A 57,043-nucleotide genomic window follows, 5' to 3' on the forward strand; every position below is an offset into this window, starting at 1 on the left:
TGGTACCAGTACAGCAGCATCGAGCCGAAGCTGGCCATCAGGCGGTCGGCGATCTCGCGCGCGCCGGTGACGTTGTGGTCGTCCTTCTCCGGTAGCACGGTGCCCAGCACCGAGCAGCCGGTGCGCAGCACGTCCATCGGATGAGTGGCGGCCGGCAACAGCTCCATCGCCGCCTTCACCGGCGCCGGCAGGCCGCGCAGGCGCTTCAGCCGGGCCTTGTAGTTCTGCAGCTCGGTCCAGGTCGGCAGCACGCCGTGCACCAGCAGGTAGGCCACCTCCTCGAAGCAGCCCTTGGCGGCCAGGTCATGGATGTCGTAGCCGCGGTAATGCAGGTCGTTGCCGCTGCGGCCCACCGTGCACAGTGCGGTGTTGCCGGCGGCGATACCGGACAGCGCCACGGATTTCTTGGCCTTGGGAAGGGTTTGCTCGCTCATGGGACATCTCCAGGGTGCGGAAGAGTACTTCTGAATTTTTGCGGGTGCCCGCTTGATTTTTGTAGGAGCCCGCTCGCGGGCGATGCTTTTGCTCTGACGCCTGTTGAAAGCAAAGGCATCGCCCGCAAGCGAGCTCCTACGAAAGAGGGTCAGCCTTTCTGATTGAACAAGGCGTCCAGCTTGTCTTCGTAGGCGTGATAGCCCAGGAAGTCGTACAGCTCTTCGCGCGTCTGCAAGGTATCGATGATGTTTTTCTGCGTGCCTTCGCGGCGCACCGTCTCGTAGAAGTTCAGCGCCGCCTTGTTCATGGCGCGATAGGCGCCGCAGCAGTACAGCGCGATGTCCACGTTGGCCGAACGCAGTTCGTCGGTGGTGAAGAACGGCGTGGAGCCGAATTCGGTGAGGTTGGCGAGAATCGGCACTTTCACCGCCGCCTTGAACTTGCGGTAGTCGTCCAGCGTCTTCATCGCTTCCGGGAAGATCATGTCGGCGCCGGCGTCCACATAAGCCACCGCACGCTCGATCGCCGCGTCGATGCCCTCCACTGCCGCGGCGTCGGTGCGCGCCATGATGACGAAGCCCGGGTCGGTACGTGCATCGACCGCGGCCTTCACGCGATCGACCATTTCCTCCTTCGACACCACTTCCTTGCCGGGACGATGGCCGCAGCGCTTCTGGCCGACCTGGTCCTCCATGTGTACCGCAGCCACGCCGATGCGCTCGAAATTGCGGATGGTGCGCGCGATGTTGAAGGCGCCACCCCAGCCGGTATCGATATCCACCAGCAACGGCAAGCCGGTGGCGTCGACGATGCGGCGCGCGTCGGTGAGCACGTCTTCCATCGTGCTGATGCCCAGGTCCGGCATGCCCAGCGAATTGGCGGCCACGCCGCCGCCGGAGAGATACAACGCCTGGTAGCCAACGCGCTTGGCCATCAGGCCGGCGTAGGCGGTGATCGCGCCGATCACCTGCAGCGGCTGCTCGGCGGAAAGGGCGGCGCGGAAACGGGCGCCGGCGGAGTCGCGTGGGGACATGATCATTCTCCGAAACATTCTATTGTAGGCGATGCGCCCATCCGGCCATGCCGCGGTGCACGAAGCGTTTCGGCCCGATACGGGTCCCGGCAAACCCGGCCACCGGCGCGGAAAACGCACATCGCACACCTGCATCGATGAAAGCGGACCCTACTGTGCCGCCGACGAACATATTGATCAATCTTGATCCCATCGATCAATATGTCACTCATGCATACGGACTACCTTTCCGCACGAACCGCCGCGGCCCGACTCGGCGTCAGCCTGGCTACGCTGTACGCCTACGTCAGCCGCGGCAAGATCGATTCGCGCCCCGGCCCGGACGGACGCAGCCGCGAATATCGCGCCGAAGATGTCGAGCACCTGATCGAATTGCGCCAGGCAGGGCGCGGCGCGGCGCAAGGTGCCGCACACAGCCTGACCTGGGGATTACCGGTACTGGAAACACGGATCTCGCTGATCCGCCCGCATGGCCAGTATTACCGGGGCCGTTCGGCCATCGAACTGGCCGACTCTGGTGCCAGCCTGGAAGACGTTGCACGACTGCTGTGGGAAAGCGCCGACGACGATCCGTTCGCCATTTCGCCGCCGTCCACCTGGCCCAAACCCGTGGCCACGTTGTTGCGGCAAGCCGACCTGTCGCCGCTGGAACGCACCATGGCATCGCTGCCATTGCTGGCCTTGACGGCACCCCACCCGCACAGCACCGACGCCGCCCAACGCCGTATCGGCGCCGCCCGCCTGCTGCGCGAAACCGCTGCCCTGCTCTGCGCCGTGCAACCCGGCCGGCAACCGATCCATCAACTCATCGCCAATCACTGGAAGCGCGACGACCCGCGCCTGCCCGGGTTGGTCCGCGCCGCGCTGGTGCTGTGCGCCGACCACGAACTCAACGCCTCCGCGTTCGCCACACGCGTGGCCGCTTCGACCGGCGCCAGCCTGCACGCGGCGGCCTGTGCCGGCCTGGCGGCGCTGTCCGGCCCGCAACACGGCGGTGCCACCGCGCGCGCCCACGCGCTGATCCAGCAAACCCTGCTCGAACGCGACCCTGCCGGTTATGTGCGCGAACGCCTGCGCCGTGGCGAAGAGCTTCCCGGCTTTGGCCACCCGCTGTATCCGGACGGCGATCCGCGCGCAGCACTGCTGCTGCGCATGCTGGCCGACTCGCGCCCGCGCCCCGCCGAATCGGTGCGCATCCAGCGCCTGGTCGATGCCGTCAACGACAACGACGGCCGCGCGCCCAGCCTGGATTTCGCGCTGGCGGCGATTGCCTCGGTGTACGCCTTGGGCGCGGATGCGGCGTTGTCGCTGTTTGCCGCCGGGCGCATGGCCGGCTGGCTGGCGCATGCACTGGAGCAACAGGAGAACGGCGGATTGATCCGCCCCCGCGCGAACTACGCCGGCACCATGCCGGCGCGACGCGACTGAGGCACAGCGCCACACGTCGATTCGCATTGCCGCACTTGTCCGTGCCGATGATGGCCCCAGTTCATGGAATGCGCGCCCGCCCGGGGTTCGCACGATGTGCCCGCCCGGCCAAGCCGGATACCTGCGGTGGCACGCAGGCCATCGATAGCCTGCATCAATGCACATCATCCCAACAATCAATTGGACGTATCGATTCAGATCCCTACAATTGACTCCATCAACCACCCACCACACGGAGATCCGCAGTGTCTTTGATCAACACCGAAATCAAGCCGTTCAAGGCCCAGGCTTTCAAGAATGGCCAATTCCTCGAAGTGACCGAAGCCAACCTGAAGGGCAAGTGGTCCGTCGTGTTCTTCTACCCGGCAGACTTCACCTTCGTCTGCCCGACCGAGCTGGAAGACCTGGCTGACAACTATGCCGAGTTCCAGAAGCTGGGCGTGGAGATCTACAGCGTCTCGACCGACACGCACTTCTCGCACAAGGCGTGGCACGACACCTCCGACGCGATCAAGAAGATCCAGTACACCATGGTCGGCGATCCGACCGGCGCGATCACCCGCAACTTCGGCGTGATGATCGAGGAAGCCGGCCTGGCCGATCGCGGCACCTTCGTAATCGATCCGGAAGGCAAGATCCAGATCGTCGAAGTCAACGCCGGCGGCATCGGCCGTGACGCGTCCGAGCTGCTGCGCAAGGTCAAGGCCGCGCAGTACGTCGCCGCCCACCCGAACGAAGTGTGTCCGGCGAAGTGGAAGGAAGGCGAGAAGACCCTGGCTCCGTCGCTGGACCTGGTCGGCAAGATCTGATTTACCCGCGATAACGGAACCGGGCGTTGCAGCGCCCGGATTCCCCGATTCGCGTCATCCCAGCGAAAGCTGGGATCCAGTGACTTTACGCCACGTGACAAAGGCGCTGGATTCCAGCTTTCGCTGGAATGACGAGTACCGCGATTCCACCCACCCAAAGGATGTTTGTGCCAGCGGCTTGCGCCCGGCATCGCTCCCCCGCCTGCCGCCCCCTCCCCCGCAGGCGCAGGCCGCTCCCACAAGCGTCTCACCATCTTTCGATTTCCACGCATCCATCACTGGAGTGTTCGCCATGCTCGACGAAACCCTCAAAACCCAATTGCAGGCCTACCTGGAAAAGCTGGTGCAGCCGATCGAGCTGGTCGCCGCACTGGATGATGGCGACAAGTCGCGCGAACTGGACGGCCTGCTGCACGAGATTGCCGCGCTGTCGGACAAGATCAGCCTACGCCGCGACGACAGCGAAGCGCGCAAGCCCTCGTTCGCCATCAACCGCCTCGGCACCGACATCAGCGTGCGTTTCGCCGGCATCCCGATGGGCCACGAGTTCACCTCGCTGGTACTGGCCCTGCTGCAGGTCGGCGGGCATCCGTCCAAGGCGGCGGCCGAGACCATCGAACAGGTGCGCAATCTGGATGGCGAGTTCCGCTTCGAAACCTATTTCTCGCTGTCGTGCCAGAACTGCCCCGACGTGGTGCAGGCACTGAACCTGATGAGCGTGCTCAACCCCAACATCAAGCACGTCGCCATCGATGGCGCGCTGTACCAGGACGAGGTCGAGTCCCGCCAGATCATGTCGGTGCCCACCGTCTACTTGAACGGCGAAGTGTTCGACCAGGGCCGCATGAGCCTGGAGCAAATCCTGGCCAAGATCGACACCGGCAGCGCGGCACGCGAAGCCGAGAAGATCAAGACCAAGGACGCGTTCGACGTGCTCGTCGTCGGCGGCGGTCCGGCCGGCGCGGCCGCGGCGATCTACGCCGCGCGCAAGGGCATCCGCACCGGCGTGGCAGCCGAACGTTTCGGCGGCCAGGTGCTCGATACCATGGGCATCGAGAACTTCATTTCGGTCGACTACACCGAAGGCCCCAAGCTGGGCGCCGCGCTGGAACAGCACGTGCACGCATACGACGTGGACGTGATGAACCTGCAGCGTGCGACCAAGCTGGTGCCCGCCAGCGAATCGGCCAGCGGCCTGGTCGAGGTGCACCTCGAAAACGGCGCGAGCCTCAGCGCGAAGACGGTGATCCTCTCCACCGGCGCGCGCTGGCGGCAGATGGGTGTGCCAGGCGAAGACGAGTACCGCAACAAGGGCGTGGCCTACTGCCCGCATTGCGACGGCCCGCTGTTCAAGGGCAAGCGCGTGGCGGTGATCGGCGGCGGCAACTCCGGCGTCGAGGCGGCCATCGACCTGGCCGGCATCGTCGCCCACGTCACCCTGGTCGAGTTCGACAGCAAGCTGCGCGCGGACGAAGTCCTGCAGCGCAAGCTGCGCAGCCTGCCCAACGTCGACATCATCGTCAGCGCCCAGAGCACCGAAGTGCTCGGCGATGGCCAGAAGGTCAACGGACTGGTCTACAAGGACCGCACCGATGGCGTGATGCACAGCGTGGAACTGGAAGGCATCTTCGTGCAGATCGGCCTGTTGCCGAATACCGAGTGGCTGAAGGGCACGCTGGAGTTGTCGCCACGCGGCGAAATCGTGATCAACGATCGCGGCCAGACCTCGCTACCCGGCGTGTTCGCCGCCGGTGACGCCACCACCGTGCCGTACAAGCAGATCGTGATTGCGATGGGCGCCGGCTCCACCGCTGCACTGGCCGCGTTCGATCATCTGATCCGCACGTCGGCTCCGGTGGCAGAGACCGCTACGGCCTGAGGCTCTCAAGCCCCTCTCCCGCCGGCGACCAACGGGAGTCCCCTTGTGGGTGAGAGGGGTTGGGGCGAGGGTGCGTGCAAAGCGAGGCGTTACGCTTCGCCCGAACCCTCACCCGCCTGCCAGTGCCCTCTTCCTGCAGGCGAGGGGTCCCCCGATGGGTGGCAACGTCCGCCTGAATGCCTTAGGCACTGGAAGGCCGCCTCAACTCCCCTGATCCGGCCCCCGCGCCAGCGCCCGGCGAATCTCGTCCAGCGCCGACGGATCATCCAGCGTGGACAAGTCCCCCGGATCGCGCTGCTCCGCCAGCGCCTGCAATGATCGGCGCAGCAACTTGCCCGAGCGTGTCTTCGGCAACGCATTCACTACATACACACGCGACGGCTTCGCCACCCCGCCCAATTGATCCACCACGCATTGCTGCATGCCGCGCGCCGCGTCGGCTGCAACCCCTGCGTCCTGCTTCAAGGTAGCGAACACGATTGGCACCTGGCCCTTGATGGCATCCTTCACGCCGATCACCGCCGCCTCGGCCACCGCCGGATGGCCGGCGACGGACTCCTCGATTTCGCGCGTGCCCAGTCGATGCCCGGCCACGTTGATCACGTCGTCGGTGCGTCCAAGGATGAAGGTGTAGCCGTCCGCGTCGCGGATCGCCCAGTCCAGCGAGCTGTACAGCAGTTCGCGGAAGTGGCTGAAGTAGCTGTACACGTAGCGGTCGTCATCGCGCCAGATCGTGCTGAGGCAACCCGGCGGCAACGGCGGCTCCAGCACCAGTACGCCCTTGCTGCCTGCCGGCACCTCCTTGCCGGTACCCTCGTCGATCACCTTCATGCGATAACCCGGCGCCGGCAGGCCGGGGGAGCCGATCTTCGTCGGCTTCAGGTCCAGCCCGGGCATCAGCGTGATCGCCGGCCAACCGGTCTCGGTCTGCCAGTAGTTGTCGATCACCGGCACGCCCAGCGCATCGGTGATCCATTGCGCGGTCGGCTCGTCCAGCGGCTCGCCGGCCAGGAACAGCCACTTCAGCGCCGACAGGTCGTGGTCCTTCAGCCAATGCGCGTCCTGCTTCTTCAACACGCGAATCGCGGTGGGCGAGGAGAACATCGTGCGCACGCCGTACTGCTCGCACAGCTGCCACCACACCCCGGGATCGGGTCGCGTCGGCAGGCCTTCGTACAGCAACGAGGTCGCGCCACCGATCAGCGGACCGTAGACGTTGTAGGAATGCCCCACCGCCCAACCCACATCCGAGGTGGAGAACATCACCTGACCCGGCGCGATGTCAAATACGGTGCGGATCGACAACGCCATCGCCACCGCATAACCGCCGGTGTCGCGCTGTACGCCTTTCGGCTTGCCAGTGGTGCCCGAGGTATACAGCAGATAGCTGGGTTCGTTCGATTCCAGCCACACCACCGGCACCTCGGCGGTTTCGTGCTTTGCGCGCAGTTCGGCGTAATCCACGTCGCGCTTCGGCACGCGAATCATCTGCGGATCGAGTCCGCGGTCGACCAGCAGCACCCGCGGTGGCGGCGCCGAGGCCTCGTTCAGGGCCGCATCCACCAGCGGCTTGTACGGAATCACCTTGCCGCCGCGCATGCCGGCGTCAGCGGCGATCAGCAGCTTCGGCTGCGCGTCATCGATGCGCAGCGCCAGGTTGTGCGCGGCGAAACCACCGAACACCACCGAGTGGATCGCGCCGATACGCGCGCATGCCAGCATCGCGAACACCGCCTCGGCGATATTCGGCAGGTAGATCACCACGCGATCACCCTTGCCCACATCCAGCGATTGCAGCACCGCGGCAAACGTGTTCACTTCGCGATGCAACTGGCGATAGCTGAACTCGCGGGTCACCCCGGTCTCGCTGGAAATCGCCACCAGCGCGAGTTGCTCCGCGCGCTCGGCCAGGTGCCGATCCACTGCGTTGTAGCAGAGGTTGGTGGTGCCACCGACGAACCAGCGACGGAATGGCGGGTTGGACTGGTCGAGAATCTGCGTCGGCGGCGTCTCCCAATGAATACGCCGGGCCTGCTCGGCCCAGAACACCTCCGGTTGCTCGATCGACTGTCGATAGAACGTCTCGTAATCCATGACCCCGCCTCCGCTTGAAATCCCTGCCCAAGACTAGCCTCGCGCTCTCGTGGCGACAGCACGACAATGGTCGTAAACGTTACGCCTGAATTCCTCGCTCCGCTTGACCCTCACGCAACGTCAGCCCGCAGAGTGGTCACCACGCACCCAAGGAGAACCATCATGCAGCTCACTGTCGGCGAACTGGCGAAGCGTTGCGGACTTACCGTTCGCACCCTGCACCATTACGACGCCATCGACCTGCTGAAGCCTTCGGTGCGTTCCGCTGCCGGTTATCGGCTTTATGACCGCGCGAACGTCGAGCGCCTGCATCGCATCCAGGCGTTGCGTCAGCTCGGTCTGTCGCTGACCGACATCGGAATCGCCCTGTCCGGACCACAGGCACCGTTGGCCGAGGTGATCGACAAGCAGATCACGCAACTGGATCGCGAACTGACACAGGCCACGCGCCTGCGCCAGCAACTGCTCGCCTTGCGCGCGCAACTCGCGTCCGGACAGTCCCCCGACCTGGCCGACTGGCTGGATACGCTGGAGCTGATGACGATGTACGAGAAATATTTTTCGCCCGAGGAGCTGAAAGAACTGCCGCTGCTCACCGATCCCGGCACACAGGCACAATGGAGTGCCCTGGTCGCCACCTTGCAGGCGGCGATGGATCGCGGCGCCCAACCAGGTGACCCGGACGTGGACATGCTCGCCCTGCGCTGGATGGAAATGCTTGGCCGCGACACCGGACGCAACGCGGATCTTCTGATGCGCCTGCGCACAGTCAACGAACAAGAGCCACAGGCCCGCCAGCGCAGCGGCATTACCGAAGCGCTGGAATGCTTCGTGGAGAAGGCGGTCGTGGCTGCGAGACTGACGCTGTTCGCGCGCTATCTAAGCGAGCCAGAGATGGAATTTCTACGCGCGAACTACGGTCGTCAGATGTACGAGTGGCCGCCACTGATTGCAGACTTGCGCAAAGCGATGGACGCCGCGGTCCCCGTCGACTCCCCCCACGTACGGCAGCTGGCGCAACGCTGGATGACGCTGTTCCGCGCTTACGCCGGCGACAATCCGGCCACCCACGCACGTATTCGCGAGGCCTATGCGAGGGAGCCGGACCTGCGCAGTGGCAGCATGGTGGACGCAAGCCTGTTCGCCTATCTGCGCGAGGCGTTGGAGAGTATCCAAGCGACGAAGGATTGAACGACACCGCTTTGACCACCACACAGCAAAACACCCTACCCACAAGCTGGCATCCAGCAACCGCATAGCTCGAACACACGTGATCGTTGCTGGGTCCCGGCCTGCGCCGGGACGACGACCAGAAAAAACCGGGCCATTGCCCCGCCGGACACAAGAAGGGCGGCCGAAGCCGCCCTTCCCTTTCAACCAGGTGCGTCGCGCTTGCTTACTTCGCGAACAGGTGCTCGACGCCTGCACGCTCTTCGCGCAGTTCCTTTTGGGTCGCGTCGATGCGCGCCTGCGAGAACGCGTTGATCTCCAGACCCTGCACGATGGCGTACTTGCCATTCTTCACCGTCACCGGGTAACCGAAGATCACGCCCGGTGCGATGCCGTAGGAACCGTCGGACGGGATGCCCATCGAGACCCAGTCACCCTCGGCGGTGCCCAGCGCCCAGCTGCGCATGTGGTCGATCGCGGCCGAAGCGGCGGAGGCGGCCGACGAGGCACCACGCGCCTTGATGATGGCGGCGCCGCGCTGCTGCACGGTGGGGATGAAATCGCCCTCGTACCAAGCCTGGTCGACCAGCGACAGCGCCGGCTTGCCGTCCACGGTGGCGTGGTGCAGGTCCGGATACTGGGTGGAGCTGTGGTTGCCCCAGATGGTCATCTTCTTGACGTCGGTGTTGTGCTTGCCGGTCTTCTCGGCCAGCTGGCTCATCGCGCGGTTGTGGTCCAGGCGCACCATCGCGGTGAAGCACTTTGGATCGAGGTCCGGCGCGTTCTGCTGGGCGATCAGCGCGTTGGTGTTGGCCGGGTTGCCGACCACCAGCACCTTGACGTCGCGCTTGGCGTGGTCGTTCAACGCCTTGCCCTGCGGGCCGAAGATGGCACCGTTGGCTTCCAGCAGATCCTTGCGCTCCATGCCCGGGCCGCGCGGACGGGCACCGACCAGCAGCGCGTAATCCACGTCCTTGAAAGCCACGTTCAGATCGTCGGTGGCGACGATGCCGGCGAGGGTCGGGAACGCGCAATCGTTCAACTCCATCACCACGCCCTGCAGCGCGGGCAGCGCCGGGGTGATCTCGAGCAGGTGCAGGATCACCGGCTGGTCGGGACCGAGCATGTCGCCCGAGGCAATGCGGAACAACAAGGCGTAACCAATCTGGCCGGCGGCACCGGTAACGGCAACTCGAACGGGGGCTTTCATCATCTCATCTCCGGGAATGGGGATCGGGAAAAAGGAACCGGAAACGCGGGCCGGGCAGGATCGCCCGGCGCCCATTCCCGATTCACGGATTCAATTCAGTTCGGCAAAAAACTCCGCGATGCGGTCCAGGCCAGGCTGCAATTGTGCGGCCGGACACGTGTAGGAAATGCGCAGCGCGCGCGGCTCGCCAAAGGCCGAACCGGGGACGCAAGCCACGCCCTTGGCTTCCAGTAGCGCAGCACAGAGCTCCACGTCATTGGAAATCTTCGTGCCACCATGACTCATGCCAAACGCCACGGAAATATCCGGGAAGGCATAGAACGCGCCCTGCGGACGCGGGCAGCTGACACCGGGAATCGCGTTGAGCGCGGCCACCACTGTGTCTCGTCGCTCGGCGAATTCGATGCACTTGGCCTGCGATATGTCCTGCGGGCCGCTGAAAGCCGCCACGGCCGCGGCGGTGATCACTTCCGGCACGCTGGTAATGTGGTTGGAATTGAGCGTGGTGACCGCCTTGGCCACCGATTCCGGGCCAGCCATCAGGCCCACGCGCCAACCCGGCATGCCGTAGGTCTTGGAGACCGAATCGACGAAGATCAGCCGCTCGCGCAGCTCCGGCTGGGCAAACACGAAATTGTGGTAACCGATGCCGTCGAACACCATCGCGTTGTAGATGTCGTCGGTGATGATCCAGGTGTCCGGATGCTTTACCAGCACCGCGGCCAGCGCGGCGATCTCGTCGCGCGTGTAGACCATGCCGGTCGGATTGGACGGATTGTTGAACAGGAACACCCGCGGCTTGCGCGCCAACGCGGCGTCGAGTTGCGCAGGCGTCAACTTGTAGTTCTGTTCCGGGCCGCAATGCAGCACGTTGGCCTTGGCGCCCACGATGTCGGCGATGTCGCGATAGGTGGTCCAGTACGGTGCGGCAAAGGCGATCTCGTCGCCCTCGTCCAGCAATGCCTCGCACAGGTTGTACAGCACCTGCTTGGCGCCGATGCCGATCGACAGGTTGGCGTGGCCGTACCCGGAAAAACCCAGCGCCTCGATGTGCTTCAGGAACGCATCCAGCAGCGGCTCCGCGCCACGGTTGCTGCCGTACTGGCCGGAATCATGGGCCAGCGCCTCGCGCGCGGCGGCGTATACGTGCTCGCCGGGCAGGAAATTCGGTACACCGATGGAAAAGCTGATGATGTCGCGGCCGGCAGCCTTGAGCTGCTTCGCTTTCGCGGCAATCACCATGATCGCGCTGGGCTTGGCGCGACCGACACGCTGGGCAAGCTGGGGCATGACTTCCTCTTGAACCATGTGGAACGAGGCGCAGCCTCCCTGAAACGCAGGGGAGCCGGGATCGTGAACGAAGCCGAAAAACCGCGGGATTTTAGCATGCGGCGCTGCGGCATCCGATATTCGCGACATAAGTCGAAGCCGGAACCCCACCGGCCAGAGCCGGCTTCAAAGCCCCCGGCCGCCTCGCAGCGAGCCCGCGTTCCGAAAAATGCGGACTCCGGGGGATGCAATGGCCGCCCACCCATTGCATGATGGCGTTGCCGCCCGCCGCGTCACGCCGGTATCGGCAGGGGGAAGGGGCAGCGGCATCGGGCACGCAGGAGGCGGCGCCCACCACCGAAGGGGACCTGTACTACTCACCCGCAAGAGGACACACGGACATGCATTGGCTCTGGGTATTCATCGTCGGTCTGGTCGTTGGCATCATCGCCAAGCTCATTACCCCCGGGAAGGATCCGGGCGGCTTCATCATCACCGCCATCCTCGGCATCATCGGCTCGGTGCTCGCCACCTGGGTGGGCGAACGGCTCGGCTGGTGGCCGGCTACCGGTCTCATGCATTTCATTGCATCGATCGTCGGCGCGATCATCCTGCTGGTGATCTATCACGCCGTGTTCAAGCGCAACGCCACTTCGTAAGGTCGTACGCACCGGCGGAGCACCTCGCTCCGCCGGTGCGCCTCAATGTGGATCAGGCGCCCGCGCCGCCGAACAGCTTGCCGGCCAGGCCTTCCAGCGCGCCCAGATTCAGACCGCCACCCTGCCCCTGGGCCGGCACCTGGCCATCCGGGGTGAGGTGGTCCACCGCGTGCGGAAGAATCTGCGAAAGCTGGCCCATCAGCTGGCTCGGGTCGACGCCGAGCTTGCCGGCCGCTTCCTGCACCACCGAACCCAGGCCGCCGTTCTGCAGCGCCTGCCCCAGCTGGTCGCCGGACACCGGCTGGTTGGAGCCGGTACCAACCCACGACTGCACCGCTTCGCCCAGTCCGTGCTGCTGCAACATGCCGACCAGGCCCTGGACACCGCCAGCCTTCTGGATCAGCTCACCCGCCACCGAAAGCAGTGAACCGCCGCCCGCTGCGTTGCCTTGCGCTCCGCCAATCAAATCATTGAGAAAGGACATCGCCATACTCCATGTGGGTCATTGAAATGAGTCGAACCGTCCGACCCCGGGCGCCACGCTCGTGACGACTCCCCGGATGGCCGTCTCCACGACGGCAGCGATGGCATAACCATGGCTTTCGGACGGGCCGGCACCGGTTTAGCACAAGCGCGACGGCGTTGCGCTCGGAATATTCCCAAATCGGCCATGCGGAGACGTGGAACAGCGTTTCAGGGCGCGGTTGTCGTCGAATCTCGCAATTCCAGCGAATACGGCACCTGCACCAGTTTCCCCGGACCGCGGCCACGCAGGGTATCCAGCAACTGCATGGCGGCGACCCGCCCCATCTCCCGGCTGGGTTGGCGAACCGTGCTCAGCGCCGGCCACAACTGGCTGGCCAACGGGGTGTCGTCGAAACCGCAGACGGACAGGTCGCGCGGCACCTTGAGGCCATACTCGCCCGCTACCCACATCACGCCGGCGGCCATGTCGTCATTGGCCGCGAACACGGCGGTCGGGCGCTTTTTCTTGAGTGCCAGCAATTCGCGCGCCGCCGTCACGCCGGAACCGAAGGTAAAGGCGCCTTGCACGATCAACGCCGGGTCTTCACGCAGGCCGGCGGCAGCCAGCGCGTCGCGGTAGCCGGCCAGGCGCCAGCGGCTGGCACCATGGCTGGCAATGCCCAGCACATGGGCAATCCGTGTGTGGCCCAGCGAAACAAGGTGTTCCACCATCGCCCGCGCTGCCTCGCGTTCGTCCATGAATACGCCAATGCGGCCGCGATGCTTCATCGGCGACACGCAGGCATTCGGCACTTCGCGCTCGCTCAGGCGCTTCAGCAACGGTGCGTAATCGGTGATCGGCGGGGTCAACACCACGCCATCGGGATGATGATGCGAGATCAACGCGTCGACGCGGCTGATGAAATCGCTGCCACCGATGCGCAACGGGCGCACCATCATGCTGTAGTGGTGCTCGTCGCAGGCTTCCAGTACGCCATCCTGGATTTCGGCCAGGTAGGACGAGGTGGGGTTGTCGTTGTTGTCGTACAGCATCGCCACCAGGAACGAGCGATTGCCCGCCAGGCTGCGTGCCGAAGGGTGCGGGTGGTAGTCCATCGCCTCCATGGCGGCCAGCACGCGCTTGCGTGTCTCGTCCTTGACGTTGGCCTCGTCGTTGAGCACGCGTGACACCGTCTTGGGCGAAACACCCGCCTCGCGCGCCACATCTTCAAGACGAACTCGCATGGATTCTCCCTTCACTGCCGCACCCCGCCCCGCGACCGGCAGCCGCGGGACGGAACGAACCTGGCTCAGCCGCGTGCGTCCAGCACCTTGTTCCATTCCTGCACGCGGTCGGCCTGCGCGGCCAGCAACGCATCCACGTCGCCTTCCACGGTCACCTTCTCGATGGCGTCGCCCTGGCGGATCGCATCGACCACCGCCTGGTCTTCCGCGCCGACCACTTCGCCGAACACGCTGTGCTTGCCGTCCAGCCACGGCGTGGCGCCATGGGTGATGAAGAACTGGCTGCCGTTGGTGCGCGGACCGGCATTGGCCATCGACAGCACGCCCGGCTTGTCATGCCGCAGCGAGGGATGGAACTCGTCCTCGAACTTGTAACCCGGGCCGCCGGTGCCGGTGCCCTGCGGGCAGCCGCCCTGGACCATGAAGTCGGCGATCACGCGGTGGAACGACAGGCCGTCGTAATAGCCACGCTTGGCCAGGTTGACGAAACTGGCCACCGTCACCGGGGCCTTGTCCTCGTGCAAACGCAGGTGGATCGGGCCGCGGCCGGTTTGCATGGTGACGTTGATGGTCATCGGGAATCCTTGCTGGGGGCTGGAAACGCACCGGGCAGCGCCGGCACAACAGCTGCCAAGGATAACGCTTCAGAGCCGATTTATGCTCCCCGGGCACGATCGGCCGGCAGGCCTTCACGAGGCCCCGTCACGCCATCGTGACGTGAATCGGGCAGATTGCCGCACAAGTCCGTATAATTGACCGATTCACCCTCGTCAAAACTCAGCGAGACGGCTCACAGGCCGCCCGGGTCCTTTTCCCATGTCCATCGAAAACTTGCGCAATATCGCCATCGTCGCCCACGTCGACCATGGCAAGACCACCCTCGTCGACTGCCTGCTCAAGCAGTCCGGCACGCTGGCCGAGCGAACGGTGCTGGCCGAGCGCGTGATGGATTCGAACGACCAGGAAAAGGAACGCGGCATCACCATCCTGGCCAAGAACACCGCCATCACCTGGCAGGGCAACCGCATCAACATCGTCGACACCCCGGGACATGCCGACTTCGGTGGCGAAGTGGAGCGCGTGCTGTCGATGGTCGACACCGTGCTGATCCTGGTCGACGCGATGGACGGCCCGATGCCGCAGACCCGTTTCGTGACACAGAAGGCGTTCGCGATGGGCTTCAAGCCGATCGTGGTGATCAACAAGGTCGACCGCCCCGGCTCGCGCCCCGAGTGGGTGGTGGAACAGGTGTGGGACCTGTTCGACCGTCTCGGCGCCACGCCGGAACAGATGGACTTCCCGATCGTCTACGCCTCGGCCCTGAACGGCTATGCCGGCCTGGACGAAAACGTGCGCGAAGGCGACATGACCCCGCTGTACGAAGCGATCATGAAGCACGTGAGCAAGCCGGACGTGGACCCCGAGGGCCCGTTCCAGATGCGCATCAGCCAGCTCGACTACAACAGCTTCGTCGGCGTGATCGGCATCGGTCGCATCCAGCGCGGCACCATGAAGAAAGGCATGCCGGTCGCGGTGATCGATCGCAATGGCAAGAAGCGCCAGGGCAAGATCATGCAGGTGCTGGGCTTCCTGGGCCTGGAGCGGATCGAGCAGGACAGCGCCGAGGCCGGCGACATCGTGGCCATCTCGGGCATTGCCGACCTGACCATTTCCGATACCGTCTGCGCGCTGGACACGCCCGAAGCGCTGCCCGCGCTGACCGTGGACGAGCCGACCATCAGCATGACCTTCCAGGTGAACAATTCGCCGTTCGCCGGCAACAAGGATCTCTCCGGCGGCAAGTTCCTCACCAGCCGCCAGCTGAAGGACCGCCTGGACCGCGAGCAGGTGCACAACGTGGCGCTGAAGGTCGAGCAGGGTTCGGATGCCGACAAGTTCCTGGTTTCCGGCCGCGGCGAGCTGCACCTGTCGGTGCTGATCGAGAACATGCGCCGTGAAGGTTACGAGCTGGCCGTGTCGCGCCCCGAAGTCATCATCAAGGAAATCGACGGCAAGAAGATGGAGCCGATCGAGCAACTGGTGATCGACGTGGAAGAAATCCACCAGGGCCCGGTGATGGAGCGCATCGGCATCCGCAAGGGCCAGCTGAAGAACATGGAGCCCGACGGCAAGGGTCGCGTGCGCCTGGAATACATGATCCCGGCGCGTGGCCTGATCGGCTTCCAGAACCAGTTCAAGACCCTGACCCAGGGCTCGGGCCTGCTGTTCCACGTGTTCGACCACTACGGTCCGAAGGAAGACGGCCAGATCGCCAAGCGCGCCAACGGCGTGATGATCGCCAACGCCGGCGGCACCACCCCGGCCTACTCGCTCGGACCGTTGCAGGAGCGCGGCAAGCTGTTCGCCGCCGAAGGCGACAACGTGTATGAAGGCCAGCTGGTCGGCATCCACGCCAAGGACAACGATCTCACCGTCAACGTGATCAAGCCCAAGCCGCTGACCAACATGCGCGCCTCCGGCAAGGACGACGCGATCCAGCTGACTCCGGCGACCAAGTTCTCGCTGGAGCAGGCACTGGACTTCATCGACGACGACGAACTGGTCGAAGTCACCCCGAAGGAAATCCGCCTGCGCAAGAAGCACCTGACCGAGAACGATCGCAAGCGGGCTTCGCGCGGCGGCTGATCGGAGCCTGATCTCGGTGAAACGAAAAAGCCGCTCGATGAGCGGCTTTTTCGTGGGGACCTACTTCAGCGCCTGCTCAACGGCCTGTCGCATACCGGCACACAACGAGGCACCACTCGGTGGGCAGGACGTCGAAGCGTTTTGCTTGATCTTGTTCAGGTCATCCGTGTCCAGCGTGCTGTTGATATGGTTCAACACGAAAGCACGCAAAGCAGGCTCTCGCTGGATAAGCGCCTGAAGTTTCGGCAAAGTGCCCCACTGGTTTGCGAGCAGATGCGCCACAGCATCGGAACTGCCTTCCGCAATGCCGCCGTCATCGCACTGGCGATACTCCCTGAAGAAACGATCAACCGCCGCCCAGTCGTTGAGCTTGTCCACCATCGCATCCGCGGCCGCGGCCTGCGCCGGTCGACAAGCCTGCGCCGGCGCAGGCCGCGGATGGGCTTGCACACACCCCGCCATGAGAACCAAGCCCGGAAGAAGCATGGATTTACGGATGGACATGGGCAACTCCAAGACGGGCATGGCCCGCATGCGCGGATGACTGGCTGTTGCCACTGATCACGATCATCGTCAACGGATCGCCCGCCATGAAGTCCTTGATGCTTTTCATCGCGGCATCCGAAGTGCGGATACAACCCATGGTCGGATGTTGCGGCCCGGGAAGATGACGGGCGTTGGCGCGTCCCGAATGCACCCCTACGCCAACATGTCCGGGTACGTTGAAACGAACGATGCCATAGGAACCATAAGGGCCGTTCGGATCAGCCGCGTGGGGATGCGGTCTTGCCGTATCGACAACCGCATAGGTGCCATCCGGGATATGCGGCTGGATGGTGGCATGACTATCGATGTTGTTGTAAGCCGTCCACGTACCGACAACCTTGCCTTGCCTGTCCACCAGCATGAGTTGATGTTGCGCACCATTGAACTTGAGCTTCGACATACCTGTCTCTCCTTGCTTGCACTTCGGAAGTCTCCCTGTGCCAAAAGGAATTCGTCAAGACAATCGCGTCATTGCCAAATCCGCTCCATGATCCACTTCACACTTCCCGGCGTGCAAATCAGCCGTCGCTCAAGCGCTCCACGCCCTTGATCGGCGCGCTTTCGACACGATGCAGGTCGAACACCAGCAGTTCGTTGTCGCCCTTGTGCAGCCATGATGCCGGGCAATACAGGCGCTGCTGCGGGCCGATCTTCCAGTAGCGTCCGAGCAGGTTGCCATTGACCCACAGGTAACCCTGGTCCCACGCGCTCATGTCGATGTAGCTGTCGCCCATGTTGTCCAGATGCAGCTTCGCCTTGAAGAACACGCCGGGTCGCGTGGGCACTTCGCGCAATGGCCTCAAGCTGGCCACGTAGCGCTCGTCTAGCGGCAGGCTGTAGGCCTGCCAGTCACGCAGTTCGCGACCATCAAGATGCACCGCGCCGACGATGCCCTTGCGATCGGACATGGCCTGGCCATAGCCGACATGGCCGAAGCTGTCGACCAGGATATCGAGATCACCCGTACCCGCGGGCAGGTCGAGCGGACGCTCCACCGGCAGGCCAGCCTGCTGCAGGCGCGAGATGTCGCCGACGTGGCGACCGCCATGGAGCACGCTGGCGTAGTCGCGCACGCCCTCGATCGCCAGCTTGCCGCCGCCATCGAGCGGCTTGCGATACAGCACCATGCCGTGGTCTTGCGCGAACAGCAGTTCATTGGGCTGCGGCTGCGCGACGCGCTTCGCCGACGGCAGGTTCTCCCACAACGAGGCGCAGGGCTTTGCGCTGACCGCATCGAAGCGGATCACCGGTGGTGCCGCCGGAATCTCCGGCAGCGGCTTCGGTGCATGCGCGGCCAGCATCGCGCGAAAGCGGTGATAGTCCGCCGTCGGCTCACCGCGTTCGTTGATCGGTGCACCGTAGTCGTAGCTGGTGATCACCGGCTCGAAGTGCGAATAGTCATTGTGGGCATTGGCACCCGCGCCGAAGCCGAAGTTGGTGCCGCCATGCACCACGTACAGGTTGAACGAGCGCCCCTCTTCGAGCAGCTTGCGCAAGACGGGGGCGAAGTCGTTGCTGGCGAAGTCCTTGTCGCCCCAATGGGTAAGCCAACCCGGATAACCCTCGCCCATCCATACCGGCATCTCGCCTGCAATCGGCTGGGCACCGGCAAAGTCGGTATCGCCATCCAGCCCCAACGCGGCACCAGGCAGATACGTGCCCTCCTTGCGGATCTGGCCCAATCCGTCGGAGATGGAGAAAGGCCCTTCCACGCCACGCTCGCGCCACATCGTGCGCAACGTCTCCAGGTAACCGAGATCGCTGCCGAACGAGGCGTACTCGTTCTCCACCTGCACCACCAGGATTGGGCCGCCACGATTGACCATCAACGGGGCAATGTGCGGCGCAATCGCATCCATGTAGCGGCGCACCGCCGCCATGTAATGCGCATCGTCGCGATGGCGCACGCGGATGCCCGGCGTGCGCAACAGGTACGGCGGCAGGCCACCGAAATCCCACTCGCCGCAAATGTACGGACCCGGACGCAGGTACACCCACATGCCCTCTTCCTGGCACAGGCGGATGAAGTGCGCGAAGTCGCGACTACCCGTCTTCAGATCGAACACGCCCGGCTCCGATTCCAGCGCATTCCACATCAGATAGATCGAAATCGTGTTGAGCCCCATCGCCTTCGCCATGCGAATGCGGTGCCGCCAGTATTCGGCGGGGATGCGGATCGGGTGCATCTCGCCGCTCAAGATCTGGAACGGCTTGCCGTCAAGCAGGAACTGCTGCGATGAAAGCTCGAAGCGGTGCGCGCGGCCGTCCGGGCCACCCGCATGGACGGACCGAGCGACACCGGCGCGAGTACTCCAATTCGCCCCCAGCGCCAACGGCGCCAGCACACTCAGTTGCAGAAAGGTTCGTCGTTGCATGCGGTTCTCTCCACGGAAAATGTTCCGCGACGGCTTATCGGGCATGGGGCATCGACCTTCCTCCTCCGTGCGGCGGCGTCACCGGGTTCATGAGCGGCGCAAGCTCTACCGACTCGATGGTGGCCGGCAGGCGGTCGCCCTTGCGGAACGGCGCCACGGGGGTCAGTTCCACCTGCATCGCATACGGAAATACGCGCGGATCGCGGCTCACACGCAGGTCTGCCGTACCGTCGCCCGCCGGCAGCGCCAGCGTGTGGGGATGGCCGTCCACCCAGACATCCAGCTTCGCCCGCGCTTGCGCACCGCGGTAATGCACGGTCAGCGTGTCGTCGCCAGCGCCGACCTGCGCATGCCAGCGCAGCTTGTAGACGGTAGACGGATCGTTGTAGCCGTAGCCGTTGTAATTGAGGAAATGCTCGGCCTGTGCAGCTGCCAGATGCACATGGCCGTCAGCATCGGGAGCCACTGCATCGGGACGTACATGCAATTTGCCCTCGAACGGAATCGCCACCACGGGCATGTAGCCGGCGCCAGCGAGGTTTTCCACCTTGACGGTGGCACCCGACGCATCGACGGTCACGCTGCCGACGGTCGCCCGTGCATCGGCCAGCACACGCCCGCGGCCGAAGCGCGTGCCGACCACGCCGGGCAGGTGCAACACGCCATCGGCCGGTGGCTTCTCGACGAACAGGTACAGCGTGTGGGCACCGAGCGTGGCGTAGCCAAAGTTCAGTTTCGCGAACGGTGCGGCCCGCGTACCGTAGACCGCCGCGCCACGCGGCTTCAGCCATGTACCGATGCCACGCAACACGTCCGCTTCGTAGGGGACCACCGAGCCATCGCCTTCCGGGCCGATGTTGAGAATGTAATTGCCGCCGGCGCTGACTACCCGCACCAGCCGCGCGATGTTCTCGCGAATCTTGCCCTGCAGATCATTGCGCTGCTCCCATGAGCGGTAACCCCAGGTGTCCGGGAACATCGATGCTGGCGACTGCCATGGCTCTTCCATGCCCACGCCCGGCTCGCTGTTGTCGCCCATCACGCTGAAGTCGCCCTGGTGGTTCCATACGCGCCCGGACACCATCGTCTGCGGCTGCAGCTCGTGTACCGTGCGTGCGAAACGCGCGCTCTGCGCAGGCGTGGGCTTACCCATGTCGAACCAGACCTCGCTGATCGCACCGTAATGGCTCATCAGCTCGCGGATCTGCGCCACGTTGAAGTCGGCCTGCGCGGGCGTGATCGGGTTGTCGTTGTCGTCGCGGTACTGGCCATGCATCCAGTGCCAGTCGATGGTGGAGTAGTACACGCCGAACGGCATGTGCGCCCGCGCGCAGGCGTCGGCCAGCTCCTTCACCACGTCGCGCCTGTATGGCGTGGCATCGACGACGTTGTAGCGGTTCTGCGCAGTGTGGAACATCGCGAAGCCGTCGTGGTGCTTGGCGGTAAGCACGATGAACTTCATGCCCGCGGCCTTCGCCAGCGCCACGATGGCGTCAGGGTCGAACTTCACCGGGTCGAAGCGCTTCGCCAATGCCTCGTACTGGTCGATCGGCACCGGCGCGTGCGACTGGATCTGCTCGCTGTAACCGTTGGTGATCCGCCGGCCATCCCATACGCCGCCCAGCATCGAGTACAGGCCGAAGTGAATGAACAGGCCAAACTTGCGCGCCTGCCAGGCATGCACGGTAGCCGCGTCGGGACGTGGGCCGCCCTGCGGCAGCGGCAATGGCTGATCGGTGATCGTGGCGGGCGTGGCGAACGCGACCGCCGGCAGCAGCAGCGCCAGAGCCAGGGCCGCTCGTGCAATGGTGTTCATTCGTTGCTTTCTCCCAGATGGCGGTCACCGTACGGTACGCGACACGCCACTCAGGCCATGAGTATGTGCCCAGCGCAGCCAGATGGCAGGCCATTCGCTGCCATCGTGGCATCGCGCGACGCATCCTTGTAGACAGCGCGTTAACCCATCGTGGAAGTTCGCCGCGGCAAGGCACGGTAACAGGCCCGCGGCAGCTGTCAGCAAGCCGCGGGCCGGATCGATCATGCTCAGCCTCCGCTTGCCGGGGTCAGTTCCAGGGTCAGCACTTCGAACGGCGCCAGCTTGATCGTGCCGGCATGCTCGGCATCCAGCGTCTTCGGCACCTCACTGCCGCCGCTGTGCCACACGTCCTGCACGCTGAAATCGCGTACGGCACCTTGCGGAAGCTCCAGCTGGCGCTGCAGGTCGATCACGGCCATCTGCGGCTTGTCGTCCGGGTTGCGGAAAGTGACGATGGCTTTTTTCGGCGACCACGACGCCCAGCCGTAGACGTCCAGACGCCCGGGATCGCCACCGATCCAGTGCGTATCGCGCAGCACGTCGGCATTCGCGCGCGACCATTTCGCCGCCTGCGCCAGCGTGTCCCAGTCCTGCGTGCTGAGCAGCGACGGGGTGATGTACATCTCCTGCAGCTGCGTGCCGGTGGCGAAGTACGAGTGCACCTCGTTGGCGAAGTCGTGGCCCGGATCGGTGTTCAGGCGCTTGTTCATCTGCGCGTAGATGATGCCGTGGAGCATCAGCGAGTTGATCGGGAACAAGGGGCCCTTCACCACGATGTTCTCGTAGGTTTCCTTGTCGCGGTAGGTGATCCACTGCTCGCGTTCGGTGCCCACGCCGGCGTGCCAGTCATCCTCGCCGTCGCGCCAGATCGAATCGGCATAGCGCAACCAGAACGGCGATGCCCAGGTGCCGGTGGTGAGGTTGATGAAGGTGTTCGGCTTGTCCTTGCGGATGTCCTTGATCAACTGGATCGCCGCGGCGAAATCGCTGTTGAACAGGCTGCCGGGAAACACGCTGCTGACGTTGCCGGTGCCATCGAACTTGAACTGGTTGATGCCGTCCTGGTTCAGCAACTTCATCACCACGTCGTGGAAACGCTTGTAGTACTTCGGCCCGGACAGTTCGAAGCCGCCGGCATTGGTCTCGTAGCCGGCTGCCTTGCCGTTCGCCACGCGCTCCTTCCATGGCTTGCCGTAGCCACCCCACGGCGACAGCCACACGCCCGGCGCGGCCCCGTACTTCGCCGCCGCCTTGCGCAACGGCACGAAGCCGTGCGGGAAATCCTTGCTGAAATTCCAGCTGCCACTGCGGTCGTCCCAACCGTCATCGAACAGGAACGAATCCATCTTCACACCACGCTTCTCGACCAGCTCCCTGCCAAAGGTGTTGATGCGGTCCAGCGCTTCCGCTTCGGTATACGGGGTGAAGTAACCGATGTCGTACCACGAGTTGTAATGCAGGAACGGCCGGTACGGATGCGCGCGCTCACGTTCGACATACGTGGCGAAGTCGCGTCGCAACTGGCCCGCATGGGTCACGCCAGCCACGGCGGAGTAAGTCACCGACCTGCCCTTGCGCAACGGCAGGCTCTGGTTGATCCACAACTTGGCGACATTGCCCCATGCGCTGCTGTCGGACAGCGGCTGCTCGAAACCGAAGTAATCCGGCCCGGACACCACCGGCGAGCCCTGCACGGTGCCATCCACCATGGCGTCGGGCGCCTGGGTCTGCAGCAGTTCCAGTTTGCTGATGTGTTCATCCTGCTTCAGCGCCGTGACCGTCACCACTTCGCGCAGGTACTCCGAGCCTTCGCGCTGTACCAGCTTCCAGTCCACCCGGAAACGGCCACCAGCATCGCCGAAGCTGGCCTCGACCGACTGCCCGGGCAGTCGCGCGGCCAGCCGCGATGCCTTCGGATCGGCATGCAACGCCACCTGCTTCGGTGCGGCAAGCACATGCATGTCCGCCGCCGACAACGTGCTGCCGTCAGCCATCACCAAGGCGAACGGTGCAGTCACCTTGAACGAGCGATGGTTGAGTTTGTCGGTCAGCACCATCTGGCCCAGCTTCTGGCCAGTCAACGACCAGCTGGCTGAAATGGCCGCATTGCCAAAACTGGCGCTGTCGCCCTGCTGCTGGAAACGCGCCGCGCTGGTGGCATCGTGCGCCAGCGCCGCCACGCTGAACGAACCGGCCAGGCAAAGGGCCAGCGCCGTTTGCCGGAAGAAGGGGAATGCTGTCTTGCGCGGGGTTCGGGCTGGAAGAATCATCGACATGCTGAAATCTCTCGAACGATCCGGATATCGCCTGCGACTTATCCCTGTCCGCACGCGACGTCCTGTGAATTCATGTTCCGCCGTCATCCTGGGCGGAGAGCAGAGGGTGCGGGCAAAGCGAAAAACAAACAAACGACACCGCTCCACACTCCCCACGGCCGACCACGATCACCCCGGCAACTGCGCACGCTCCAGTGCCGCGATATGCCGTTCCAGTCGTGGCCCCAGATAGCAGTGCGAGCCGCATGAAAGCAGGCCGACCTCACGGAAGGCGCGCAAGTACCACGCCGGCGCGCGGGCATGAAAGCCTTCGCGGTCGCCGTCCACGTCATCGCGCGTGGTGAACACTTCCAGGAATGCGATGCCTTCCAGCATTTCGCCGATGCCGACCAGGCCGGCACGGATTTCCGCCGGCTTGAGGTAATGCAGTACGTCGGTGCACACGATCAGGTCGAAGCGCGTATCGAAGCGCAGCTCGGCGAGCTGGCCAAACGTCGCCAACCCGATGTTGCGGCTGCGGCCATAGCGCATTGCCACGTATTCGCTGGCATCAAGCCCGCGGTAATGAATGCCGGGTCGCAATGCACGCAGCGGCGCACGCCACGCGCCTTCGCCGCAACCCACGTCGAGCACGTTGCGGATCGGGCGGCCCAGGTAGTACTCGGCCTGCGCCACCACCATGGCCACCTTGCGCTTCAGCGCCGCCGTCGAGCCCACCGCGTGCTCGGAGTTGCGGTACCACTTGTCGAAATAGGCGCGGTCGTAAGTCTTGGGCATGGCGGGCTCCGGGTGAACACGCATGGTAGCGGCAGCCGCGACCCGCGGCGATGCAGATGAACCGCCACCGACCTGCCCAGGCTTCCCGCGGCGTTGCTGTCATCCGAATCATTGACCGCACGTTGATCAATGCCGAGACCTTTGCCAGGAACCGCCCTGCATGCGCCTTCCGCTTTTCTTCCGTCCATGGCGATACGTGATCGCACCCGGCATGGCGTGCCTGTTTGCAGCGACCACCGCCGTAGCGACAAGCGCCGCGCCCCTCGTCGTCACGGCAACCGGAAGCCCCGCACTGAGCCGCAGCGACATCGCCTGGCTGCGTCGCGATGGCTTCGGCCTCGACAGCGCTACCCTCGCCCGCTATCGCCAGCTCGGCCGCAAGCATTTCCTCGACGAACAACTAACGGGCAGCGACAGCTTGCCGCCACAGGTCGCCGCGCAGATCGATGCGTTCCCGGTGGTCAGCACGCCGCTGCCGGCGCTGTTGATCGACTACCGCGATCACTTCAAGCAGTACAAGAACACGCCGGCCGGTCCGGCCAAGGACGCGGCGAAGAAAGTCATCCAGAAGTATCGTCGCGACATCTACCTGCAGGCTGCACAGGCCGAAACGCTGCACGCGATCTACGGCAGCAACCAGCTCAAGGAGCAACTGGTGTGGTTCTGGCTCAACCACTTCAGCGTCTATGCGAACAAGGGCCCGGTGCGCGTGTTCGCCGCCGACTACGAGGAACACGTGATCCGCCCGCACGCACTGGGCAAGTTCAAGGATCTGGTGATGGCCACGCTGAAGAGCCCGGCCATGCTGGTGTTCCTGGACAACATGCACAACGTGAAGGGCAAGACCAACGAGAACTACGCGCGCGAGCTGATGGAACTGCACACGCTGGGCGTGGGCTCGGGCTACACCCAGCAGGATGTGCAGCAGCTGATGCGCATCCTCACCGGCGCCGGCCTGCTGCCACCGAAGTTCGCCGAACGCGCCATGCGCCAGCGCCCCGGCTTCGTGCGCGACGGCCTGTTCCTGTTCAACCCGAACAAGCACGACGACGGCAACAAGACCTTCCTCGGCCATGCCATCGCCGGCAATGGCTACGCCGAGATCGAGCAGGCGGTGGACCTGATCGTGCGCCAGCCCGCCTGCGCGCATTTCATCGCGCAACAGCTGGCCGAGTACTTCATCGATGACCAGCCGCCGCCCGCGCTGGTCGACGCGATGGCACGCACCTTCCAGCGCAGCGACGGCGACATTGCCGCGGTGTTGCGCACGATGTTCCTGTCCAAGGCCGCCGCCGCGCCGGGCGGACACAAGTTCAAGGACCCGATGCGCTTCGTGGTGTCCGCCATGCGCCTGAGCTACGACGGTCAGCCGATTCCCAACGCCGTGCCGCTGGTGAACTGGCTGCAGCAGATGGGCGAGCCGCTGTACGGCCGCATCACCCCCGACGGCTGGCCGCTGGATTCGGCCAGTTGGACCGGCTCGGGCCAGATGAGCAAGCGCTTCGACTTCGCCCGCGTGATCGGCAGCGGCCGCAACCGGTTGTTCATGGACAACGACGGCCACGCCGGTGCGGCGAATGATCCACGGCCTGGCCCGCCGGATATCCAGCACTCCGCGCTGTACCACGACGCGATTTCGCCCCGCCTGTCCGAGGCGACGCGCCACGCGCTGGCGCAGGCGAAATCACCGATGGAATGGAACACGTTTTTGTTCTCCTCACCCGACTTCAACTACCGCTGACGCTTGCCTCCCTCCCCTGCGAGCAGGGGAGGGTTGGGGTGGGGTCGGCTCTTGCAGCGGAAAGCTCACCCCTTCCCAGCCTCCTCCTGCACGCAGGGGGAGGAGCCAGAAACCAACATCGAGGTGCCCCATGAACCGATGGAACCGCTAACGCTTGTCTCCCTCCCCTGCACGCAGGGGAGGGTTGGGGTGGGGCCGGCTCTTGCAGCAGAAAGCTCACCCCCTCCCAGCCTTCCCCTGCACGCAGGGGGAGGAGCCAGAAACCAACATCGAGGTGCCCCATGAACCGATGGAACCGCTAACGCTTGCCTCCCTCCCCTGCGCGCAGGGGAGGGTTGGGGTGGGGTCAGCTCTTGCAGCGGAAAGCTCACCCCCTCCCAGCCTCCCCCTGCACGCAGGGGGAGGAGCCAGAAACCAACATCGAGGTGCCCCATGAACCGTCGTGAATTCCTGCTTGCCGCCGGCGCTGCCGCCGCCGCGCCGCTGCTGTCGTTCTCGGGCCAGTTGTTCGCCGCGCCGGCGAACGCGCCGCGCTTCCTGCTGGTGTTCCTGCGCGGCGGCTACGACTGCAACAACCTGCTGGTGCCCTGTGCCAGCGACTTCTACTACGAATCGCGCCCCACCCTCGCCATCGCCCGGCCGAATGCCGCCGATCCGAAAAGCGCCATCGCGCTGGATGCAAACTGGGGCCTCAACCCGGTCGTGCGCGATTCGCTGCTGCCGTTGTGGCAGCGCAAGCAGCTGACCTTCATTCCGTTTGCCGGCACCACCGACCTGTCGCGCAGCCATTTCGAGACGCAGGACCACATCGAACACGGCGAAGCGGGTGGCAACTACCGCTCCGGTTTTCTCGCACGGCTTTCGCGCGTGCTCACCGACGTGCCGGCGATTGCCTTCACCAACAACCTGCCATTGAGCCTGCAGGGCGCCGGCCACGACATTCCCAACATCTCGCTGAAGGGCGACCCGAAGTCGCACTTCAACCCGCGTCAGTCGGCCATCCTCGCGCAGATGTACCACGGCACCCCGCTGGCCCAGGCCACCGCCGACGGACTCGCGCTGCCGGCCAGCGTGTCGCAGGACTTGCGCAACGAAATGGTGGCAGCCAGCCGTGGCGCGCCCAGTGCGCACAGCTTCGCCGCCGAAACGCAACGCATCGCCACGCTGATGCGCGACAAGTACCGGCTCGGTTTCGTCGACGTCGGCGGCTGGGACACCCATGTCAACCAGGGCAGCACCAGCGGCGGCCTGGCCAACAACCTGCAACACCTCGGTGAAGGCCTCGCCGCCTATGCCGAGGCGCTGGGCAACGCGTGGAACGACACCACGGTGGTGGTGCTTTCCGAATTCGGCCGCACCTTCCGCGAGAACGGTGACCACGGCACCGATCACGGCCATGGCACCGTGCATTGGGTGCTCGGCGGCAAGGTCGCGGGTGGCCGCATGGCCGGCGAACAGGTCGCCGTGACCCAGTCCAACCTGCTGCAGAATCGCGACTACCCCGTGCTCAACAACTATCGCGACGTCCTCGGCGGCTTGTTCGCCCGGCTGTGGGGCCTGAACTCCAGCCAGTTGCAGCAGGTATTTCCGCAGGCACGCCCTAAGGATTTGCACATGGTGTGAGAGTACGCTGGGACCTTGGGTTGCCAATTCCACGCGGCCACCGACGTGGCTGCAGATTCGACCCAGGCCTGCGGTGTTATGGATACCCGCACCCCATTGACGAGAACCCCATGTCCGACTCTCGCTACGCCCCGTGGATTCGTCGCCTGCACTGGCTGGTGTTCATTCTGGTGGCCTGTGCGCTTGCACTGATCTACCTGCATGACTGGTCGCCACGCGGCTCGGCGCTGAAGACCGACGCCAAATGGGCGCACATGCAGTTCGGCATGGCCATCTTGCTGGTGATGTTGCCGCGCCTGCTGATTCGCAGCCGGCATCTTCGTGAGCCAGCGATCGTTCCACCCTCGCCTCGCTGGCAGATGGTGATTGCCAAAAGCGTGCACGTCGCCTTGTACCTGTTGCTGTTCGCCACGCCGCTGCTGGGTATCGCCACGATGGCCTGGTCGGGCACCCCATGGAACTTCCTGGGCTTGTCGCTACCCGGTGTCGCCGTTCCCGACCGCGCGTTTTCGCATCAGCTTCAGGGCATCCACGGCACGCTCGGCCAGATCCTGATGTACCTGGCCGCCGCCCACGCCGTCCTCGCGCTGTTCCACCATTTCGTCCAGCGCGACAACACCTTGCGGCGGATGCTGCCGGTATTGCGCGGCAAGCGTTGAACGCCGGGCCGACCGGGCTCGCTCCCCGCCAACTACCATGCTGGCTCTCGACAAGTTGCCCGTACGAGTTCCCGCAGCCAGCGATGAGCGGGATCGGCATCAAAGCGCGGGTGCCACATCTGCGAGACCGTGATCGCTTCGGTGCGTACCGGTAGCGGGAAGCTGTCGACTGTTGCGGCGCCGGACGACGTTTGCCCTGCCCGCACCGCATGGAAGAACGAACCGGTCACCTGCGCCACCAGATCCGACGTACTCGCGACGGCCAGTGCGGCGCGGAAACCCGGCACCACGGCGACGACCGTGCGCGCGAGCCCCAGCTCGGCCAGCGCCACGTCCACGGGACCGTTTGCAAGACCCCGGCGTGAAGCCACCACGTGGCCGCACGCGGCGTAACGTTCAGGGGTGATCGCGTTTTTCCCTGACCCGCTCTGTTCAAGCAAGGCATGGCCTGCCCGCACCACGCCCACGAAGTGATCGCGGAAAAGACCTTGCACGCGCACTTCCGGCCCCGACGCACCGAGGACGCCGATCTCCAGATCCACCATGCCTTCGCGCAAGGCCTGCACGTTCTTGTCGGGTTTCGGCGCAAAGCGCAGACGCACGTTCGGGGCTGCCGCCGTCACCGCCGCCACCAGCGGTGCCGCGAAAATTTCCACGAAACCATCGTTGGCGCGGATCGTGAAACTTCGCTGCAGGGTGGCAAGGTCCAGGCCGGCTGCCGCAGGACGCAGCACGGCGTGCGCACTCCGGGTCAGCTCGTGCACGCGCCCGCGCAGTTCGTCGGCACGTGGCGTCGGCACCATGCCACGGCCCGCACGAACCAGCAGCGGATCGCCGGTGGCCGCCCGCAAGCGCGCCAACGTGCGGCTCATCGCCGATGTACTCAGCCCCAGGCGCCGCGCCGCACCGGTCACGCTGCCCTCTTCCAGCAAGGCATCCAGGGCCATCAGCAAATTCAGGTCGACATCGGGCATGGCAGGCGCGCTTCCTCGGACATGGCGTCAGGCGCATCAGTATTGTGCAGCCCGCGCGTCTTTCGCATGGGTCTACGAACCCTATCCTGCTTGAGGGTACCTCGAACAACACGATCAAGGCGTCGTTGCCCCGTTTCGAGGTTCGAAACCACCACATCGCCCAATCCCCATCCCCAAAGGACAATGCAGATGCCCTCTCCCGCCCCGAACAAAACACTGCTGCTCATCGGCGCCTCCCGCGGCCTTGGCTTCGCCCTCGCACAGGAATACCTCAAGCGCGGATGGCATGTGGTCGCCACCGAACGTGGCACCGGCACCTCCGCCTTGCACCCGCTGGCGGCGGCCCACGCCGGGCAGCTCGAAATCGAGACCGTCGATATCGTCCACCCGGATCAGGTCGCCGGGTTGCACAGCCGATTGGCATCGCGGACGTTCGGCATGCTGTTCGTCAATGCCGGCGTCACCAATGCCGACGATGAAACGATCGCGGATGTGTCGACCGACGAGTTCGTGCGCGTGATGGTCACCAACGCGCTGAGCCCGATGCGCGTCATCGAAACGCTGCAGGATCTCGTACAGGCCGATGGCACGATCGGCATCATGTCGTCCGGACAGGGCAGCATCGCCAACAATGAGCGCGGCCTTCACGAGGTCTATCGCGGCAGCAAGGCGGCGCTCAACATGTTCATGCGCAGCTTTGCCGCCCGCCATGCCGATGACACCCGAACCCTGCTGCTGATGGCACCCGGCTGGGTACGCACCGACATGGGCGGTCCCGAGGCGCGCCTGAGCATCGAGGAAAGCATCCCGAACCTGGCCAACACCATGGACGCGCAGGCGGGAAAACCGGGCCTGCAATACCTGGATTACCTGGGGCGCCGGGTGCCCTGGTGAGCAAGCCCTCTCATAACCTCGCCCAAACCGTGTAGGAGCGCACCCTGTGCGCGACGGCTTCTGGCCTGGTATCGCGAAAACCCTTTCGCGCACAGGGTGCGCTCCTACCGAAAGCGGCTTATTCGAGATGCCATGGGCACCGGCGTTCACCCGATACGCGCAAGCCGGCGCAATGCGAGAATAGGCGCATGACCCTGCTCAAGTATCTCCAGGCGTATCCGCCCGCCCTGCAGGACAAGGTGCGCGAACTGATCGCGCAGCAGCGTCTCGGCGAACACCTGGCAAAGCGCTATCCGGATCACCATGACGTGCAGAGCGACAAGGCGCTGTACGCCTACGTGGCGGACCTGAAGCAGCAGCATCTGAAGAACGCGCCCGGCATCGACAAGGTGCTGTACGACAGCAAGCTCGACGTGGTGCAGCGGGCACTGGGCCTGCACACCGCGATCTCGCGCGTACAGGGCAGCCGGCTCAAGGCGAAAAAGGAGATCCGCGTGGCCAGCCTGTTCAAGGTCGCCGCGCCGGAGTTCCTGCAGATGATCGTGGTCCACGAGCTGGCGCACCTGAAGGAAGCCGAGCACAACAAGGCGTTCTACCAGCTGTGCAACTACATGCTGCCCGACTACCACCAGCGGGAATTCGACCTGCGCATGTACCTGACCTGGCGCGAACTGCCAGAGACAAACCGATGACCTCACGATCGTTCCGCCTGAGCGCAGGCCTGCAAGGTCGCACGCGGGGAGCGGCCATGGATGGCCGCAGCTTTGAGGAGCGAGGAAGTCGAAGGATGCCGTGCTGCGACCCTTCGACTTCGCTGCGCTACGCTCAGGGTGAACGGTCAGGAAACCCAGGCCAACCGAATGGGAAATGACGATGGATAGTGCCGCACTCCAAAAATACCTGCTGCGGTTGTTCGAGCGGCACGACGTGGAACTCGAAGCCGACGAAGACGGCTGGCTGGCCACTGACGGTGACTTTCCGGTGGTCCACGCCCAATGGCACGAAGGCGCCTCGGGCGAGCCGGGCCGCCTCGATATCGACGTAGTGCTGAGCGAGGAACGCTGCATCGAGGAAAGCTTCGCCGGTCACGGCTCCGGCAAGGACGCCTGCATGAATGCCCTGCACGCCTTCGAGCAAAGTGCATTCCACCCACTGCTGGCCGCGTGCTGGTACGTCACCGACGACCGGAAGATGACCATCACGGCATGGGAATTCGGCGTACACACATGGGACGTGTTCATCGGTCCGTTCGCACTGCACGGCGCGGACATCACCGACATGGAAATGCTCGAACAGGTGCCGGCCGCAATCAAGGCGGCGCTGGAGCGCGAAGCCCTGACTCCCGAACTGCACTGGCTACGCCTGATGTACCGCCGCACAGCGGAAGGTGAAGCGCGTTGCGAAGTCCTGCTCGATAACGAGCCGTGGGCGGCGGGGACGCTTGCGCTGACAGCATTGGCGTGGCCAAAGAACGGCGGCTACAGCGCGCACGGTTTCATGTTGCTGGACATGCGCGATTACTGAGCGGATGGCGTGGGTTTCGCGGCCGGTGCCTTTTCCTTCATCACCCCTCTGACGGCTGAATGCGTATGCCTTTCTTGTTCAATGGCGAACCGGAGGGCACGCGCTGCGTGATGATGATCTTGTGGATGTCGTACAAGCTGCCAGCACGTGGCACAACATGCACATTGCCCTGCACTGGTGGACCAAGCCGCCCCAGCACGAATACGGGGTAGACACCGGATACCGCCTTGTCCACGATCTCCTGCGAAACCGCAAAAGGGCGTTCGAGGACGATACTGTCCAACTCGTTCCCACCTTCGTAGTTGGCCTTGTCCGGGTAGAGAATCAAATCACCGAAATCGCTCACCAGATAGCCAGTGAGCCCCACGATCTTTCCACGATACGCCGACGGATTCGCCTGCAACCGATACCAGGAAACCCCGCACGACGCGACGACCGACCATTGTTCGCAAGCGCCAGGGTCCCGCACTGATCCCTGACCGTCATCGCCATTCGTCGCGGCCGCAGTCGTTTTTGCCACGGCGACTGCACCCGACATGAGCAACGCCAAGGCTCCCAATACCAACACTGTCCAAATCCGACGCATATCAGAGCACTTTCCGTACGGTGCGTTTTGCATACTCGCTCCATGTCTGCTGCGGATTGTCTTGCATGGCACGAGTCGACCATGCGAGCACGCGCCCACTCGGCAACGACACATACGCCGTTACATATGGCAATGCGCTGGTTTGCTTGGTCATGGCAGCTGCCACGTAAAGGTCGTTGTCCGAGAACCCAAGTTCAACCGGGTGGCTGTGAATGTAGCCCGACAAAAGGCCGCCTATCACCCGACCACCATCCTGAACCACCACCCCGCATTGATAGCTCAAACGGCAATTCTCGCGTCCCGCGACCGGAGTGCCGACAGCCGTCAGGCCATTGCCATTTCCTGTGAGGGAAAACAGCAAGGCGCCCGACTCCACTCCGTACCGGGTCGTGATGGGCTGCATCACACGGGCGCAAGCCTTGGCGGCGGCATCACGTGTATGAAAGACAGTCCGAGTAACCTGCAGCATGGCGTCAGTCACGAGTTTGCCTACGCGCGCCTGCAAGCTTGGGTCAATGACATTGACCGGCTTGCGTTGGCTCCAGTCGATAGCCGATTCCGTCATGTCCATTGCTCCTTGCCTGACTGAAGAACCAAACTTTATGCAGTGCAGATCTATCGCGTCAATGCTGCAAGCAAACTTCCGCGACCCATATCAACCTCTGCGTATTTGCAAGAAGCGTTTCAAAGCAGGCTCGGGCTCAACATCTCCCCATCAATTCACATGATTGAATTCCGGCATGGCCTTGAACAGCTGCCCGCTGCGCCAAGCCTCCGCACCCTTCCGCTGATAAACCACCTTCCCGCCCACCACCGTATACAACACCCGCGTGCGCAGGATCTGGTCGGCCGGCATGGTCAGCAGGTTGCCGGAGAACACCACCATGTCGGCGAGTTTGCCCGGGGTGAGTGAACCGAGTTTGTGGTCCTGGTGGATCGCGTAGGCGTTGTTCCAGGTGTAGGCGCGCAGCTCCTGCATGCGGGTCTTGGCCTGCGCGGGGAAGAAGGTCTTGCCGTGGCCGTAGGCGCGGGTTACGCCGCAGTAAAAGTTGGGGATGGGGTTGGTGTCTTCGACCGGGGTGTCGGTGCCGTCCAGCACGATGGCGCCGCTGTCGATCAGGGTGTGCCACATGTAGGCGCCTTCCTTTGCGCGCTGCTCGCCGATGCGCGAGACCACCATCGGCGCATCCGAGCAGGCATGGATGGATTGCATCGAGGCGATCACGCCCATCTGGGCGAAGCGCGGGATGTCGGCGGGGCTGAGGTGTTGCGCGTGTTCGATGCGCCAGCGCAGGTTATGCGCAGCGGGGTATTCGTCGAAGATTTTCTGGTACATGTCCAGCAGTTCGCGGTTGGCGCGGTCGCCGATGGCGTGGATAGACACCTGGAAACCGTCGCGTGCGGCGATGCGCGCGACTTGCGCCAGCGTGCTCATCGACGTGACGTTCTTGCCGGTGACACCGGGCGCATCGCTGTACGGCTTCAGGAACCACGCGCTGTGCGTGCCCAGCGCACCATCGGAAACATCCTCGCCCACGCCGAGCACGGTGAAGTGGTCGTCGGCAAAACCGTTGATGTGGTAATCGGCGAGATGCTTGTCGAGGCTTGCCACATCGGTGACGTCGATGTTGACGTACAGGCGTAGCGGGAAGCCCTTGGTCGCCTGCTGCTTCATCCAGTCGACCGTCTTGAAATTCGCACCCATGTCGACGAAGCCGGTGATGCCCTTGCTCACCTCGTTCTGCATGGCGAGCTTGAGCGACTGCTCCCTGCGCGCGGCCAGTTCCTGCGGTGGCAGGCTGTCCAGATAGCGGCTGTAGGCCGCGTACACCGGGTCGCCAGCAGTGTCGCGCAGCATGCCGATGGCGTCACCCTTGCTGTCGCGCACGATGCTGCCGCCGGCGGGATCGGGCGTGTCACGGGTAATGCCGGCCAGTTTCAGCGCCGCCGCATTGGCGTAAATCGCATGGCCGCTGGCGTGCGACAGCAGCACGGGATTGTTCGGCGATACCGCGTCGAGGCTGGCCGGCAGCGGCAGGCCATCGACATTGGGCTGCGGCGCCTTGGTCCATTTGCTCTGCTGCCAGCCCTGGCCGACGATCCACTCGCCCGGCTTGGCCTTGGCCACCGCGGCCTTGACCATCGCGACCACGCCATTCCAGTCCTTCGGCTGGCCCGCGTTGATCTCCATCAGCGAATCACCGGTGTCCATCAGATGGCCGTGGCCCTCGATGAAGCCCGGCGTGACGAAGGCGCCGTGCAGATCCAGCACCTTGGTGTGCGGGCCGATGTAATGCGCAATCGACTCGTCACTGCCGAGCGCGGCGATCTTGCCGTCCTTCACCGCCAGCGCCTGCACATGCGGCTGCAACGGATCGAGCGTGGCGATGCTGGCATGTTGCAACACCAGGTCGGCAGCAGGAATCGTGGGCGGGAAGCCCTTGATCGGTGCATCGGCGGCGAACGTGGCCGTGGCAGCCAGCAACAGGACCGGAAGGCTCAGACGAGACAGGCGCATGGTTTTCCCCAATTGGATCGCGTGAAGGCGATCGGGGGAGCGTAAGCAGGCACTTGCATGGGGTCAACCTGGCAAAAGGCACCCCACCCCAGCCCTCCCCTGCGCACAGGGGAGGGAGTCGGGCGCCTACGGACCATCCAAATCTTCCCCTGCGTGTGGGGGAACAAGACGGCGGTTACGCGATGCGCCGGTAGGTGCCTTGCATCACCGGCTCCCAATGGATGCCGCCATCGAAGGAGCTTTCCAGCGTCAGCCGGTAGCTGTCTTCATCCAGCGACTCGTAGATATGCCTCGTTTGCCCGCGCGACGAACTGCGCAGGAATACCAGCCGCCGACCATCCCAGTGACCGAGTGCAGGCTGCGTGGGCGTGAAGCCGTAGCTGTCGAACCAGTACAGCCCGTATTGGTCATGTTCGGGGCCAGCCGCGAACACTGCATGGACCTGCAGCGCTGGCTGACCGCCGCGTTCCTCGCGGTAATCCTGCAGCAGCACCCGGTGACCCAGGTCGAACCGTGCCGACACGCGCGCACTTGCCGGGCCGCCCTGCCCCCAGCGCGTGGTGGCAATGGTTTCCTCGCCGAGCCATTCGCCGGCAAGCAGGGCGAGCGCGTTGTCCGTCATCGTCGTCGACATGGCTCAACCCTCCCCGCGCATCTGCCGCGGTACCAGCATGTGCTTGGCGATGTAGCCGTGCATGCGGCCCAATGCGCGCGCCAGGTGCAAGGTAGCGAACAGCAGCACGATGCCGAGCACGCACATCGCGATCGCATCGCCCCAGCCCGGAATGTGCTGGCCGAAGCCCCAGTCCACCGTGATCTGATGATCTACATACAGCCCCTGCAACCAGTCACGGCCAAACAGCATCGTCAATGGCAGGCCGAGGAAGCCCACGGTGAGGCCGAGCAGGGTCACCATCGTCGTGAAATAGAAGATGCCCAGCGGCAGCATCAACCACATGTAGCAAAGCGTGGTCCAGATATGCACGTCGGCGAACATGGCGCCGATGCGTTGCAGCAGGCCGCGACCGGGTTGGGCATACACCGGCCGACGCGGCATGCGCACGCCGAGCATGGCTTCCACGATGCGGCCTTCCATCAGCGAAAGCCCACGCACGGTGGCGAAGAACAGCACCACCACGAGCAGCCCGATGATCAACACCGACAAGCCGGCCGACAGCGACAACCCCACGGTCACCCAGGTGAAATAGAAGATGCCGGTGGCCAGCGAGAGCAGCAGGTAGAACAACGAGCCCCAGGTGCGCGGATCGACAGCCACACCGAAGAATCGCCCCACCCACGAGCGCCGCTTCGGCAACGGCGGCGGCCGCAACGCGCGCTGGATCTTGATCTCCTGGTCGCGGTAGATCTCGGCTACTTCTTCCGGCGCGCCGTAGCTGCCGACGACGTGTTCGAGCATCTCCGCTTCGCTGCGGCTTGGTTGCTCGGCCAGTTCGGCGCGCAGGTGTTCTTCGGCGTCGTACAGCGCGTCCTGGATCAGCGCGGGGTCCGCGCCACGCAGGGCCGCGCGCAATTGCTTGAGGTAGTCCGCGATCGTCCGCGGCATGCCTGATGACGATATGCCCATCACATCTCTCCCTGCAGAACCTTGTCGACGGAATCGCGGGTGGCATTCCACGCGGCCACCCATTCGCGCAACATCTCGCGGCCAAACTTCGTAATGCGGTAATAGCGTCGCGGCGGCCCGCTCACCGAGGGCTCCACCTCGCTGGCCAGCAAACCGGAGGCTTCCAGGTTGCGCAGCACCGGATACAGCGCGCTCTGCTTGCCGGCCAGCACGCCTTCGGCCACTTCTTCCAGCCGCTTGGCGATCTGGTAGCCGTACAGCGGCTGGCGCGACTGCCCCAGTACCGCCAGCAACACCAGCGACACGGTGCCGGAGGACAGCTCCTTCTGGAACTTCTTCAACTGGCCTGCGTTGTCGTCCATCAGCTCACCCGCACTGACCTATGTCGTTGAGTGAATCATAGTGTGAAGTTATGAATAGTCATGGGTATGAAGTCATGCATGGCGGTACCCGCCGGTTTCTTCTATGTTGTCGGCTCTTTCCATCGACCCTGGCACCTGCATGACCGCACTCCCGCAGCAACCGGATCATCTCCAGCGCAGCCTTTCCAACCGCCACCTGCAGCTGATCGCCATCGGCGGCGCCATCGGCACCGGCCTGTTCATGGGTTCGGGCAAGACCATCAGCCTGGCCGGGCCCTCGATCCTGCTGGTCTACCTGATCATCGGCGTCATGCTGTTCTTCGTGATGCGGGCGATGGGCGAATTGCTGCTGTCGAACCTGGAGTACAAGTCGTTCATCGACTTCTCCACCGACCTGCTCGGCCCATGGGCCGGCTTCTTCTGCGGCTGGACGTACTGGTTCTGCTGGATCGTCACCGCCATCGCCGACGTCATCGCGATCGCCTCCTACGCACAGTTCTGGTTTCCCGGGCTGGCGCCATGGATACCGGCGCTGTTCTGCGTGCTGATCCTGCTGACGCTGAACCTCACCGCGGTGAAGCTGTTCGGCGAAATGGAATTCTGGTTCGCGCTGATCAAGATCGTGGCGATCGTGGCGCTGATCGTGGTCGGCTTCGGCATGATCGCCTGGGGCTTCCATTCGCCCAGCGGCCACAAGGCCTCGCTGGCCAACCTGTGGAACGACGGCGGCTTCTTCCCGAAGGGCCTGGGTGGCTTCTTCGCCGGTTTCCAGATCGCGGTGTTCGCCTTCGTCGGCATTGAGCTGGTGGGAACCACGGCAGCCGAGACCGCCGACCCGGAGCGCAACCTGCCCAAGGCGATCAACTCGATCCCCGCGCGCATCATCCTGTTCTACGTGCTGGCGCTGGTGGTGATCATGACGGTGACGCCATGGCGGCTGGTAGAGGCGGACAAGAGCCCGTTTGTGGAACTGTTCGTGCTGGCCGGCATCCCGGCCGCGGCCAGCCTGATCAACTTCGTGGTGCTGACCTCGGCAATGTCTTCGTCCAACAGCGGCATTTTCTCCACCAGCCGCATGCTTTACGGCCTGGCGCAGGAAGGCCATGCGCCCAGCGGCTTCAGCCGCCTGTCGCGCGCGGCGGTACCTTCGCGCGGTCTGCTGTTCTCCTGCGGCTGCCTGCTGGTGGGCGCGACCATGGTGTACGTAATCCCGAACCTGGTCACCGCCTTCACCCTGGTCACCACGCTGGCCGCGGTGCTGTTCATGTTCGTGTGGTCGCTGATCCTGTGCACCTACATCGCCTACCGCCGCAAGCGCCCGCAGCTGCATGCGGCATCGAACTACAAGATGCCCGGCGGCGTGGCGATGTGCGTGGTCTGCCTGATTTTCTTCGCCTTCGTCATCGTGCTGCTGACCTTGCAGCCGGACACCCTCAAGGCGCTGCTGGCCAGCCCGGTGTGGTTCGTGCTGCTGGGCATCGGTTACTTCTGGAAGGGCCGGCACGGTGGCAAATCCGCCATTGGCAGATAAGCTCACACCCCACGCCGAAGCAACGTAAAATGGCGCGCCATTCGCCTCAGGGAAGACCCATGCACAGTTCGTCGGGCGTTTCGATCATTCATCCGCGCGTGCGGGAATCCGCGGAGGCCTGCCAAGCCGAGTTCGTTTCGGCGGCACCGTTCCCGCACGTGGTGATCGACGACTTCCTTGCACCGGATTTCGCCGCAGCGTTGCTGGAAAACTTTCCCGCCTTCGAGCGCGGCAACTCGGTGGGCGACGACGGCAAACCCGGCGGCAAGTCCACGCTGGCGAAGATCCGCCAGCTTGGACCGGCTTGGCAGCAGCTCGACAACGCGATCCAGAGCCCCGAGTTCCTGGAAGCCATCGGCAAGCTCACCGGCATCGGCGACCTGATCTACGACCCGTGGTATCTCGGCGGCGGTACCCACGAGAACCGCAACGGCATGAGCCTGGATCCGCATGTCGATTTCAACTACCACCCCAGCGAACGCTGGCATCGACGGCTCAACCTCATCGTCTACCTCAACCCGGAATGGGATGCGCAGTGGGGCGGTTGCCTGGAGCTGTTCCGCGATCCGCATGCCGACGCGCGACCTGCGCGCTCGGTGGCGCCCGCGTTCAATCGTTGCGTGATCTTCGAGACCTCGGAGCGCTCCTGGCATGCCTTCAGTCGCATCGAGCTGCCGCCCGAACATGCCAACCTCACGCGCCGTTCCGTCGCGCTTTACTTCTACACCAAGGAACGCCCGGCCGCGGAGACGGCACCACGTCACACGACCTATTACGTGAACCGGCAGTTGCCGATGCATCTGGACGAAGGCCACACGCTGACACGCAGCGACGTGGCCGAGATCAAGCAACTGATCGAACAACGCGACGGACACATCCACATGCTCTACGCCGAGAACACTGCGCTGCGCCAAGCCCAGGATGCCGGGCTTACCGGGCATCTGCTGTACCTGGCCAAGCGCGCCTTCGTGCGCTTCCGGAAATAGCGCCGGGCGCAGACTGTCTGTTCCTGCTAACGTGCCGCGACGCCAACGCCCCGGGGAGACCACCATGCGCCGCCATCTTGTCACCGCCGTTGCGATAGCGCTCGGCCTCGTCGCAACCCAGGCCATCGCTGCGCAAGACAAGCCCACACCGACCACCAAACAGCTACTGGCCGCCGCGAAACCCGCCGAATGGCGCACGCCTGCGCCGGATAACCTGCTCTACATGCAGTTGCCGCAGGGTCGCGTGGTGATCGAATTGGCACCGGCGTTCACTCCTTTGCATGCAGCCAACATCCGCACCCTGGTGCGCCAGCATTATTTCGACGGCCTGGCCATCGTGCGGGTGCAGGACAACTTCGTGACGCAGTGGGACGACCCGAACGGCGACGACGGCGGCGACAAAGCGAAGATGCATCCGCTGGGCAAGGCCAAGGCCACCTTGCCGCCGGAATTCACCCGCTCGATCGATCCGAAGCAGCCGTGGACCCCGCTGCCCGACGGCGACGTCTACGCGCCGCAAGTCGGTTTCTCCGGCGGCTTCCCGGTGGCGCGCGATCCGGCCAACGGCAAGGAATGGCTGGTGCAGTGCTACGGCATGGTTGGCGTGGGCCGCGATGTGCCACCGAACAGCGGCAACGGCAGCGCGCTGTACGCGATCATCGGCCAGGCACCGCGTCGACTCGACCACAACCTGGCCGTGGCCGGCCGCGTGCTGCAAGGCATGCAATACCTGTCCGCGCTGCCGCGCGGCACTGGCCCGATGGGCTTCTACGCCAAGGCCTCGGAGCGCACACCGATTATCTCGGTGAAACTGGCCAGCGAGTTGCCCCCGGCCCAGCGCGAGAAGATCCAGGTCCTGCGCACCTCCAGCCCCACCTTCACCGCAATGATCGACGCCGCCCGCCACGGCCATAACGCGTTCTATCCGACGCCGGTGGGCAAACTGGGCATTTGCGATATCCATGCGCCGGTGCGGGTGGATGGGAAGCCCGTTTCGCCATAGCGCTTTGCTCCCTCCCCTGCAAGCAGGGGAGGGTTGAGGTGGGGTCACCCCATCTCGTGGCAGGCCCGCCTCCCCCCTCCCAGCCTTCCCTGCATGCAGGGGGAGGAGCAAACACACACACCTTGCCAGCATTGTCCACAGGCCGAAATCGGCAAATACGCCAGCGCAGGGCAACATCTCATTCAGCCGGAATCCTTATGGTGGGGGAAGGTCCGGCAAACGTGTCGGCTTGGCCAATTCAGCAGAACCTGCCCTATGCCGTTGACCGACAATCTGGTTTTCCTTCAAGCATGGTTTCGCACGCCACGGCGTGTGGGCGCCGTGATGCCCTCCGGCCCTGCGCTGGCGCGCCTGATCACCGCCGGCATCAGCGAGGCGGTGGGTCCGGTGATCGAACTCGGTCCGGGCACCGGCGTATTCACCCGCGCGCTGCTGGCGCGCGGCGTACGCCCCGAGCAATTGGCTCTGATCGAAACCAACCCTCATTTTGCCCGTTCGCTGACACATCGCCACCCACAGTCACATGTATTGAGCATGGATGCGACAAGGTTGGGCCACATCCAGCCGCTGTTCGGCGACAGGCGCGCCGGTGCCATCGTCAGCGGCCTGCCCTTGTTGTCGATGCCGGCACTTCACGTCTCGGCCATCGTGCAAGGTGCGTTCGAACGCCAGTTGCGCGCTGATGGCGTGTTCTATCAGTTCACCTACGGCCCTCGCTGTCCGCTGCCGCACAGCTTGCTGGAGCGCCTAGGCCTGAAAGCGCAACGGGTGGGCAGCACCCTGTTCAACCTGCCGCCCGCCTCCGTCTACCGCGTGACCCGCCGCGAAAGTCCGTAACGAAGCCGCATTGAAATCCTCCGCGTGATGCAAGTGGACATGGCTGCGTCAGAGGCATCATGAGCGGTGGCTTTTGCACCATGCCTTTCGGTGGGCTGACGGCCATGCAATAACGCCACTCTTGCTCGTCATCCCGGCGCAGGCCGGGATCCAGTAGCGATCACGCTCGCTCAAGCCATCCAGTCACTGGATGACCAGACCTTCGTCTGTTGAAAAGCACCTCCGGCCTTCGCCGGAATGACGGGCACGATAGGGCGTCGCCAACCGATCTTGAGTCGTCTCCTGGCCATACCCGGTGCAAACGGCGCCACGCCGCCATGTTCCAGAACCATGTCCGATTTATTCCGGACAGCAGTCAGCCTGCGCCGGAATGACGGTGAGGAAGAACATTGGCAGAGGAGGCAATGGCTCGTGCCGCCCATGCCTCACCGATACCCCGCCGCCTGCAATTCGAACAATTCTGCGTAACGGCCGCCGGCACTCACCAACTCATCGTGGCTGCCGATCGCCTCGATCCGGCCGCCTTCCATCACGATGATGCGATCGGCCATGCGCACAGTGGAGAAGCGGTGCGAGATCACCACCGCGCTGCGTTCGTGCGACAGCTCCTTGAAGCGCTGGAACACCTCGAACTCGGCGCGCGCGTCCAGTGCGGCGGTGGGTTCGTCGAGAATCAGCAACTGCGCGTCGCGCATGTAGGCGCGGGCGATGGCGATCTTCTGCCACTCGCCGCCGGACAGGTCCACGCCATCCTTGAACAGTTTGCCCAGGCGCTGGTCGTATCCACCCGGCAAGCGTCCGATCACTTCGTCGGCCACGCTGCGATGGGCCGCATCCTCGATGCGTGCACGATCGGCGCGCGCCTCGATCCGGCCCACGGCGATGTTGTCCGCCGCGTCGAAGTGGTAGCGCACGTAATCCTGGAAAATCACCCCGACGTTCGCGCGCAGGGCCTCCAGGTCGTACTCGGCCAGCGGATGACCGTCGAGCAGGATGCGGCCCTCGTCCGGGTCGTACAGCCGCGACAACAGTTTCACCAGGGTGGTCTTGCCCGCGCCGTTCTCGCCCACCAGCGCCAGCACTTCGCCCGCGTGCAGGGTGAAGTCGAGATGGCGCACCGCCCAGCGTTCGGAGCCGGGGTAGCGAAAGCCGACATCCTCGAACACGAAGCCGTCGCGGATCGGCTGCGGGAACGGTCGCGGCTGCGCCGGCGACAGGATCTCGGGGCGAATCTGGAAGAACGAGAACAGGTCATCCAGGTACAAGGCCTGCCCGGCCACCTGCGAGAAACCGGTGAGCAGGCTTTCCAGCAAGGTGCGCAGGCGCCGGAACGAGGCCGACAGGAAGGTCAGGTCGCCCACGCTGAACTGGCCGTGCACGGTGCGCCAGGCAATAACCACGTAGGCGGCGTAGTAACCGATCGTGCCGATGGTGGTGAACAGCCCGCCCCAGCCCGCACGGCGCAAGGCGATGCGTCGGTTGGCGTAGTAGATCGACCATGACAGTTCGCGGTAGCGATCGACCAGGAAGCGGTTCAGGCCGAAGCTTTTCACTTCCTTCGCGGTCTGCGCACTGGCGCCGAGGATGCGCAGGTAGTCCAGCTCGCGTCGCTCCGGCGTCCATTGATGATTTACCGCGTAACTCTGCGCGTTGAAATGAAACTCGCCGAGGAACGCCGGCACCAGCGCCACCAGCAACAGCACGATCAGCCACGGCGCATACACCAGCAGGCCCACCGCGAAGCTGATGATGGTGACCATGTCCTGCGCCTGCCCCAGCAACTGCGTCAGCAGCGAGCTGCGCCCGGCCACCTGGCGGCGCGCGCGGTCGAGCCGGTCCTGCAGGTCGGCGTCCTCGAAATCCTCCAGATCCAGCGAGGCGGCATGCTCCATCAGGCGCACGCTGGTGCTGTTGGCGTACAGCTCGGACAGCAGCGAATCGATCATCGAGACGATGCGGCCAAGCAGGTCCGCCGCCACCGCCAGCGCAAACTCCGCCGCCAGCAGCAGCCACAGATGTTGCAAGGCCGGACTGCCCAGCCACGCCGTCGGGTCCACCTTCACGCTGCCACCAGCGAGCAGGTGCACCACTGCATCGATGATCAGCTTGCCGACATACAACGTCGACACCGGCAGCAACGCGCGCAGCAACCGCAGCACGACGGTACACACGCACAGCCACGGGCTGGTGCGCCAGATGCTGGCGAGGAACGGCGGCAGGTTGCGCAACGCGACGAAGCGCTCGCGCAGGCTCTTCGGCGGCGACGGTTCGTGATGGCCGCCGGCGCGCGGGCCCGCAGTTTGATGAGGCATGCTCGGTTCCTGGTGGCGTGGCGTCCGCACGGGACGCCAACACTTGTAAACGACATTACTACGATATATCTTAATTCATACTTGCGATATATCGGAATCATGTCATGAGACTGCATCATCACTTTTTCAAGGCCATGCAGCATGGCCATCACGGCTGCCACGGCAGCTACGAAGGCGAGCATCACGAGCGCCATGCCGGGCGGGGCCCGTTCGGTGGCGCGTTCGGCGGACGCCACGGCGAAGACAGCTTCGGCGACTGGAACGGATTGCGCGGCGGCGGTCGCCACGGTGGCGGTCGCATGTTCGGCCATGGCGACCTCAAGCTGTTGCTGCTGGCGCTGATCGAACAGCAGCCGCGGCACGGCTACGAGCTGATCCGCATCATCGAGGAAATGTTCCACGGCCAGTATTCGCCCAGTCCCGGCGCGATCTATCCCACCCTGACCATGCTGGAAGAACTCGGCCATGCCGAGATCCAGAGCCAGGAGGGCAACCGCAAGCTGTACGGCATCACCGCCGAAGGCCGCGCCTTCCTCGACGAAAACCGCGAGGCGGTGGAAGCCGTCACGGCGCGCACCCGGCACAGCGCGCGCATGGCAGCGAAAATGGCCGCCCCGATGATCGTGCGCAAGGCCATGCACGCGTTGAAGCATGCGGTGCTGATGCACGGCATGGAATGGGACAAGGCCGAAGCGCAACGCATCGCCGCCATCCTCGAACGCGCTGCCAGCGAGATCGCCAGTGGTCGAGCGCAAGACTGATCCCACGCCGGCCCTGGCCGGCTGGGCGGCACGCTGCAAGGAACACGGGCTGACGTTCACCGCGCCACGACAGGCCATCGTTCGCACCTTGCTGGAAGCCGACGGCCCACTCGATGCCGTTGCCGTACTGCCTTTCCAGCCCGAATCTGATCAGCCACACGCGGCCAGAACCACGCACCTGATCACGTAACGCCCTTCCTCCCGCGCCAGCCATCGCCACGCGCTTTCGTTCACCCCACACGGAAATCCCCCGATGGCCCCACACCTCAACCAGCGACTGCGCCACGACGTCGTGTTTCGTACGCTTGACGTGTTGCGCGTCGAGCGCCTCACCCCACACATGCAGCGCGTGACGCTGGGCGGCGCCGCATTGCGCGGCTTCCGCAGCCCCTCGCCGGACGACCACGTAAAGCTGTTCTTCCCCAACCGTGCCGGCCAGCTCGTACCACCGACGCTGGGGCCGAACGGCGTCGAATTCCCGGCCGGCCTGGAACCCTCGCCAATGCGCGACTACACCCCGCGTTACCACGATGCCGAACGCGGCGAGCTGGTCATCGACTTCGTGCTGCATGGCGATGGCCCGGCCTCCATCTGGGCCTGGCAGGCAGGCCCGGGACAACAGCTCGGCACCGGCGGTCCGCGAGGTTCCTTCGTGGTCGCCGACGACTTCGACCATTACGTGCTGATCGGCGACGAAACCGCCCTGCCGGCCATCGGTCGCTGGCTGGAGGAAATGCCGGCCAGCACCCGGATCAGCGCACTGATCGAAATCCCCGAAGTGCAGGATCGCCAATCGTTGCCGGCCCGTACCGGCCTCGACATCACCTGGCTGGAACGCGATGGTCGCCCCGCCGAGCAGGAAGGCTTGCTGGAACACGCCCTGCACGCGCTGCCAACACCTCCCGGCGACACCTTCTACTGGATCGCCACCGAATCGCGCCGCGCCCGCGCCATGCGCCAATGGCTGGACCAGCGCGGCGTGCCGAAAGACTGGATCAAGGCCAGCGGCTACTGGAAGGCCGGCCTGGACGACGACGAGGATTGAGCCGGCCAATGCCCCTCTCCCCTCGGGAGAGGGGTTGGGGTGAGGGCTCGGCCACATTGCTACCTTTCGCTCCGATCGAACCCTCACCCGGCTGCCGCCACCCTCTCCCAAAGGGAGAGGGATTCACTGGGCAGCACCTTTCTGAATGGCAGCGGCTTTCGCTGAAATGATGGACAAACAATAGGCGTTGCACGACTCCCGCAAGTGAATGCTTGGTGAGCGGAACCGAGCCATCACCACAAAACCTTGTCGCGGCATCGGTTATGTCTTGGCTATTGTCGGCCGTTCGGTGGCCGCCTTCCGGGAGAAGCTGTCCATGACGCGCAGTCGCAAGGTATTGGCATGGATCATCGGCGTGTGGCTGGCGCTGGCGGTGATCCTGATCGTGATCATCGCGCTGTTCGACTGGAACCGGCTGCGGCCCACGATCGATGCCAAGGTCAGCCAGGCCATCGGACGCCCCTTCGCAATCAACGGCGACCTCGACGTGGCCTGGCGGCGTGAGCACGATGCGCACGGCCTGCGCGCGTGGGTGCCGTGGCCGCAGATCACCGCCCATGATGTCAGCATCGCCAACCCGGCGTGGGCCTCGCAGCCGCGGTTCGCGCATCTCGATGCCTTGCGTTTCAGCCTGTCGCCGCTGGATCTGCTGGTGTTCCGCGTGAAGATTCCGCAGCTGCAACTGGTGCAACCCGACGTCGACCTCGAACGCGACGCAAAGGGTCGCGCCACCTGGGACTTCACCCTGCCGCAAGACAAGACGCCGTCCCGATGGACGCTGGATCTCGGCGCGATCGGGTTCGACCGCGGGCACATTGCGCTGGATGACGCGGCGACCAAAGCGAAGCTGAAAGTGGACATCACCCCGCTGAAGCAGGCCATTCCCTACGACCAGATCGTGGCGCAGACCGTCGCCGATGCACGCACCCAGGCCAGCCACAGTGCCGGCAGCGCCGCCGGGAAATCGGTGGCCACGAGCAGCGGCACGCATGGCAATGGCCAGCCCGGCGACAGCAAGGCCAGCGCCACCAGCTACCAATTCGCGTGGACAGCCAAAGGCAGCTACCAAGGCGCGAGCCTGGACGGCAGCGGCAAGACCGGTGCCGTGCTGGCGCTGCAACAGGCCGAACAACCCTTCCCGGTGCAGGCGCACTTGCGCATCGGCGACACCCATATCGCGCTGGTGGGCACGTTGACCGACCCGCTGCACCTGGGCGCGCTCGACCTGCGCCTGTGGTTCGCCGGCTCCAGCATGGCCAGGCTTTATCCGATTATCGGCGTCACCTTGCCCGACACGCCGCCCTACGCCACCCGCGGCCGACTCACCGCCGAACTGCATCGCAACGGCAGCCGCTTCGGCTATCACCATTTCCATGGTCGCGTCGGCGGCAGCGACCTGGCCGGCGACCTCGATTTCGTCACCGGCGGCGCCCGCCCGAAGCTGAGCGGCGACGTGCATTCGAAACTGTTGCGCTTCGCCGACCTGGCACCGCTGATTGGTGCGAATGACACGGCCACAACCCCCGCCCCCGCCGACGCCAAGCCCAAATCCACGCCCAGCGATCGCGTGCTGCCCACGGCACCGTTCCGTACCGATCGCTGGAAGGCGATGGATGCCGACGTGACCTTCAGCGCTGACCGCATCGTGCACGGCAAGGCGCTGCCGATCGAATCGCTCGATACCCACGTGATCATGGACGCTGGCGTGCTGCATCTGGACCCGCTGCAGTTCGGCGTGGCCGGCGGCAAGGTCGACAGCGCCCTGCGTCTCGACGGCAGCACCACGCCGATGCATGGCACGCTGGCCCTGCACGCCCGCCACCTCAAGCTCAAGCAGTTGTTCCCCACCTTCCAGCCGATGCAAACCAGCCTGGGCGAGATCAATGGCAACGCGGCGCTGGATGCGCGCGGCAACTCCGTGGCCGCCCTGCTCGGCAGTGCCAATGGCGAATTGAAGCTGCTGATGAACGATGGCGCGATCAGCCGCAACCTGCTGGAAACCGCCGGCCTCAACGTGGGCAACATCATTCTCGGCAAACTGTTCGGCGACAAGACGGTGAAGATCAACTGCGCCGCCAGCGATTTCATCGCCAAGGATGGCCTGTTCGACACCAAGCTGTTCGTGCTGGACACGCCGGACGCGCTGATCGATGTCACCGGCACGGTGAACTTCGCCAACGAGAAGCTCGACCTCGACGTGATTCCGCATACCAAGGGACTGCGCATCCTGTCGCTGCGCTCGCCGCTATACGTGAAAGGCACGCTGAAGAATCCGGACGTAGGCATCCACCCCGGCCCGCTGCTGCTGCGTGGCGGCGGGGCCATCGCCCTCGGCGTGGTGGCGGCACCGGCGGCGGCACTGATCGCGTTGATCGCGCCCAGCCACGACACCGGTAATGCCAATACCTGCCGCGCGGTACTGCAGAAGATGCGCGGCCCGTCCGGGGCCGCCCCGACGAAAGTCGCATCACCGAAGCATCCGGCCCCGGCAACGGCACACTGACGGGCATGTCGGGCCGCCACTACGGGGCCCGGCGGCCTCCCAGGCCGCATCCGGGCGGCTGCGGATCGCATAAAATGGCGCGTCCCTTCCCGGCCTCGCCCCATGCAACCGATCCACCGCGCCCGCCTGCAGATCCACTTCTGCGTTTTGCTGTGGGGCTTCACCGCCATCATCGGCAAGTTGATCACCTTGCAGGCCCTGCCGCTGGTGTGGTGGCGCATGCTGTTGGTCGCATTGACGCTGCTGCTGATGCCGAAAGTGTGGCGCGGCCTGCGCGCCATGCCTGCGCGCACGCGTTGGGCCTATGCCGGCATCGGCGTACTGGTGTCGCTGCACTGGCTCACCTTCTACGCCGCGATCAAGCTGTCCAACGCCTCGGTGGGTGCCACCTGTCTGGCGCTGGGCCCGGTCTTCCTGGCCTTCATGGAACCCTGGCTGGCGAAGCGCCGCTTCGACCCGCGTGAACTGTTCATCGGCGCGGCAGTAGTGCCGGGCGTAGTGATGGTGGTGGGCGGCGTACCGCACGCCATGCGCCTCGGGCTTGCCGTCGGCGTGCTGTCGGCCCTGTTCGTGGCGCTGTTCGGCTCGCTCAACAAGCGCATGGTGGAACACGGCGACCCGCTCACCGTCACCTGCATCGAGCTGGGCACCGGTACATTGTTCCTCACCCTGCTGGCGCCGCTGCTGCCGCACACCGGCGCGGCCTTCGTGCTGCCCAGCGTCCACGATGCGCTGCTGCTGTTGGTGCTGTCCTTCGGCTGCACCCTGCTGCCGTTCGCGCTGGCACTGGTGGCCTTGCGCCACATGACCGCGTTCGGCACGCAGATGGTGACCAACCTGGAACCGGTCTATGCGATCGTGCTGGCCATCGTGCTGCTGGGTGAGCAACGCCAGTTGGACAACTGGTTCTACGCCGGCGTGACGGTGATCCTGCTGGCGGTGTTCACGCATCCGCTGCTCGGCCGCAACCGTCGCCGGCGTCCCGCACAAACCGAACTGCTCGGCACCACCGAAAGCCACAATATCGTGGAATAGCGCCCTGCCCAGCCAAAACCCCGCCGGCGAGGCACCGCCAAGAGCTGCCTCGCCGGGTAACCACTGCGATGGTCCAGCGCCACCTATACTGGCAGCCCCTCGCACGCCGCCATGCCCATGAATTACCGCCACGCCTACCATGCCGGCAACTTTGCCGACGTTCTCAAGCACGTCGTGCTGCTGGCACTGCTCGAATCGCTGAAGAGCAAGCCGACGCCGTTCGGGCTGATCGACACCCATGCCGGCAGCGGCAGCTATGCGCTGGATGGCGTCGAGGCCAACAAGACCCGCGAATACAAGGATGGCGTCCAGCGCCTGATGTTCCCTGACATGTCCCGGGGCGCGGCCTCCATGGAAGCCCTGCCACCGCTGCTGCGCCGCTGGCTCGACAGCATTCTGGCGCTGCCCGGCAACGAGTCCGGCTTGAAGCTCTATCCCGGCTCGCCGCTGCAGGTCGCCCACGCCATGCGCGAAAACGACAGCGCGCAACTGTGCGAACTGCATCCGGAAGAAGCCGCCAACCTGCGCGAACTGCTGCGTCGCGATGTCCGCATGCATGTGCACGCGCGCAACGGTTACGAAGCCCTGAAGGGTTTGCTGCCGCCGCCGGAGAAACGTGGTCTGGTGCTGATCGACCCGCCCTACGAGGCGCAGGAAGCCGAATACGTCACCATCGAGAAAGCGCTGAAGGAGGCTCTGCAGCGCTGGCCCACCGGCATCTACGCGGTGTGGTATCCGATCAAGCAGCGCAGCCAGGTGCAGCCGTTCCTGCGCAACCTGCGCCAGAGCGGCGCCAAACGTGTGCTGCGTGCGGAATTGCTGGTGCACCCGGACGACTCGCCGCTGCGCCTCAACGGCTCGGGCATGGTCATCCTCAACCCGCCGTGGAAACTCGACGAAGCGCTGCGCGAACCGCTGCGCGCGCTGGCGCGCCTGCTTTCGCAGGAACAGCCGGCCAAATGGACGCTGGACTGGTTGCTGCAGGAAGGCGAAACCGCCGCCACGCCCTTGCGCCAGCCAGTGGCTCCGGCCTCGCCGGCAGGTGCACGACCGCCCGGCCCGCGTCGCCATCCGCGCTGATCCCAAGACTGTTGCCTGATGCTCAATAGCTGGAAAGGCGCTGGATCCCAGCTTTCGCTCACTGCTGTCCGGAATAAAAATGTGCGATGCGTGGAAAGCCCCGAGCCGTACAACTTTGCAACCATTGAGTTCGCATGAGACTCAACGCCCCGTCTCGTCATCCCAGCGAAAGCTGGGATCCAGTTAAGATGCTGTGCGAAGCACACTCAACTTCTTGCTTTTGTGTGCTTCGCACGCATATCCGACTGGATTCCAGCTTTCGCTGGAATGACGGATTCGGCCGCCGTCATGCCTTCGCAAAATTTATTCCGGACAGCAGTGAGCTTTCGCCGGGATGACGAGCAGCATCAGATCTTCCCTGACGCTGGCCACGCTCAGCACGAACGGACTCTTTTGGCTGTGCTTCACCTCCGACCAGCAAGCACGTTGACTTCACCGCCCCCAAGGCCCCGGCCCTCCACGGCCATTTTCCGCGTACGCTTGCTGTCGCAAGCCACGCCCTGTATGAACGGGGTTTCGGGGGCAAACACCGCCCCTGGAACAACACCAGAGACCCACACGCCTGGAGCATCCTCATGCGCATCGCCATCCGCCTCTCCGTGTTCGCCCCGCTGGTTGCGCTGTTGCTGGCCGCGTGCGCACCCGCCCCGATCTACCAGACACCGCCCGGAACCGTGGCCACCACGCCCATGCAGGTGGCGCAGACACCCGAACGCTACGCGCGCGCCAATGTCATCTGGGGCGGCACGGTGGTGTCGGTAAAAAATCTCACCAACGATACCGAGATCGAGGTACTGGCCTTTCCGCTGGACTCCTCGCAGCGCCCGCGCCTGAAGGGCAACGCCGCCGGCCGCTTCATCGCCGTGCTGCCCGGTTACGTGGAGTCACTGAATTATCCGCAGGGTTCGCCCATTACCGTCAGTGGCACGCTCAACGGCAGCCGCGCCGGCACCGTCGGCCAGGCCCCCTACGTGTTCCCGTTGGTGAAGGTCACGCAGTCGCATCGCTGGACCGCCGACGAGATGCAGCGCGGCCACCCGAACATCCATTTCGGCGTAGGCATGGGCGTCGGCATTCGCTGACGCCCTAGCGGCTCAGTGGCTGAACTGTGCGAAGGTGACGAAGTGCCCACCAGGCTCGCGGTAGACGATCTCGGTGGCACCGTAGAACGTCTCGTGCCGCGGCGATACCACTTCGCAGCCTTCCAGCGCAGCGGCCAGCGCATCGATGTCCGCCACCTCCACGAACAGATAGCTGCGGTCACCCTTCCACTCCATCCCGTGCGCATGCGGATCAGCCGCCAGAGCAGCCGTGGTCTGGTACATCAGCTCGATGCCGCCGCTGGCCAGCGCCACGAAGGCCGGACCGTCTTCGCCAGGCACCTCCATGGTCACCTCGAAACCAAGCCGGTCGCGCCAGAACGCCAGGCTGGGCGCGATGGCGGGCACGTACAACACCGGGGTAGCCTTGCGGCAGGATTGGTCAGGCATGGGCATTTTCCTCGAAACATGGAGCGCCAAGCATGCCTGCTTTCACCCAGGTCGTATTGAACGAATGCGTCAGGCGCTCAGCACCAGCGCCCTGGAGTGACCCCGGCGAAACGACGAAACTCGCGCACGAAATGTGCCTGATCGCTATAGCCGGCTGCCAGCGCCACCTCCGCGGCGCCTGCATGGTGGAATTCCAACAGGTGCCTGGCCCGTTCGAAGCGGAGATAGCACAAGTGCTGGCGCGGACTCACACCCAGGCTTTCGATAAAGCGCCGCTGCAGGCTGCGCACGCCAAGGCCAGTTCGCCGCGACAGTTCGGCCACCGTGGGCAACACTTCCGCGTGTCGCAATGCGTGCAGCAAGGCCGTGGCCCCATCTCCGGCATGACCATCCAATGTCGCAATCAGGCTGGCATCAGCGAGCGCGCAGCGCGTGGAAAAATCCGGTGCATCACGCCATGCCTCCAGCGGCGGCTGCCAGTATCGTGCCGGCAACGCATCCAGTTCCGCCACCCGGTCCACCAGCAGGCTCAGTGGCGCCCCCAGCAACGGAAACAGGCCACCCGATGCAAAGCGGATGCCGAACAGGCGCTGCGTCGAGCCAGTCGACACCAGTACCGCGTGCGTCATCGTGCCCACCCATCGCGCCTGCACCGTGCCAGCCGTGAAATCGCAGATCAGGTCGGCGCAACCGTCCGGCAACACTCGATGCATTCCACCTGCGTCCGTCTCGTTCTGCTCAATGCACCAGTACGCCGCAACCATGTGGCGCAAAGGCAAGGCTGGCGGGGATTCGCAGTAGCTCATGACATGCATGGTGCCCTATGCATGGGCGAGACGCCACGCAGGCAGATTCACGCCGACTACAATACGTCGCCACTCCCGATCCGAGAGCCTGCATGTCCGGCCACGCCAATTCGCTGAAGGCGATCTTCCTCGCCCTGGGCGCGAACTTCGCCATCTTCGTCTCCAAGGCGGTCGCTGCCTTCATCACCGGCTCCGGTGCGATGCTGGCCGAGGCGATCCATTCGCTCGCCGATTGCGGCAACCAGGGGCTGCTGCTGCTCGGCATGCGCCAGGCGAAGCGACCGCCGTCCGACGACTACCCGCTGGGTTGGGGCCGTGCGCTGTACTTCTGGTCATTCCTGGTGGCGTTGCTGCTGTTCAGCGTGGGCGGCCTGTTTTCCATCTACGAGGGGGTACACAAGCTCAGTCACCCCGAGCCGCTGAAATGGCCATGGCTGGCGCTGGGCGTGCTGGCCTTCGGCATCGTCGCGGAAAGTTTTTCCATGCACGGCTGCCTGCAGGAAGTGAACAAGGCCCGCGGCGAACGAAGCCTGTGGCGCTGGTTCCGGGAAACGCGCTCGAGCGAATTGCTGGTGATCTTCGGCGAGGATTTCGCCGCTCTGATCGGCCTGTGCCTGGCCACGCTGGCCGTCGGCGCCACCATGCTCACCGGCAATTTGCTGTTCGACGCACTGGGCACCATCGCCATCGGCGTGTTGCTGGTGGTGATCGCGATTGCCGTGGCCATCGAAGTGAAGGCCTTGCTGATCGGCCAGGGCGTGGAACCCGCCCGCCGTGCCGAACTGCACGCCTTCCTCGAAGGTCGCCCTGAAGTGGCCGAGGTGCTGAACCTGATCACCGTGCAAATGGGCCCGGACGTGATGGTGGCCGTCAAGGCACGCATGCAGCCAGCCGCCAGCGACCGCGCCCTGATCGACGCGATCAATACCGTCGAGCGCGCGATGAAAGCCGAATTCGGCGATGTGCGCTGGAGTTTCTTCGAACCTGACGTGGCGGACTGACGCGACAGCCCTCCCCGGCCGCAGGCCACACCGAACCGCATCGATCATTCACCGATGCGGGAGCCCCATCGTTCGTTGTCGACTGAGCCGGGTCCGGCCCCGTTACAATCGCCGTCAAGCCAACTCGCTCAACCAACACGTCATGCCTACGCGCAATCCCCTGCAGGAACAACTTCTCAAGGCTGGCCTGGTCAAGAAGAACCAGGTCGCCCAGGTCGCGCGCGAGCAGGCGAAGAAACACCAGGGCAAGGGACCGGCAGCGCCCACCGCCGAGCAGTTGGACGTGCAGCGCCTGCAGGCCGAAAAGGCCGAGCGCGACCGCGCGATTGCCGCGGAACGCAATGCGCAGGCGCGTGCCAACGAGCTGCGTGCGCAGATCCACCAGATCGTCGAGGCGCACAAGGTGAAGCGTGCGGGCGAGATCGCCTACCGCTTTGCCGACGGCGACAAGATCAAGGACGTGCTGGTGAACGAACCGCTGCGCGCGCAATTGGCCGCCGGCACGCTGGTGATCGTGCGCCATGGCGACGGCTACGAATTGCTGCCGCGCCCGGCTGCCGACAAGGTGGCCGAACGCGATGCATCCATGATCGTGCTCGACCATCGCCGCAGCGACGCCGGCAGCGGCAACGACGCGGACGACGAGTATTACAAGCAATTCGAAGTACCCGACGATCTGATCTGGTAAACCGGCGCAGCATCACGGCGCCGACATCCCGAATGGGCGGCGGCCCACTCGGCATTGCATCCGGCTGTACTGCAACTGATCGACGATCCCGGCCTGCCCACGTGCTGAACACGTGCACGGGAATAGGCTTCGGTTCCCCCTGCCCCATCGGAGATCCCCATGAAAATTCTCGTGGTGCTTACCTCGCACGACCAACTCGGCGACACCGGCAAGAAGACCGGTTTCTGGCTGGAAGAATTCGCCGCGCCCTACTACGCATTCAAGGATGCCGGCGCCGACATCACGCTGGCCTCGCCGCGCGGCGGGCAGCCACCGCTGGACCCCAAGAGCGACGACCCTTCCGCGCAAACCGACGCCACCCGCCGCTTCAAGGCCGACAAGGCAGCGCAAGCGCTGCTGGCCAACACGCACAAACTGCAGGACATGAAAGCGGGCGATTTCGACGCGGTGTTCTACCCGGGTGGTCACGGTCCGCTGTGGGACCTGGCCGAAGACGCCGACTCGATCGCCTTGATTCAATCCACGCTGGCCGCCGGCAAGCCAGTGGCCGCGGTCTGCCACGCGCCGGGTGTATTGCGCCATGTGAAATCAGCCGATGGCCAGCCGCTGGTGCAGGGCAAGTCGGTCACCGGTTTCACCAACTCCGAAGAGGAAGCGGTAGGCCTGACCGGGATCGTGCCGTTCCTGGTGGAAGACATGCTGAAAAACAATGGCGGCCATTACAGCAAAAGCGGCGACTGGCAACCGCATGTGGTCAGCGACGGCTTGCTGATCACCGGACAGAATCCGGCGTCATCCGAACCTGTCGCGCAGGCATTGCTGAAAATGCTGGGCTGAGCACACAGCGCCCGCGAAGCCGTGAGCGACATCGCGGGCGCATCGATCACCCGGCCGGCTGCAGCAAGTCCCAGCCGTTGCCGTACAGATCCTCGAATACCGCCACGGTGCCGTAGGCCTCGTGGCGCGGTTCCTCGCGGAAATGCACACCCGCGTCGCGCATGCGCTGCCAGTCGCGCTGGAAGTCGTCGGTGTGCAGCAGCAGAAACACCCGGCCACCGGTCTGGTTGCCGACGCGCGACGCTTGTTCGTCACCCTTGGCCTTGGCCAGCAGCAGACGCGTTTCGCGGGAACCGGGCGGCGCCAGCAACACCCAGCGCTTGTCGCCGCCCATGTCGGTGTCTTCGATCAGTTCGAAACCGAGAGTATTCGTGTACCAGGCAATCGCCTCGTCGTAATCGGCCACCAGCAATGCCAGTGCGCTCAGGTGTTGCGTCATGAGATGCCTTTCAGTGTGGGTAAGGGGCCGAGTTCGGCCTGCAGCTTCTTCGTCAGCTTCGCGCGCACCGTGACGTAGGCATCCAGCAGCAGCGCCTGCAGCTCGGTGGTGGCGAAGCGCGATGGCTCGGTGACGGAAACCCAGCGCGCCCGCGCCAGATACGGCGCCGGGATGATACCGGGCTGATCGGTCAGTTCGAGGAAGCGCTCGTCCGCCACCTTGAATGCCAGGCGGCCGCCTTCGCGACCATCTTCGTGGGTCATCACGAACATCTTGCCGCCGACGCTGAAGACCAGGTTGTCGCCCCACTTGATGTCCCGGGTGACACCCGGCCAGCGGCCGCAAAGCGCTTCCAGTTGGGACGGGTCGAGACCGTGGCGGGGCTTGCCGGCCATGCGGGATTCCTGCATCAAGGGGAAGCGCGATTGTGCCCCGCTCCGGCTTGCAAGCCACACCGTGAATTTGCGGTGCCGCAACATCCACGGACCGAAGCAATCCGGCCATTGAGCTACCAAACCAGCCACAGGTCCATGATCTGTGTCATTGCATATTCATGCTGCATCGCACACAATACGCGCAAGTACGGAACCTGAATCCGAGCACGCCATGATCCCTGCCATCGACTTTTCCACCCCGTATAGCCATGCGTCACTGCCTCCGCGCAGCCGCGAACGCTTCGGCCGCCCCCGGGTGGTGCCAACAGCCTCCGGTGGCGAAGAGGTACGTACGCGCGATGATCGCGAGCTGGTGCTGCGCGCCATCGAACCCGGCGATGTGGCGGCCATGCAGCGTTGCTTCACCCGCTTGTCGCCGGAGGATGTGCGACGTCGTTTCCTGCACGCCATGTCCGAACTGTCGACGCCGATGGCGCAGCGGCTGTGCCGCATCGATCCGGCCATCGAAACCGCCTATGTGTTGATGGACGAATCGGCCACGCCGGCGGAAATGCGTGGCGTCGGCCGCATCTATGTCGATGAAGCTCTCGCCAGCGCCGAATTCTCGGTGCTGGTGGAGCAGAGCTGGAGCCGTCGCGGCCTCGGCGCGCTGCTGATGCAGCGGCTGGTGAACGACTGCCGCCGCCGCGGGCTGGCCGAGCTGTGGGGCTACGTGCTGATGGAAAACCGGCCGATGCTGGAGCTCTGCCGCGAGCTGGGCTTCACCCAGCGAATGATCCCCGACGAGCCCGGCACGGCGTTGATCCGGCTGGTGCTGTAAGGCTTCAGCCTTTGTCTCCCTCTCCCCTGCGGGGAGAGGGCTGGGTGAGGGGCGGGTCTTGCCCCAAGCCTTCCAGATCGGGCCTTTCAGAAAAACTGCCTGGATCAAATCTCCTCGCGAACTGGCCCCTCACCTTGAGCCTCTTCCCGCAGGAGATAGGGAGAAAGCAGGGCCGCCCGCGCCATCGCGTTACACTTGCCCGCTTTCCCCGGCGCGGCTTTGACGGCCGCGCCATGAGTCAAGCGCACGCCATCATGTCCAGCCCGATCAAGCACCCGCCCCTGCCCACCACGCCCAAGCAGCGCCGTTACTGGGCGCCGCCGCACGGCTCCGCGCGGGCGTTGCTGATTGCCGAGGCGGCGCGCTCGCACGACGGCCTGCTGGTAGCGGTCACACGCGACACCCAGCGTGCTTCGGCACTGGAAGACGAGCTGCGCATCTTCGCCGGCAACCTGCCGGTGCTGCACTTCCCGGACTGGGAAACCCTGCCCTACGACGCGTTCAGCCCGCACCCGCAAATCGTCTCGCAACGCATCGCCACGCTGTATCGCCTGCCCGACGTGAAGCACGGCGTGCTGGTGGTGCCGATGACCACGCTGATGCAACGCATCGCGCCGCGCTCGCACATCACCGGTTCCGGCCTGGTGGTATCAAAAGGACAGAAATACGACCTGGCCGCCGAGCAACGCCGGCTGGAAGCCAGCGGCTATCGCCACGTGCCGCAGGTGGCCGAGCCGGGCGACTTCGCCGTACGCGGCGCGCTGATCGATATCTTCCCGATGGGTACCGTCGAGCCGTACCGCATCGAACTGTTCGACGACGAAGTGGATTCCATCCGCAGCTTCGATCCGGAAACCCAGCGCTCGCAGCAGCAGG

The 57,043-nt window shown here is 64.6% G+C and carries 54 protein-coding genes (1 of these 54 cut by a window edge); 28 read left to right on the top strand and 26 right to left on the bottom strand.

What is annotated here, in order from left to right:
• Positions 1-434 (bottom strand): citrate/2-methylcitrate synthase (locus tag AB7849_RS00005; protein ID WP_369500463.1); only part of this gene is annotated, 434 nt, incomplete at its 3' end.
• A 149-nt stretch (positions 435-583) separates the two neighbouring features.
• Positions 584-1,468, bottom strand: coding sequence for a methylisocitrate lyase (gene prpB / locus AB7849_RS00010; RefSeq protein ID WP_008217354.1), 885 nt, complete (start codon positions 1,466-1,468; stop codon positions 584-586).
• A 210-nt stretch (positions 1,469-1,678) separates the two neighbouring features.
• Between prpB and AB7849_RS00015 the strand changes: the two genes are divergently transcribed.
• The 3 genes from AB7849_RS00015 (at position 1,679) to ahpF (ending at position 5,584) form a co-directional block, all read left to right on the top strand.
• Positions 1,679-2,896 (top strand): citrate synthase family protein, encoded by a 1,218-nt coding sequence (locus tag AB7849_RS00015; RefSeq protein WP_369500464.1) that lies wholly within the window; start codon positions 1,679-1,681, stop codon positions 2,894-2,896.
• A 245-nt stretch (positions 2,897-3,141) separates the two neighbouring features.
• On the top strand, positions 3,142-3,705 hold the full coding sequence (ahpC, locus tag AB7849_RS00020) for an alkyl hydroperoxide reductase subunit C (RefSeq protein ID WP_008210168.1): 564 nt from the start codon (positions 3,142-3,144) through the stop codon (positions 3,703-3,705).
• Positions 3,706-3,997: 292 nt separating this feature from the next.
• The gene (gene ahpF / locus AB7849_RS00025; RefSeq protein ID WP_008210166.1) at positions 3,998-5,584 is read left to right on the top strand and encodes an alkyl hydroperoxide reductase subunit F; all 1,587 of its coding nucleotides are present in this window, start codon (positions 3,998-4,000) and stop codon (positions 5,582-5,584) included.
• Positions 5,585-5,785: 201 nt separating this feature from the next.
• Here the strand turns inward: ahpF and prpE are convergent, their stop codons facing one another.
• Positions 5,786-7,678, bottom strand: coding sequence for a propionate--CoA ligase (gene prpE, locus AB7849_RS00030; RefSeq protein ID WP_008210165.1), 1,893 nt, complete (start codon positions 7,676-7,678; stop codon positions 5,786-5,788).
• A 162-nt stretch (positions 7,679-7,840) separates the two neighbouring features.
• Here prpE and AB7849_RS00035 point away from each other — a divergent pair, with 162 nt between their 5' ends.
• Positions 7,841-8,869 (top strand): MerR family transcriptional regulator, encoded by a 1,029-nt coding sequence (locus tag AB7849_RS00035; RefSeq protein ID WP_008210163.1) that lies wholly within the window; start codon positions 7,841-7,843, stop codon positions 8,867-8,869.
• A 205-nt stretch (positions 8,870-9,074) separates the two neighbouring features.
• Here AB7849_RS00035 and AB7849_RS00040 read toward each other — a convergent pair whose 3' ends face one another.
• Positions 9,075-10,058 (bottom strand): malate dehydrogenase, encoded by a 984-nt coding sequence (locus tag AB7849_RS00040; RefSeq protein WP_037099206.1) that lies wholly within the window; start codon positions 10,056-10,058, stop codon positions 9,075-9,077.
• 90 nt (positions 10,059-10,148) lie between these two features.
• Positions 10,149-11,348, bottom strand: a complete 1,200-nt coding sequence (locus AB7849_RS00045) for an aminotransferase class I/II-fold pyridoxal phosphate-dependent enzyme (RefSeq protein ID WP_369500465.1) — start codon at positions 11,346-11,348, stop codon at positions 10,149-10,151.
• A gap of 380 nt (positions 11,349-11,728) precedes the next feature.
• On the opposite strand from AB7849_RS00045, the gene AB7849_RS00050 reads away from it, so the two are divergent.
• The gene (locus AB7849_RS00050) at positions 11,729-11,986 is read left to right on the top strand and encodes a GlsB/YeaQ/YmgE family stress response membrane protein (RefSeq protein ID WP_008210158.1); all 258 of its coding nucleotides are present in this window, start codon (positions 11,729-11,731) and stop codon (positions 11,984-11,986) included.
• Positions 11,987-12,038: 52 nt separating this feature from the next.
• Here the strand turns inward: AB7849_RS00050 and AB7849_RS00055 are convergent, their stop codons facing one another.
• From AB7849_RS00055 to AB7849_RS00065, 3 genes are all read right to left on the bottom strand, one after another.
• Positions 12,039-12,470 (bottom strand): YidB family protein, encoded by a 432-nt coding sequence (locus AB7849_RS00055; protein ID WP_008210157.1) that lies wholly within the window; start codon positions 12,468-12,470, stop codon positions 12,039-12,041.
• A gap of 209 nt (positions 12,471-12,679) precedes the next feature.
• Entirely contained in the window at positions 12,680-13,696 is a 1,017-nt protein-coding gene (locus tag AB7849_RS00060; RefSeq protein WP_037099190.1) for a LacI family DNA-binding transcriptional regulator, read from the bottom strand.
• A 65-nt stretch (positions 13,697-13,761) separates the two neighbouring features.
• A complete protein-coding gene (locus tag AB7849_RS00065; protein ID WP_008210155.1) occupies positions 13,762-14,271 on the bottom strand; it encodes a peptidylprolyl isomerase in 510 nt (169 codons plus the stop codon).
• A gap of 241 nt (positions 14,272-14,512) precedes the next feature.
• Between AB7849_RS00065 and typA the strand changes: the two genes are divergently transcribed.
• Positions 14,513-16,342 carry a translational GTPase TypA gene (gene typA, locus AB7849_RS00070; RefSeq protein WP_008210154.1) on the top strand — a complete coding sequence of 610 codons (1,830 nt, stop codon included), beginning with the start codon at positions 14,513-14,515 and terminating at the stop codon, positions 16,340-16,342.
• Between the two features lie 60 nt (positions 16,343-16,402).
• On the opposite strand, the gene AB7849_RS00075 is transcribed toward typA, so the two are convergent.
• From AB7849_RS00075 to AB7849_RS00100, 6 genes are all read right to left on the bottom strand, one after another.
• Entirely contained in the window at positions 16,403-16,846 is a 444-nt protein-coding gene (locus AB7849_RS00075; protein WP_157618049.1) for a hypothetical protein, read from the bottom strand.
• Entirely contained in the window at positions 16,833-17,288 is a 456-nt protein-coding gene (locus tag AB7849_RS00080) for a L,D-transpeptidase family protein (protein ID WP_008210150.1), read from the bottom strand. Before AB7849_RS00080 ends, AB7849_RS00075 begins: the two co-directional genes overlap by 14 nt.
• Positions 17,289-17,406: 118 nt before the next feature.
• The gene (locus tag AB7849_RS00085) at positions 17,407-19,263 is read right to left on the bottom strand and encodes a beta-galactosidase (RefSeq protein ID WP_369500466.1); all 1,857 of its coding nucleotides are present in this window, start codon (positions 19,261-19,263) and stop codon (positions 17,407-17,409) included.
• Positions 19,264-19,297: 34 nt separating this feature from the next.
• Positions 19,298-21,079: an alpha-L-fucosidase gene (locus AB7849_RS00090; RefSeq protein ID WP_008210147.1), complete on the bottom strand. Its 1,782-nt coding sequence runs from the start codon at positions 21,077-21,079 to the stop codon at positions 19,298-19,300.
• A 227-nt stretch (positions 21,080-21,306) separates the two neighbouring features.
• A complete protein-coding gene (locus AB7849_RS00095) occupies positions 21,307-23,355 on the bottom strand; it encodes an enterotoxin (protein ID WP_008210145.1) in 2,049 nt (682 codons plus the stop codon).
• A gap of 168 nt (positions 23,356-23,523) precedes the next feature.
• Positions 23,524-24,132 (bottom strand): class I SAM-dependent DNA methyltransferase, encoded by a 609-nt coding sequence (locus AB7849_RS00100; RefSeq protein WP_008210143.1) that lies wholly within the window; start codon positions 24,130-24,132, stop codon positions 23,524-23,526.
• A gap of 160 nt (positions 24,133-24,292) precedes the next feature.
• Between AB7849_RS00100 and AB7849_RS00105 the strand changes: the two genes are divergently transcribed.
• The 3 genes from AB7849_RS00105 (at position 24,293) to AB7849_RS00115 (ending at position 28,155) form a co-directional block, all read left to right on the top strand.
• A complete protein-coding gene (locus AB7849_RS00105; protein WP_008210142.1) occupies positions 24,293-25,873 on the top strand; it encodes a DUF1800 domain-containing protein in 1,581 nt (526 codons plus the stop codon).
• Positions 25,874-26,305: 432 nt separating this feature from the next.
• Positions 26,306-27,496 (top strand): DUF1501 domain-containing protein, encoded by a 1,191-nt coding sequence (locus tag AB7849_RS00110; protein ID WP_008212999.1) that lies wholly within the window; start codon positions 26,306-26,308, stop codon positions 27,494-27,496.
• Between the two features lie 110 nt (positions 27,497-27,606).
• Positions 27,607-28,155, top strand: a complete 549-nt coding sequence (locus AB7849_RS00115; protein ID WP_008213000.1) for a cytochrome b — start codon at positions 27,607-27,609, stop codon at positions 28,153-28,155.
• 32 nt (positions 28,156-28,187) lie between these two features.
• Here the strand turns inward: AB7849_RS00115 and AB7849_RS00120 are convergent, their stop codons facing one another.
• On the bottom strand, positions 28,188-29,129 hold the full coding sequence (locus AB7849_RS00120; protein WP_369500467.1) for a LysR family transcriptional regulator: 942 nt from the start codon (positions 29,127-29,129) through the stop codon (positions 28,188-28,190).
• 189 nt (positions 29,130-29,318) lie between these two features.
• On the opposite strand from AB7849_RS00120, the gene AB7849_RS00125 reads away from it, so the two are divergent.
• The 3 genes from AB7849_RS00125 to AB7849_RS00135 all read left to right on the top strand — a co-directional run bounded on the left by AB7849_RS00125 (position 29,319) and on the right by AB7849_RS00135 (position 31,547).
• On the top strand, positions 29,319-30,023 hold the full coding sequence (locus tag AB7849_RS00125; RefSeq protein WP_008213003.1) for an SDR family NAD(P)-dependent oxidoreductase: 705 nt from the start codon (positions 29,319-29,321) through the stop codon (positions 30,021-30,023).
• A gap of 188 nt (positions 30,024-30,211) precedes the next feature.
• Positions 30,212-30,715 (top strand): M48 metallopeptidase family protein, encoded by a 504-nt coding sequence (locus AB7849_RS00130; protein ID WP_008213004.1) that lies wholly within the window; start codon positions 30,212-30,214, stop codon positions 30,713-30,715.
• Positions 30,716-30,896: 181 nt separating this feature from the next.
• Entirely contained in the window at positions 30,897-31,547 is a 651-nt protein-coding gene (locus AB7849_RS00135) for a DUF6348 family protein (protein ID WP_037100550.1), read from the top strand.
• Positions 31,548-31,587: 40 nt separating this feature from the next.
• On the opposite strand, the gene AB7849_RS00140 is transcribed toward AB7849_RS00135, so the two are convergent.
• The 6 genes from AB7849_RS00140 to AB7849_RS00165 all read right to left on the bottom strand — a co-directional run bounded on the left by AB7849_RS00140 (position 31,588) and on the right by AB7849_RS00165 (position 36,598).
• The gene (locus AB7849_RS00140; protein ID WP_139201775.1) at positions 31,588-32,085 is read right to left on the bottom strand and encodes a hypothetical protein; all 498 of its coding nucleotides are present in this window, start codon (positions 32,083-32,085) and stop codon (positions 31,588-31,590) included.
• A gap of 49 nt (positions 32,086-32,134) precedes the next feature.
• Positions 32,135-32,704 carry a hypothetical protein gene (locus tag AB7849_RS00145; protein WP_092705138.1) on the bottom strand — a complete coding sequence of 190 codons (570 nt, stop codon included), beginning with the start codon at positions 32,702-32,704 and terminating at the stop codon, positions 32,135-32,137.
• 144 nt (positions 32,705-32,848) lie between these two features.
• Positions 32,849-34,651, bottom strand: coding sequence for an amidohydrolase (locus tag AB7849_RS00150; protein ID WP_369500468.1), 1,803 nt, complete (start codon positions 34,649-34,651; stop codon positions 32,849-32,851).
• A 175-nt stretch (positions 34,652-34,826) separates the two neighbouring features.
• Entirely contained in the window at positions 34,827-35,285 is a 459-nt protein-coding gene (locus AB7849_RS00155) for a DUF1579 family protein (protein ID WP_008213013.1), read from the bottom strand.
• 3 nt (positions 35,286-35,288) lie between these two features.
• Positions 35,289-36,215, bottom strand: coding sequence for a sensor domain-containing protein (locus tag AB7849_RS00160; RefSeq protein WP_008213022.1), 927 nt, complete (start codon positions 36,213-36,215; stop codon positions 35,289-35,291).
• 20 nt (positions 36,216-36,235) lie between these two features.
• Positions 36,236-36,598 (bottom strand): PadR family transcriptional regulator, encoded by a 363-nt coding sequence (locus AB7849_RS00165; protein WP_008213025.1) that lies wholly within the window; start codon positions 36,596-36,598, stop codon positions 36,236-36,238.
• Positions 36,599-36,737: 139 nt separating this feature from the next.
• On the opposite strand from AB7849_RS00165, the gene cycA reads away from it, so the two are divergent.
• From cycA to AB7849_RS00185, 4 genes are all read left to right on the top strand, one after another.
• Positions 36,738-38,129, top strand: coding sequence for a D-serine/D-alanine/glycine transporter (gene cycA / locus AB7849_RS00170; RefSeq protein WP_037100547.1), 1,392 nt, complete (start codon positions 36,738-36,740; stop codon positions 38,127-38,129).
• A 59-nt stretch (positions 38,130-38,188) separates the two neighbouring features.
• Positions 38,189-39,115 carry a 2OG-Fe(II) oxygenase gene (locus tag AB7849_RS00175; protein ID WP_008213028.1) on the top strand — a complete coding sequence of 309 codons (927 nt, stop codon included), beginning with the start codon at positions 38,189-38,191 and terminating at the stop codon, positions 39,113-39,115.
• Positions 39,116-39,179: 64 nt separating this feature from the next.
• Positions 39,180-40,118, top strand: coding sequence for a peptidylprolyl isomerase (locus AB7849_RS00180; RefSeq protein WP_008213029.1), 939 nt, complete (start codon positions 39,180-39,182; stop codon positions 40,116-40,118).
• A gap of 324 nt (positions 40,119-40,442) precedes the next feature.
• Positions 40,443-40,955: a class I SAM-dependent methyltransferase gene (locus tag AB7849_RS00185; RefSeq protein WP_237711860.1), complete on the top strand. Its 513-nt coding sequence runs from the start codon at positions 40,443-40,445 to the stop codon at positions 40,953-40,955.
• 425 nt (positions 40,956-41,380) lie between these two features.
• Here the strand turns inward: AB7849_RS00185 and AB7849_RS00190 are convergent, their stop codons facing one another.
• Positions 41,381-43,267, bottom strand: coding sequence for an ABC transporter ATP-binding protein (locus tag AB7849_RS00190; RefSeq protein WP_008213031.1), 1,887 nt, complete (start codon positions 43,265-43,267; stop codon positions 41,381-41,383).
• Between the two features lie 104 nt (positions 43,268-43,371).
• Between AB7849_RS00190 and AB7849_RS00195 the strand changes: the two genes are divergently transcribed.
• The 7 genes from AB7849_RS00195 (at position 43,372) to AB7849_RS00225 (ending at position 50,773) form a co-directional block, all read left to right on the top strand.
• On the top strand, positions 43,372-44,028 hold the full coding sequence (locus AB7849_RS00195) for a PadR family transcriptional regulator (protein ID WP_008213032.1): 657 nt from the start codon (positions 43,372-43,374) through the stop codon (positions 44,026-44,028).
• Positions 44,009-44,218 carry a hypothetical protein gene (locus AB7849_RS00200; RefSeq protein WP_008213033.1) on the top strand — a complete coding sequence of 70 codons (210 nt, stop codon included), beginning with the start codon at positions 44,009-44,011 and terminating at the stop codon, positions 44,216-44,218. Before AB7849_RS00195 ends, AB7849_RS00200 begins: the two co-directional genes overlap by 20 nt.
• Positions 44,219-44,281: 63 nt before the next feature.
• On the top strand, positions 44,282-45,073 hold the full coding sequence (locus AB7849_RS00205) for a siderophore-interacting protein (protein ID WP_008213035.1): 792 nt from the start codon (positions 44,282-44,284) through the stop codon (positions 45,071-45,073).
• 316 nt (positions 45,074-45,389) lie between these two features.
• A complete protein-coding gene (locus AB7849_RS00210; protein WP_369500469.1) occupies positions 45,390-47,576 on the top strand; it encodes an AsmA family protein in 2,187 nt (728 codons plus the stop codon).
• 102 nt (positions 47,577-47,678) lie between these two features.
• On the top strand, positions 47,679-48,611 hold the full coding sequence (locus tag AB7849_RS00215) for a DMT family transporter (protein WP_008210386.1): 933 nt from the start codon (positions 47,679-47,681) through the stop codon (positions 48,609-48,611).
• 117 nt (positions 48,612-48,728) lie between these two features.
• A complete protein-coding gene (locus AB7849_RS00220) occupies positions 48,729-49,691 on the top strand; it encodes a 23S rRNA (adenine(2030)-N(6))-methyltransferase RlmJ (protein ID WP_439822694.1) in 963 nt (320 codons plus the stop codon).
• Positions 49,692-50,266: 575 nt separating this feature from the next.
• On the top strand, positions 50,267-50,773 hold the full coding sequence (locus AB7849_RS00225; RefSeq protein WP_008214156.1) for a Slp family lipoprotein: 507 nt from the start codon (positions 50,267-50,269) through the stop codon (positions 50,771-50,773).
• Positions 50,774-50,785: 12 nt separating this feature from the next.
• On the opposite strand, the gene AB7849_RS00230 is transcribed toward AB7849_RS00225, so the two are convergent.
• The gene (locus AB7849_RS00230; RefSeq protein ID WP_008214154.1) at positions 50,786-51,181 is read right to left on the bottom strand and encodes a VOC family protein; all 396 of its coding nucleotides are present in this window, start codon (positions 51,179-51,181) and stop codon (positions 50,786-50,788) included.
• Positions 51,182-51,258: 77 nt separating this feature from the next.
• Entirely contained in the window at positions 51,259-51,996 is a 738-nt protein-coding gene (locus AB7849_RS00235) for a helix-turn-helix domain-containing protein (protein WP_081491817.1), read from the bottom strand.
• A gap of 83 nt (positions 51,997-52,079) precedes the next feature.
• Here AB7849_RS00235 and AB7849_RS00240 point away from each other — a divergent pair, with 83 nt between their 5' ends.
• From AB7849_RS00240 to AB7849_RS00250, 3 genes are all read left to right on the top strand, one after another.
• The gene (locus tag AB7849_RS00240) at positions 52,080-52,988 is read left to right on the top strand and encodes a cation diffusion facilitator family transporter (protein WP_147627723.1); all 909 of its coding nucleotides are present in this window, start codon (positions 52,080-52,082) and stop codon (positions 52,986-52,988) included.
• 142 nt (positions 52,989-53,130) lie between these two features.
• Complete coding sequence (locus AB7849_RS00245; RefSeq protein WP_008214150.1) at positions 53,131-53,676, top strand: DUF2058 domain-containing protein; 546 nt, start codon at positions 53,131-53,133, stop codon at positions 53,674-53,676.
• Between the two features lie 159 nt (positions 53,677-53,835).
• Positions 53,836-54,513, top strand: coding sequence for a type 1 glutamine amidotransferase domain-containing protein (locus tag AB7849_RS00250; RefSeq protein ID WP_008214148.1), 678 nt, complete (start codon positions 53,836-53,838; stop codon positions 54,511-54,513).
• 46 nt (positions 54,514-54,559) lie between these two features.
• Here the strand turns inward: AB7849_RS00250 and AB7849_RS00255 are convergent, their stop codons facing one another.
• Both AB7849_RS00255 and AB7849_RS00260 read right to left on the bottom strand, forming a co-directional pair.
• Positions 54,560-54,952: a VOC family protein gene (locus AB7849_RS00255; protein WP_008214146.1), complete on the bottom strand. Its 393-nt coding sequence runs from the start codon at positions 54,950-54,952 to the stop codon at positions 54,560-54,562.
• The gene (locus tag AB7849_RS00260) at positions 54,949-55,347 is read right to left on the bottom strand and encodes an MmcQ/YjbR family DNA-binding protein (RefSeq protein WP_008214144.1); all 399 of its coding nucleotides are present in this window, start codon (positions 55,345-55,347) and stop codon (positions 54,949-54,951) included. The genes AB7849_RS00255 and AB7849_RS00260 overlap by 4 nt, the downstream gene beginning before the upstream one ends.
• Before the next feature lie 211 nt (positions 55,348-55,558).
• Between AB7849_RS00260 and AB7849_RS00265 the strand changes: the two genes are divergently transcribed.
• Positions 55,559-56,167, top strand: coding sequence for a GNAT family N-acetyltransferase (locus tag AB7849_RS00265; protein ID WP_008214142.1), 609 nt, complete (start codon positions 55,559-55,561; stop codon positions 56,165-56,167).
• Positions 56,168-56,421: 254 nt separating this feature from the next.
• Positions 56,422-57,043: the beginning of a transcription-repair coupling factor gene (gene mfd / locus AB7849_RS00270; RefSeq protein ID WP_369500536.1), read on the top strand. 2,843 nt of this gene lie beyond the right edge of the window; the window shows 622 of its 3,465 coding nt (coding positions 1-622); it begins with the start codon at positions 56,422-56,424; its stop codon lies beyond the right edge, outside the window.

The sequence above is a fragment of the Rhodanobacter sp. FW021-MT20 genome, from assembly GCF_041107475.1.
Classification (GTDB): domain Bacteria; phylum Pseudomonadota; class Gammaproteobacteria; order Xanthomonadales; family Rhodanobacteraceae; genus Rhodanobacter_A; species Rhodanobacter_A glycinis.

Coding starts and splice junctions, on each gene's coding strand:
- AB7849_RS00015 (WP_369500464.1), top strand. CDS start 1,679: ATGCATACGGACTACCTTTCCGCACGAACCGCCGCGGCCCGACTCGGC.
- prpB (WP_008217354.1), bottom strand. CDS start 1,468: ATGTCCCCACGCGACTCCGCCGGCGCCCGTTTCCGCGCCGCCCTTTCC.
- AB7849_RS00085 (WP_369500466.1), bottom strand. CDS start 19,263: ATGCAACGACGAACCTTTCTGCAACTGAGTGTGCTGGCGCCGTTGGCG.
- AB7849_RS00120 (WP_369500467.1), bottom strand. CDS start 29,129: ATGCCCGATGTCGACCTGAATTTGCTGATGGCCCTGGATGCCTTGCTG.
- AB7849_RS00225 (WP_008214156.1), top strand. CDS start 50,267: ATGCGCATCGCCATCCGCCTCTCCGTGTTCGCCCCGCTGGTTGCGCTG.
- AB7849_RS00210 (WP_369500469.1), top strand. CDS start 45,390: ATGACGCGCAGTCGCAAGGTATTGGCATGGATCATCGGCGTGTGGCTG.
- AB7849_RS00185 (WP_237711860.1), top strand. CDS start 40,443: ATGCCCTCCGGCCCTGCGCTGGCGCGCCTGATCACCGCCGGCATCAGC.
- AB7849_RS00100 (WP_008210143.1), bottom strand. CDS start 24,132: ATGCCCAAGACTTACGACCGCGCCTATTTCGACAAGTGGTACCGCAAC.
- AB7849_RS00265 (WP_008214142.1), top strand. CDS start 55,559: ATGATCCCTGCCATCGACTTTTCCACCCCGTATAGCCATGCGTCACTG.
- AB7849_RS00105 (WP_008210142.1), top strand. CDS start 24,293: ATGCGCCTTCCGCTTTTCTTCCGTCCATGGCGATACGTGATCGCACCC.
- AB7849_RS00180 (WP_008213029.1), top strand. CDS start 39,180: ATGCGCCGCCATCTTGTCACCGCCGTTGCGATAGCGCTCGGCCTCGTC.
- AB7849_RS00035 (WP_008210163.1), top strand. CDS start 7,841: ATGCAGCTCACTGTCGGCGAACTGGCGAAGCGTTGCGGACTTACCGTT.
- AB7849_RS00245 (WP_008214150.1), top strand. CDS start 53,131: ATGCCTACGCGCAATCCCCTGCAGGAACAACTTCTCAAGGCTGGCCTG.
- AB7849_RS00250 (WP_008214148.1), top strand. CDS start 53,836: ATGAAAATTCTCGTGGTGCTTACCTCGCACGACCAACTCGGCGACACC.
- AB7849_RS00235 (WP_081491817.1), bottom strand. CDS start 51,996: ATGCATGTCATGAGCTACTGCGAATCCCCGCCAGCCTTGCCTTTGCGC.
- AB7849_RS00255 (WP_008214146.1), bottom strand. CDS start 54,952: ATGACGCAACACCTGAGCGCACTGGCATTGCTGGTGGCCGATTACGAC.
- AB7849_RS00125 (WP_008213003.1), top strand. CDS start 29,319: ATGCCCTCTCCCGCCCCGAACAAAACACTGCTGCTCATCGGCGCCTCC.
- AB7849_RS00045 (WP_369500465.1), bottom strand. CDS start 11,348: ATGCCCCAGCTTGCCCAGCGTGTCGGTCGCGCCAAGCCCAGCGCGATC.
- AB7849_RS00055 (WP_008210157.1), bottom strand. CDS start 12,470: ATGTCCTTTCTCAATGATTTGATTGGCGGAGCGCAAGGCAACGCAGCG.
- AB7849_RS00140 (WP_139201775.1), bottom strand. CDS start 32,085: ATGTCGGGTGCAGTCGCCGTGGCAAAAACGACTGCGGCCGCGACGAAT.
- AB7849_RS00060 (WP_037099190.1), bottom strand. CDS start 13,696: ATGCGAGTTCGTCTTGAAGATGTGGCGCGCGAGGCGGGTGTTTCGCCC.
- AB7849_RS00080 (WP_008210150.1), bottom strand. CDS start 17,288: ATGTCGAAGCTCAAGTTCAATGGTGCGCAACATCAACTCATGCTGGTG.
- AB7849_RS00220 (WP_439822694.1), top strand. CDS start 48,729: ATGAATTACCGCCACGCCTACCATGCCGGCAACTTTGCCGACGTTCTC.
- AB7849_RS00095 (WP_008210145.1), bottom strand. CDS start 23,355: ATGTCGATGATTCTTCCAGCCCGAACCCCGCGCAAGACAGCATTCCCC.
- AB7849_RS00175 (WP_008213028.1), top strand. CDS start 38,189: ATGCACAGTTCGTCGGGCGTTTCGATCATTCATCCGCGCGTGCGGGAA.
- AB7849_RS00195 (WP_008213032.1), top strand. CDS start 43,372: ATGAGACTGCATCATCACTTTTTCAAGGCCATGCAGCATGGCCATCAC.
- AB7849_RS00205 (WP_008213035.1), top strand. CDS start 44,282: ATGGCCCCACACCTCAACCAGCGACTGCGCCACGACGTCGTGTTTCGT.
- AB7849_RS00260 (WP_008214144.1), bottom strand. CDS start 55,347: ATGGCCGGCAAGCCCCGCCACGGTCTCGACCCGTCCCAACTGGAAGCG.
- AB7849_RS00040 (WP_037099206.1), bottom strand. CDS start 10,058: ATGAAAGCCCCCGTTCGAGTTGCCGTTACCGGTGCCGCCGGCCAGATT.
- AB7849_RS00150 (WP_369500468.1), bottom strand. CDS start 34,651: ATGCGCCTGTCTCGTCTGAGCCTTCCGGTCCTGTTGCTGGCTGCCACG.
- AB7849_RS00065 (WP_008210155.1), bottom strand. CDS start 14,271: ATGACCATCAACGTCACCATGCAAACCGGCCGCGGCCCGATCCACCTG.
- AB7849_RS00090 (WP_008210147.1), bottom strand. CDS start 21,079: ATGAACACCATTGCACGAGCGGCCCTGGCTCTGGCGCTGCTGCTGCCG.
- ahpF (WP_008210166.1), top strand. CDS start 3,998: ATGCTCGACGAAACCCTCAAAACCCAATTGCAGGCCTACCTGGAAAAG.
- cycA (WP_037100547.1), top strand. CDS start 36,738: ATGACCGCACTCCCGCAGCAACCGGATCATCTCCAGCGCAGCCTTTCC.
- AB7849_RS00230 (WP_008214154.1), bottom strand. CDS start 51,181: ATGCCTGACCAATCCTGCCGCAAGGCTACCCCGGTGTTGTACGTGCCC.
- AB7849_RS00075 (WP_157618049.1), bottom strand. CDS start 16,846: ATGTCCATCCGTAAATCCATGCTTCTTCCGGGCTTGGTTCTCATGGCG.
- AB7849_RS00160 (WP_008213022.1), bottom strand. CDS start 36,215: ATGCCGCGGACGATCGCGGACTACCTCAAGCAATTGCGCGCGGCCCTG.
- AB7849_RS00050 (WP_008210158.1), top strand. CDS start 11,729: ATGCATTGGCTCTGGGTATTCATCGTCGGTCTGGTCGTTGGCATCATC.
- prpE (WP_008210165.1), bottom strand. CDS start 7,678: ATGGATTACGAGACGTTCTATCGACAGTCGATCGAGCAACCGGAGGTG.
- AB7849_RS00135 (WP_037100550.1), top strand. CDS start 30,897: ATGGATAGTGCCGCACTCCAAAAATACCTGCTGCGGTTGTTCGAGCGG.
- AB7849_RS00190 (WP_008213031.1), bottom strand. CDS start 43,267: ATGCCTCATCAAACTGCGGGCCCGCGCGCCGGCGGCCATCACGAACCG.
- AB7849_RS00130 (WP_008213004.1), top strand. CDS start 30,212: ATGACCCTGCTCAAGTATCTCCAGGCGTATCCGCCCGCCCTGCAGGAC.
- AB7849_RS00145 (WP_092705138.1), bottom strand. CDS start 32,704: ATGGACATGACGGAATCGGCTATCGACTGGAGCCAACGCAAGCCGGTC.
- AB7849_RS00240 (WP_147627723.1), top strand. CDS start 52,080: ATGTCCGGCCACGCCAATTCGCTGAAGGCGATCTTCCTCGCCCTGGGC.
- AB7849_RS00115 (WP_008213000.1), top strand. CDS start 27,607: ATGTCCGACTCTCGCTACGCCCCGTGGATTCGTCGCCTGCACTGGCTG.
- typA (WP_008210154.1), top strand. CDS start 14,513: ATGTCCATCGAAAACTTGCGCAATATCGCCATCGTCGCCCACGTCGAC.
- AB7849_RS00110 (WP_008212999.1), top strand. CDS start 26,306: ATGAACCGTCGTGAATTCCTGCTTGCCGCCGGCGCTGCCGCCGCCGCG.
- AB7849_RS00155 (WP_008213013.1), bottom strand. CDS start 35,285: ATGTCGACGACGATGACGGACAACGCGCTCGCCCTGCTTGCCGGCGAA.
- AB7849_RS00165 (WP_008213025.1), bottom strand. CDS start 36,598: ATGGACGACAACGCAGGCCAGTTGAAGAAGTTCCAGAAGGAGCTGTCC.
- AB7849_RS00215 (WP_008210386.1), top strand. CDS start 47,679: ATGCAACCGATCCACCGCGCCCGCCTGCAGATCCACTTCTGCGTTTTG.